55 protein-coding genes and 1 pseudogene (2 of these 56 cut by a window edge) are annotated in these 57,079 nt (G+C 64.0%); 39 read left to right on the forward strand and 17 right to left on the reverse strand.

Annotated features, from left to right (window positions below):
- The 6 genes from O7A05_RS09410 to O7A05_RS09435 all read left to right on the forward strand — a co-directional run.
- On the forward strand, positions 1-1,026 hold the 3' portion of the coding sequence (locus O7A05_RS09410; RefSeq protein ID WP_415926982.1) for an ABC transporter substrate-binding protein. Its footprint begins 612 nt before the window's first position; the window shows 1,026 of its 1,638 coding nt (coding positions 613-1,638); the start codon falls outside the window, past its left edge; the stop codon is at positions 1,024-1,026.
- Between the two features lie 15 nt (positions 1,027-1,041).
- A complete protein-coding gene (locus tag O7A05_RS09415; protein WP_337092724.1) occupies positions 1,042-2,109 on the forward strand; it encodes an ABC transporter permease in 1,068 nt (355 codons plus the stop codon).
- Positions 2,110-2,305: 196 nt separating this feature from the next.
- Positions 2,306-3,226: a nickel transporter permease gene (gene nikC, locus O7A05_RS09420; RefSeq protein WP_337092725.1), complete on the forward strand. Its 921-nt coding sequence runs from the start codon at positions 2,306-2,308 to the stop codon at positions 3,224-3,226.
- Complete coding sequence (locus O7A05_RS09425; protein ID WP_337092726.1) at positions 3,223-4,083, forward strand: ABC transporter ATP-binding protein; 861 nt, start codon at positions 3,223-3,225, stop codon at positions 4,081-4,083. Before nikC ends, O7A05_RS09425 begins: the two co-directional genes overlap by 4 nt.
- On the forward strand, positions 4,080-4,826 hold the full coding sequence (locus O7A05_RS09430) for an ABC transporter ATP-binding protein (protein WP_337092727.1): 747 nt from the start codon (positions 4,080-4,082) through the stop codon (positions 4,824-4,826). The genes O7A05_RS09425 and O7A05_RS09430 overlap by 4 nt, the downstream gene beginning before the upstream one ends.
- A gap of 166 nt (positions 4,827-4,992) precedes the next feature.
- Positions 4,993-6,270 carry a 4-aminobutyrate--2-oxoglutarate transaminase gene (locus O7A05_RS09435; RefSeq protein WP_337092728.1) on the forward strand — a complete coding sequence of 426 codons (1,278 nt, stop codon included), beginning with the start codon at positions 4,993-4,995 and terminating at the stop codon, positions 6,268-6,270.
- Positions 6,271-6,280: 10 nt separating this feature from the next.
- On the opposite strand, the gene O7A05_RS09440 is transcribed toward O7A05_RS09435, so the two are convergent.
- Positions 6,281-7,534 (reverse strand): NAD(P)/FAD-dependent oxidoreductase, encoded by a 1,254-nt coding sequence (locus O7A05_RS09440; RefSeq protein ID WP_337092729.1) that lies wholly within the window; start codon positions 7,532-7,534, stop codon positions 6,281-6,283.
- A 414-nt stretch (positions 7,535-7,948) separates the two neighbouring features.
- Here O7A05_RS09440 and O7A05_RS09445 point away from each other — a divergent pair, with 414 nt between their 5' ends.
- The 30 genes from O7A05_RS09445 (at position 7,949) to O7A05_RS09590 (ending at position 38,584) form a co-directional block, all read left to right on the forward strand.
- Entirely contained in the window at positions 7,949-9,238 is a 1,290-nt protein-coding gene (locus tag O7A05_RS09445; RefSeq protein ID WP_337092730.1) for an imelysin family protein, read from the forward strand.
- A 100-nt stretch (positions 9,239-9,338) separates the two neighbouring features.
- Positions 9,339-9,650, forward strand: coding sequence for a (2Fe-2S)-binding protein (locus tag O7A05_RS09450; protein WP_337092731.1), 312 nt, complete (start codon positions 9,339-9,341; stop codon positions 9,648-9,650).
- A complete protein-coding gene (gene bfr / locus O7A05_RS09455) occupies positions 9,616-10,101 on the forward strand; it encodes a bacterioferritin (protein ID WP_224581843.1) in 486 nt (161 codons plus the stop codon). Before O7A05_RS09450 ends, bfr begins: the two co-directional genes overlap by 35 nt.
- 12 nt (positions 10,102-10,113) lie before the next feature.
- The gene (locus O7A05_RS09460; RefSeq protein WP_337092733.1) at positions 10,114-11,715 is read left to right on the forward strand and encodes a di-heme oxidoreductase family protein; all 1,602 of its coding nucleotides are present in this window, start codon (positions 10,114-10,116) and stop codon (positions 11,713-11,715) included.
- Positions 11,715-12,809: an imelysin family protein gene (locus O7A05_RS09465; RefSeq protein ID WP_415926983.1), complete on the forward strand. Its 1,095-nt coding sequence runs from the start codon at positions 11,715-11,717 to the stop codon at positions 12,807-12,809. The genes O7A05_RS09460 and O7A05_RS09465 overlap by 1 nt, the downstream gene beginning before the upstream one ends.
- 4 nt (positions 12,810-12,813) lie before the next feature.
- Complete coding sequence (locus O7A05_RS09470; protein ID WP_337092734.1) at positions 12,814-13,920, forward strand: DUF1513 domain-containing protein; 1,107 nt, start codon at positions 12,814-12,816, stop codon at positions 13,918-13,920.
- Positions 13,921-14,046: 126 nt separating this feature from the next.
- The gene (tsaB, locus tag O7A05_RS09475; protein WP_337092735.1) at positions 14,047-14,805 is read left to right on the forward strand and encodes a tRNA (adenosine(37)-N6)-threonylcarbamoyltransferase complex dimerization subunit type 1 TsaB; all 759 of its coding nucleotides are present in this window, start codon (positions 14,047-14,049) and stop codon (positions 14,803-14,805) included.
- Positions 14,805-15,299 carry an N-acetyltransferase gene (locus O7A05_RS09480; protein WP_337092736.1) on the forward strand — a complete coding sequence of 165 codons (495 nt, stop codon included), beginning with the start codon at positions 14,805-14,807 and terminating at the stop codon, positions 15,297-15,299. Before tsaB ends, O7A05_RS09480 begins: the two co-directional genes overlap by 1 nt.
- Positions 15,300-15,325: 26 nt before the next feature.
- The gene (gene olsA / locus O7A05_RS09485; protein WP_337092737.1) at positions 15,326-16,126 is read left to right on the forward strand and encodes a lyso-ornithine lipid O-acyltransferase; all 801 of its coding nucleotides are present in this window, start codon (positions 15,326-15,328) and stop codon (positions 16,124-16,126) included.
- Between the two features lie 73 nt (positions 16,127-16,199).
- On the forward strand, positions 16,200-17,609 hold the full coding sequence (miaB, locus tag O7A05_RS09490; RefSeq protein ID WP_337092738.1) for a tRNA (N6-isopentenyl adenosine(37)-C2)-methylthiotransferase MiaB: 1,410 nt from the start codon (positions 16,200-16,202) through the stop codon (positions 17,607-17,609).
- Positions 17,610-17,693: 84 nt separating this feature from the next.
- Positions 17,694-18,686 (forward strand): PhoH family protein, encoded by a 993-nt coding sequence (locus tag O7A05_RS09495; protein ID WP_224514303.1) that lies wholly within the window; start codon positions 17,694-17,696, stop codon positions 18,684-18,686.
- Positions 18,687-18,696: 10 nt separating this feature from the next.
- Positions 18,697-19,194 (forward strand): rRNA maturation RNase YbeY, encoded by a 498-nt coding sequence (gene ybeY, locus O7A05_RS09500; protein ID WP_337092740.1) that lies wholly within the window; start codon positions 18,697-18,699, stop codon positions 19,192-19,194.
- A gap of 27 nt (positions 19,195-19,221) precedes the next feature.
- Entirely contained in the window at positions 19,222-20,298 is a 1,077-nt protein-coding gene (locus tag O7A05_RS09505) for a hemolysin family protein (RefSeq protein ID WP_224514100.1), read from the forward strand.
- Positions 20,299-20,373: 75 nt separating this feature from the next.
- Positions 20,374-20,844 carry a VOC family protein gene (locus O7A05_RS09510; RefSeq protein WP_337092742.1) on the forward strand — a complete coding sequence of 157 codons (471 nt, stop codon included), beginning with the start codon at positions 20,374-20,376 and terminating at the stop codon, positions 20,842-20,844.
- Between the two features lie 99 nt (positions 20,845-20,943).
- Complete coding sequence (gene lnt / locus O7A05_RS09515) at positions 20,944-22,530, forward strand: apolipoprotein N-acyltransferase (protein ID WP_337092743.1); 1,587 nt, start codon at positions 20,944-20,946, stop codon at positions 22,528-22,530.
- Between the two features lie 140 nt (positions 22,531-22,670).
- Positions 22,671-23,093 (forward strand): helix-turn-helix domain-containing protein, encoded by a 423-nt coding sequence (locus tag O7A05_RS09520; RefSeq protein ID WP_337092745.1) that lies wholly within the window; start codon positions 22,671-22,673, stop codon positions 23,091-23,093.
- A gap of 166 nt (positions 23,094-23,259) precedes the next feature.
- On the forward strand, positions 23,260-24,525 hold the full coding sequence (gene metK / locus O7A05_RS09525) for a methionine adenosyltransferase (protein ID WP_337092746.1): 1,266 nt from the start codon (positions 23,260-23,262) through the stop codon (positions 24,523-24,525).
- Positions 24,526-24,557: 32 nt separating this feature from the next.
- Positions 24,558-25,232: a tRNA (guanine(46)-N(7))-methyltransferase TrmB gene (gene trmB, locus O7A05_RS09530; protein ID WP_415926984.1), complete on the forward strand. Its 675-nt coding sequence runs from the start codon at positions 24,558-24,560 to the stop codon at positions 25,230-25,232.
- Between the two features lie 310 nt (positions 25,233-25,542).
- Entirely contained in the window at positions 25,543-25,791 is a 249-nt protein-coding gene (locus O7A05_RS09535) for a CopG family ribbon-helix-helix protein (protein WP_337092748.1), read from the forward strand.
- Complete coding sequence (locus O7A05_RS09540) at positions 25,788-26,075, forward strand: type II toxin-antitoxin system RelE/ParE family toxin (protein ID WP_337092749.1); 288 nt, start codon at positions 25,788-25,790, stop codon at positions 26,073-26,075. Before O7A05_RS09535 ends, O7A05_RS09540 begins: the two co-directional genes overlap by 4 nt.
- A 156-nt stretch (positions 26,076-26,231) precedes the next feature.
- The gene (rimP, locus tag O7A05_RS09545) at positions 26,232-26,864 is read left to right on the forward strand and encodes a ribosome maturation factor RimP (protein WP_337092750.1); all 633 of its coding nucleotides are present in this window, start codon (positions 26,232-26,234) and stop codon (positions 26,862-26,864) included.
- A gap of 46 nt (positions 26,865-26,910) precedes the next feature.
- A complete protein-coding gene (nusA, locus tag O7A05_RS09550; RefSeq protein ID WP_337092751.1) occupies positions 26,911-28,506 on the forward strand; it encodes a transcription termination factor NusA in 1,596 nt (531 codons plus the stop codon).
- 32 nt (positions 28,507-28,538) lie between these two features.
- Positions 28,539-29,189, forward strand: a complete 651-nt coding sequence (locus O7A05_RS09555) for an RNA-binding protein (protein WP_224514300.1) — start codon at positions 28,539-28,541, stop codon at positions 29,187-29,189.
- A complete protein-coding gene (gene infB, locus O7A05_RS09560) occupies positions 29,186-31,765 on the forward strand; it encodes a translation initiation factor IF-2 (RefSeq protein ID WP_337092752.1) in 2,580 nt (859 codons plus the stop codon). The genes O7A05_RS09555 and infB overlap by 4 nt, the downstream gene beginning before the upstream one ends.
- 124 nt (positions 31,766-31,889) lie before the next feature.
- On the forward strand, positions 31,890-32,306 hold the full coding sequence (rbfA, locus tag O7A05_RS09565; RefSeq protein ID WP_337092753.1) for a 30S ribosome-binding factor RbfA: 417 nt from the start codon (positions 31,890-31,892) through the stop codon (positions 32,304-32,306).
- A complete protein-coding gene (truB, locus tag O7A05_RS09570) occupies positions 32,306-33,265 on the forward strand; it encodes a tRNA pseudouridine(55) synthase TruB (RefSeq protein WP_337092754.1) in 960 nt (319 codons plus the stop codon). Before rbfA ends, truB begins: the two co-directional genes overlap by 1 nt.
- 46 nt (positions 33,266-33,311) lie before the next feature.
- Complete coding sequence (gene corA / locus O7A05_RS09575) at positions 33,312-34,406, forward strand: magnesium/cobalt transporter CorA (protein WP_337092755.1); 1,095 nt, start codon at positions 33,312-33,314, stop codon at positions 34,404-34,406.
- A gap of 295 nt (positions 34,407-34,701) precedes the next feature.
- Positions 34,702-34,971, forward strand: coding sequence for a 30S ribosomal protein S15 (gene rpsO / locus O7A05_RS09580; protein WP_027165894.1), 270 nt, complete (start codon positions 34,702-34,704; stop codon positions 34,969-34,971).
- Positions 34,972-35,334: 363 nt separating this feature from the next.
- The gene (gene pnp / locus O7A05_RS09585; RefSeq protein ID WP_224581824.1) at positions 35,335-37,485 is read left to right on the forward strand and encodes a polyribonucleotide nucleotidyltransferase; all 2,151 of its coding nucleotides are present in this window, start codon (positions 35,335-35,337) and stop codon (positions 37,483-37,485) included.
- 91 nt (positions 37,486-37,576) lie between these two features.
- Complete coding sequence (locus O7A05_RS09590; protein WP_337092757.1) at positions 37,577-38,584, forward strand: class I SAM-dependent methyltransferase; 1,008 nt, start codon at positions 37,577-37,579, stop codon at positions 38,582-38,584.
- Between the two features lie 55 nt (positions 38,585-38,639).
- On the opposite strand, the gene O7A05_RS09595 is transcribed toward O7A05_RS09590, so the two are convergent.
- The 4 genes from O7A05_RS09595 to fabA form a co-directional block, all read right to left on the reverse strand.
- Positions 38,640-40,193, reverse strand: coding sequence for a putative bifunctional diguanylate cyclase/phosphodiesterase (locus tag O7A05_RS09595; RefSeq protein WP_337092758.1), 1,554 nt, complete (start codon positions 40,191-40,193; stop codon positions 38,640-38,642).
- A gap of 102 nt (positions 40,194-40,295) precedes the next feature.
- Positions 40,296-41,108, reverse strand: a complete 813-nt coding sequence (fabI, locus tag O7A05_RS09600) for an enoyl-ACP reductase FabI (RefSeq protein WP_337092760.1) — start codon at positions 41,106-41,108, stop codon at positions 40,296-40,298.
- Between the two features lie 29 nt (positions 41,109-41,137).
- Positions 41,138-42,358, reverse strand: coding sequence for a beta-ketoacyl-ACP synthase I (gene fabB / locus O7A05_RS09605; protein ID WP_337092761.1), 1,221 nt, complete (start codon positions 42,356-42,358; stop codon positions 41,138-41,140).
- Positions 42,359-42,473: 115 nt separating this feature from the next.
- The gene (fabA, locus tag O7A05_RS09610; protein ID WP_224514067.1) at positions 42,474-42,989 is read right to left on the reverse strand and encodes a 3-hydroxyacyl-[acyl-carrier-protein] dehydratase FabA; all 516 of its coding nucleotides are present in this window, start codon (positions 42,987-42,989) and stop codon (positions 42,474-42,476) included.
- 247 nt (positions 42,990-43,236) lie between these two features.
- On the opposite strand from fabA, the gene irrA reads away from it, so the two are divergent.
- Positions 43,237-43,668 (forward strand): iron response transcriptional regulator IrrA, encoded by a 432-nt coding sequence (gene irrA / locus O7A05_RS09615; protein WP_337092762.1) that lies wholly within the window; start codon positions 43,237-43,239, stop codon positions 43,666-43,668.
- 10 nt (positions 43,669-43,678) lie between these two features.
- On the forward strand, positions 43,679-44,065 hold the full coding sequence (locus tag O7A05_RS09620) for a DUF4260 domain-containing protein (RefSeq protein ID WP_337092807.1): 387 nt from the start codon (positions 43,679-43,681) through the stop codon (positions 44,063-44,065).
- On the opposite strand, the gene O7A05_RS09625 is transcribed toward O7A05_RS09620, so the two are convergent.
- The gene (locus O7A05_RS09625; protein ID WP_337092763.1) at positions 44,055-44,612 is read right to left on the reverse strand and encodes an SH3 domain-containing protein; all 558 of its coding nucleotides are present in this window, start codon (positions 44,610-44,612) and stop codon (positions 44,055-44,057) included. The two genes, O7A05_RS09620 and O7A05_RS09625, sit on opposite strands and share 11 nt — an antisense overlap.
- A gap of 169 nt (positions 44,613-44,781) precedes the next feature.
- On the opposite strand from O7A05_RS09625, the gene O7A05_RS09630 reads away from it, so the two are divergent.
- Entirely contained in the window at positions 44,782-45,783 is a 1,002-nt protein-coding gene (locus tag O7A05_RS09630; RefSeq protein ID WP_224514062.1) for a 2-hydroxyacid dehydrogenase, read from the forward strand.
- Positions 45,784-45,786: 3 nt separating this feature from the next.
- Here the strand turns inward: O7A05_RS09630 and O7A05_RS09635 are convergent, their stop codons facing one another.
- The 11 genes and pseudogenes from O7A05_RS09635 to O7A05_RS09685 all read right to left on the reverse strand — a co-directional run.
- Positions 45,787-46,200 (reverse strand): aconitase X swivel domain-containing protein, encoded by a 414-nt coding sequence (locus O7A05_RS09635; protein ID WP_337092764.1) that lies wholly within the window; start codon positions 46,198-46,200, stop codon positions 45,787-45,789.
- Entirely contained in the window at positions 46,197-47,450 is a 1,254-nt protein-coding gene (locus O7A05_RS09640) for an aconitase X catalytic domain-containing protein (RefSeq protein ID WP_337092766.1), read from the reverse strand. Before O7A05_RS09640 ends, O7A05_RS09635 begins: the two co-directional genes overlap by 4 nt.
- Entirely contained in the window at positions 47,447-47,935 is a 489-nt protein-coding gene (locus tag O7A05_RS09645; RefSeq protein ID WP_337092767.1) for a GNAT family N-acetyltransferase, read from the reverse strand. The genes O7A05_RS09640 and O7A05_RS09645 overlap by 4 nt, the downstream gene beginning before the upstream one ends.
- 4 nt (positions 47,936-47,939) lie before the next feature.
- On the reverse strand, positions 47,940-48,695 hold the full coding sequence (locus tag O7A05_RS09650) for a molybdopterin-synthase adenylyltransferase MoeB (RefSeq protein WP_337092768.1): 756 nt from the start codon (positions 48,693-48,695) through the stop codon (positions 47,940-47,942).
- Positions 48,696-48,756: 61 nt separating this feature from the next.
- Positions 48,757-49,923: a DNA replication/repair protein RecF gene (recF, locus tag O7A05_RS09655; RefSeq protein WP_337092769.1), complete on the reverse strand. Its 1,167-nt coding sequence runs from the start codon at positions 49,921-49,923 to the stop codon at positions 48,757-48,759.
- Positions 49,924-50,004: 81 nt separating this feature from the next.
- Entirely contained in the window at positions 50,005-51,123 is a 1,119-nt protein-coding gene (dnaN, locus tag O7A05_RS09660; RefSeq protein WP_337092808.1) for a DNA polymerase III subunit beta, read from the reverse strand.
- 200 nt (positions 51,124-51,323) lie between these two features.
- A pseudogene (gene dnaA, locus O7A05_RS09665) lies at positions 51,324-52,772 on the reverse strand (chromosomal replication initiator protein DnaA); the annotation flags it as partial.
- A gap of 926 nt (positions 52,773-53,698) precedes the next feature.
- Positions 53,699-53,965, reverse strand: a complete 267-nt coding sequence (rpsT, locus tag O7A05_RS09670) for a 30S ribosomal protein S20 (protein WP_095819340.1) — start codon at positions 53,963-53,965, stop codon at positions 53,699-53,701.
- A gap of 195 nt (positions 53,966-54,160) precedes the next feature.
- On the reverse strand, positions 54,161-54,934 hold the full coding sequence (locus tag O7A05_RS09675) for an enoyl-CoA hydratase (RefSeq protein WP_337092772.1): 774 nt from the start codon (positions 54,932-54,934) through the stop codon (positions 54,161-54,163).
- A 47-nt stretch (positions 54,935-54,981) separates the two neighbouring features.
- Positions 54,982-55,872 (reverse strand): bifunctional DNA-formamidopyrimidine glycosylase/DNA-(apurinic or apyrimidinic site) lyase, encoded by an 891-nt coding sequence (mutM, locus tag O7A05_RS09680; protein ID WP_337092773.1) that lies wholly within the window; start codon positions 55,870-55,872, stop codon positions 54,982-54,984.
- Positions 55,865-57,079, reverse strand: the 3' portion of a protein-coding gene (locus O7A05_RS09685; protein ID WP_337092774.1) for a phosphopentomutase. It continues 24 nt past the right edge of the window; 1,215 of the gene's 1,239 nt are visible here — the last part of the coding sequence; its start codon lies beyond the right edge, outside the window — the gene reads right to left on this strand; it ends in the stop codon at positions 55,865-55,867. The genes mutM and O7A05_RS09685 overlap by 8 nt, the downstream gene beginning before the upstream one ends.

The following is a 57,079-nucleotide window of genomic DNA, read 5'->3' on the forward strand; positions in this document are numbered from 1 at the left end:
AACGACTTCGGCAATGCCTGGCTGAAGACCAGCTATGCCGGTTCGGGCCCATACAAGCTGCGCGAATGGCGCGCCAACGAGGCCGTCGTCCTGGAGCGCAACGACAATTACAATGGCGAGAAGGCCAAGCTCGCCCGCGTCATCTACCGCAACATGAAGGAAAGCTCGGCGCAGCGCCTGGCGCTTGAAGCCGGCGATATCGACGTTGCCCGCAATCTCGAGCCGAACGATCTCGACGCCATTGCCAAGAACGCCGACCTCACCACCACCAGCGCGCCGAAGGGCACGGTCTACTACATCAGCCTCAATCAGAAGAACCCGACGCTCGCCAAGCCCGAGGTTCGGCAGGCGTTCAAATATCTGGTCGATTACGACGCGTTGAGCACCACCATCCTCAAGGGCATCGGCGAAATCCATCAGTCCTTCCTGCCCAAGGGCGACCTCGGTGCCATCGATGACAATCCCTTCAAGCTCGACGTCGCCAAGGCCAAGGAGCTTCTGGCCAAGGCCGGGGTACCTGATGGCTTCACGGTGACCATGGACGTGCGCACCGGTCAGCCGACCACCGGCATGGCGGAATCGATCCAGCAGACGCTCGGCCAGGCCGGCATCAAGCTGGAGATCATTCCGGGCGATGGTAAGCAGACACTGACCAAATACCGCGCCCGCAACCACGACATCTATATCGGCAACTGGGGCCAGGACTATTTTGATCCGAACTCCAACGCCCAGACCTTCGCCTCGAACCCGGACAATTCCGACAACGCCAAGATCAAGACGCTGGCTTGGCGCAATGCCTGGGACATTCCGGACCTGACCAAGGTAACCGAGGCGGCATTGCTGGAGAAGGATTCGGCCAAGCGTGCCGACATGTACAAGGACCTGCAGCACAAGATCCTGGACACCAGCCCCTTCGTCATCATCCACCAGCAGCTGGAAGTGGCGGGGCTGCGCAAGAACCTTCAGGGTTTCAAGCTCGGCCCGAGCTTCGATACCAACTTCGTCTGGCCGGTCTCGAAGCAGTAACCCTGGGCGCAACGCGTGAGCGTAGCTGAAAACCAGGCGGCGGCCGGGCGCGGCAGCGCTCGCGCCGTCGCCATCCTATCGTCGCTCGGCCGCTTTCTGGTCATTGCGGTCACGACCTATCTCGGTCTGCTCGCGGTGACCTTCTTCATCGGCCGCGTCATCCCGATCGATCCGGTGCTGGCCGTTCTCGGCGATCGCGCGCCCACCGCCGTCGTCGAGCGCACCCGCCGGGAGATGGGCCTCGATCTGCCCTGGATCGAGCAGTTCTACCTCTATGTCAAAGCAGCGCTGAGGGGCGACTTCGGGACGTCGGTGCTGACCACAAACCCCGTGATGTCTGATATCCGCCGCGTTTTCCCGGCGACCATCGAACTGGCGACGCTGGGCACGATCATCGGCGCAGTCATCGGCGTGCCGCTCGGCGTGTTGGCCGCCGTCAAGCGCGGCAGCCTGATCGATCAGGTCGCCCGCATCGTCGGCCTCATCGGCTATTCCGTGCCGATCTTCTGGCTGGGGCTACTCGGACTGGTGCTGTTCTACGCCAAGCTGCAGTGGATCGCCTTTCCGGCGCGGCTCGATGTCGTCTACGAATACACCTTCACGCCGATCACCGGCTTCTATCTGCTCGACGCCGCGATCCAGGGGCAGTGGGACGTTTTCTACGACGCCTGGCGCCACATCGTCCTGCCGGCTTCGCTGCTCGGCTATTTCGCGCTTGCCTATATCAGCCGCATGACGCGTTCCTTCATGCTGAACGAGCTGGCGCAGGAGTATATCGTCGCGGCGCGTGCGAAAGGCCTGTCGGAGACGCGCATCATCTGGGGCCACGCGCTGCGCAACGCCGCCGTGCCGATGGTGACTGTGATCGCGCTTTCCTACGCCAACCTGCTCGAAGGCTCGGTGCTGACCGAGACCGTCTTCTCCTGGCCCGGCATCGGCCTCTACATCACCAACTCGCTGCAGAACGCCGACATGAACGCCGTGCTCGGCGGCACCATTGCCATCGGCTCGGTCTTCATCGCCATCAATCTTTTCTCCGATCTGCTCTACCGGCTGCTCGATCCAAGGACGAAGACCGGATGATCGGAGCTATTGCCGTTTTGGGCTTGGCCGCGGCCAACCACCCCCGCTCCGGCCCTTCGGGCCACCTCTCCTCGTGCCTGGGGGAGAGGGCAAGCCGGTCGCACGCCTGGCGCCTTTCCTCACGCCCGTCGAACGGGGGAGAGGCGGTCTGCGAAGCAGACCGGAGTGGGGGTCGACAGCTTCACGAGTCACCCTCATGACCGTCTCCGTTCCCCTCTCGCGCCGCGAATGGCTGCTCAGCGATCGGCCGGCCTCGCGCCTGCAGGCAAGGCTCGGCCGCTCCTATGTCGCCTGGCGGCGCTTCTCCGCCAATCGCTTGGCGCTGGTCGGCATGCTGATCATCATCGCGCTGCTGGTGGTCGCTGCCTTTGCTGATGTGCTCGCACCTTATTCGCCGACCGTTGGTGATCTCAAGAACGCCCGACTGCTGGCGCCCAGCTCCGCGCACTGGTTCGGCACCGACGATCTCGGCCGCGACATCTATTCACGCATCGTCTATGGCTCGCGCTGGACGCTTTATGTGGTGATCCTCGTCGCCATCATCGCCGCGCCCATCGGCCTGCTGGTCGGCACGATCGCCGGTTATGCCGGCGGCTGGACCGACACGATCCTGATGCGCATCACCGATATCTTCCTCGCCTTTCCGAAGCTGGTGCTGGCGCTGGCTTTCGTCGCGGCGCTCGGACCCGGCATCGAGAACGCCGTGCTGGCGATCGCCATCACCTCCTGGCCACCTTACGCGCGCATCGCCCGCGCCGAAACGCTGACGGTGCGCAATTCCGACTACATCAAGGCGGTGCAACTGATGGGCGCCTCGCCCTTCCGCATCGTGCTGCGCCACATCATGCCGCTATGCATCTCATCGCTGATCATCCGCGTCACGCTCGACATGGCCGGCATCATCCTGACCGCCGCCGGCCTTGGCTTCCTCGGTCTCGGCGCGCAGCCGCCGCTGCCCGAATGGGGCGCGATGATCGCGTCCGGCCGCCGCTTCATCCTCGATCAATGGTGGGTGGCCGCAGCCCCAGGTGCCGCCATCCTCATCGTCAGCCTCGGCTTCAACCTGCTCGGCGACGGCCTGCGCGACGCGCTCGATCCCCGGAGCGGCGACCAATGACCAGCAAAACGAGGACCCAACCAACAGACACCCTCCTCGAAGTCGACGATCTGCGCGTCACCTTTCCGACCCGCACCGGCCTCGTTCAGGCCGTGCGCGGCGTCTCCTTCTCGCTCGGACGCGAGCGTCTCGGCATTGTCGGCGAGAGCGGCTCCGGCAAATCGCAGACTGGCCGCGCCATCATGGGCGTCACCCCGCCGCAGGCCGAGGTGTCGGCGAAGAAGCTCGCCTTCGACGGCATGGACTTGCTTTCCATGTCGCCGCGTGAACGCCGGGCGCTGCGGGGAAGCCGCATCGCCATGATCCTGCAGGATCCGAAATATTCGCTCGATCCGGTGATGACCATCGGCCGCCAGATCGTTGAGACGCTGCGCACGCACGAAAAGGTCTCCAAGGCCGAGGCGCGCGAGCGCGCTTTAGCCATGCTGGAGGCGGTGCAGATCCGCGACCCGGCCCGCGTCTTCGACCTTTACCCGCACGAAGTGTCGGGCGGCATGGGCCAGCGCGCTATGATCGCCATGATGCTGGTCACCGGACCGGAGCTGATGATCGCCGACGAACCGACCTCGGCGCTCGACGTCACCGTGCAGCTCGACGTGCTCAAGATCCTCGACAAGCTCGTCGCCGAGCGCGGCATGGGGCTGATCTTCATCTCGCACGATCTGCGCCTGGTTTCGTCCTTCTGCGACCGCGTCGTCGTCATGTATGCCGGCAAGGTCGTCGAGCAGATCAAGGCTTCGGAGCTGCGCGACGCGCAGCACCCTTACACGCGCGGCCTGCTCAACTGCATGCCGAGGATCGGCTTCGAGCGCCATCCGCTGCCGGTTCTCGACCGCAAGCCGGAGTGGGCGGCATGACGGCTTCTATCACCGTCGAAGGGCTGGAGGTGGTCTTCGACCGTTTTCGCGCGCTGAAGGGCGTCAGTCTCGAAGTCAGGGAAGGCGAATCCTACGGCCTCGTCGGCGAAAGCGGTTCGGGCAAGTCGACGCTGCTGAGAGCCATCACCGGCCTCGCGCCGGTTTCCTCGGGCACCATTGCCGTCAACGGCAAGACGCTCGGCAAAACCCGCGACAAGGCGTTCTATCGCGAGGTGCAGATGGTCTTTCAGGATCCCTACGGCTCGCTGCATCCGCGCCAGACGGTCGACCGCCTGCTGCAGGAGCCCCTCGCGATCCACGGCATTGCCGACGGCGAGAAGCGCATCGAGCGCGCGCTGGACGAGGTAGGGTTAGGCAAGGGCTTCCGATTCCGCTATGCGCACCAACTCTCCGGCGGCCAGCGCCAGCGCGTGGCGATCGCCCGTGCGCTGATCCTGGAACCTTCGATCCTGTTGCTCGACGAGCCGACCTCGGCGCTCGACGCCTCGGTGCAGGCGGAAGTGCTGAACCTGCTGGAAGAGGTGCGGCGCCGCCGCAAGCTCACCTTCCTGATGGTCAGCCACGACCTCGCCATCATCACCCATATGTGCGAGCGGCTGATGGTGATGCAGAACGGCGAGGCGGTGGAGACGCTGACCGCAAGCCAGCTGATCGGGCATCGGGTGAGCGAGGATTACACGCGCAACCTGCTGAGGGCGAGCGAGGGATTTGTGAGGGCGTAATATTCGCCCGAACGGTGCTCACCGACTGCGGAGGACTTTACCCACCGCCAGGCCCAATCGACTGGGCCAACGTGCCGACTTGAGGAAAACATGAAATAAGGTCAGAAGGGTTTCGATCAACGGAACGGGCGCGATCCCAAACAGGGATGGCTCGATGAGGAACGATATGAAGAATTCAGCCATTTCCGAACGCAAGAACCAGTCGATCTCGCGCGGCGTCGGCATGACGACGCAGATCTACGCCGATCGCGCCGAGAATTCGGAAATCTGGGATGTCGAAGGCCGCCGTTATATCGACTTCTCGTCCGGCATCGCCGTGGTCAACACCGGCCACCGCCATCCGAAGGTGATCGAGGCGGTCAAGCAGCAGCTCGACCGCTTCACCCACACCTGCCACCAGGTCGTGCCCTATGAAAGCTACGTGCATCTCGCCGAGCGCCTGAACGGCATGCTGCCCGGCAAGTTCGACAAGAAGACCGTGTTCGTCACCACCGGCGCCGAGGCGGTCGAGAACGCCATCAAGATTGCCCGCAACGCCACCGGCCGCCAGGCGGTCATCGCCTTTTCCGGCGGCTTCCACGGCCGCACCTTCATGGGCATGGCGCTGACCGGCAAGGTCGTGCCCTATAAGGTCGGCTTCGGCGCCATGCCTGCCGATGTCTTCCACGCCCCGTTCCCGGTGGCGCTGCACGGTGTCTCGGTCGCCGATTCTCTGGCCGCGCTCGACAAGCTGTTCAAGGCCGACGTCGATCCGGGCCGCGTTGCCGCCATCATCGTCGAGCCAGTTCAGGGCGAGGGCGGCTTCTATGAGGCGCCACGCGATTTCATGGCAGCACTGCGCAACATCTGCGACCAGCATGGCATCCTGCTCGTCGCCGACGAGGTGCAGACCGGCTTTGCCCGTACCGGCAAGATGTTCGCCATGGACCATCATGACGTGGCGCCCGATCTCACCACCATGGCCAAGAGCCTCGCCGGCGGCTTCCCGCTGTCGGCCGTCACCGGCCGCGCCGAGATCATGGACGCGCCTGGCCCCGGCGGGCTCGGCGGCACCTATGGCGGCAGCCCGATCGGAGTCGCCGCCGCACACGCCGTGCTCGACGTCATCGAGGAAGAAAAGCTCTGCGACCGCGCCAATGCGCTGGGCGCGCGGCTGAAGCAGCGGCTGGTTTCGATCCGCGAGGACGTGCCGGAGATCGTCGACATCCGCGGCCCGGGCTTCATGAACGCCGTCGAGTTCAACGACGTGAAGAAGGGGCTGCCGTCGGCGGAGTTCGCCAACGCGGTCAGGCTGAAGGCGCTGGACAAGGGCCTCATCCTGCTCACCTGCGGCGTCTACGGCAACGTCATCCGCTTCCTGTCGCCGATCACCATCCAGGACGGCGTCATGACGGAGGCGCTGGATATCGTGGAGACCTCGATCCGCGAGGCGCGGGCGGCCTGAAGGGCGCGTCCTAGCCCGTCGCCCTCGCCGGTTCGTCCTGACTGAAGGCCGCAAGCGCCGCCTTCAGCGCATCCGGCCCGCCTGCCACCGTTTGCGGCGTCGGCGAGAAGCCGGCGCCGAGCATCTTGCGGCCAAGCATGTGGTCGGCCGGGCGGTTGACGGATTCGATGCCAAGCAGCCGGTTGCCCGCATAGTGGTAGATCGAGAACTTGTTCTCGGTGAGATCGCCCAGCACGACATGGTGATCGCCGCCTTGGGTCAGGCCCACCATCTGCAGCTTCATGTCGCCGATATCCGACCAGAACCACGGCACGGCCGAGAAGGGCTCGGCATGGCCGAGGACGGTGCGTGCGGCAAGCCTGGCCTGGTCGGTGGCGTTCTGCACCGATTCCAGCCGCACGTCGCCACCGGTGAACCAATGCCGGTAGGAGGCCGCGTCGCCGATGGCGAGGATTTCGGGAATAGAGCTCTGCATATGCTGGTTGACGCGGATGCCGTTGCCGGTAGCCAGGCCGGCGGCTTCCGCCAGTTCGACATTGGGCACCACGCCGATGCCGATGATCACCATCTGCGCCGGCAGGCGCTCGCCGCCTGACGTGATCGCGGCCGAGACGCGGCCGCGTTCGCCCTCCAGGCGGGCAATGGTGGTGCCGGTCAGGATGCGCACACCGATGGCTTCCAGGCGCTGGCGCACATGCGCGGCTATGATCGGCGCCACGGCGCGGCCGAGCAGCCGGTCGACCGCCTCGACGACGGTGACGTTGCGGCCGGCGGCCCTTAGCGTCGCCGCGATCTCCAGTCCGATGAAGCCGCCGCCGAGAATGACCACATCCTCGCTTTGCGCGCTGAGCTCGCGGATCAGGCGCGCATCGGCCAGCGAGCGCAGCGAGACCACGCCGGCAAGGCCGGCGCCGTCGAGCTTGAGCAGGCGCGGCCGCGAGCCGGTCGCCAGGATCACCCGGTCGAAGGCGAGCGTTCCACCGCCTGCGACATTCAACCGGCTCGCGCGGGCATCGATGCTGTCGATGCGCACGCCCGGCCGGTAGTCGATGTTGATGCCAGTGTAGAAGGCTTCGCCGCGCAAGGGTTGCGGCTTGGCCTCGGCGTCCTTGATGAAGGTCTTGGAGAGCGGCGGCTTGTGATAGGGCAGTTCCTTCTCGTCGCCGATCAGGACGACCGGCCCTTCATAGCCCTCTTCGCGCAGGCTGGCGGCGGCCTGCACGCCGGCATGGCCCGCACCGACAATCACAACCCCGTTCGTCATCGCAATCCTTTTGGTCAGCAAATCTAGGCTCTTGCGCCAGGTGGCGATTGTCTGCCGCCGCCGCAAGAGCCGCGGATCGGGTCGCACCCAGAATGGCTGTCTGTCAACCGGGCCAGCGAAGCAGCCCTGGGCTTAAAAGTTGATATTTGTAGTTTAGAATAATTCTAAACTGTTGTTTCAATTGATTTTTTCTGTCTCGCTAGTTGACTCCCGGCCTCTCCATCGCTTTATGGAGAGCTGCGCGCAAAGCGCATTCCTTTGATGTCTGGGCCTTGAACCCTTTCGATTCGAGGCAAGTGGGTGTCTTTTTATCGCGAACCGCGCATCGACGCGGCCACCATTTTTCCCGGCATGCTCATGCCACGGCGGGGGTGGACGCCTTTTATTGAATTTCCAAAGAACTGGAGAAGGATGATGACGGCACGTAATGGCGGCAGGCTGGCTGCGATCTGCGCCACGGCTGCACTGACGGCGGCGGTGTTCGTGTTGCCGGCGAAAGCCGAAACGGACGCCAAGTCGGTGATCAAGACCTATGCCGACATCGCTTTGGCCAAATACGAGGATTCGCTGACCACTGCGCAGGCGCTGGACAAGGCGGTGGATGCGCTCGTCGCCAGTCCCTCGGCCGACACGTTGAACGCCGCGCGCGAGGCCTGGAAGGCGGCGCGCATTCCTTACCAACAGACCGAAGTCTACCGCTTCGGCAACAAGATCGTCGACGACTGGGAAGGCAAGGTGAATTCCTGGCCGCTGGATGAGGGCCTGATCGACTATGTCGCCAAGAGCTATGGCACGGAGTCGGACGAAAACGCGCTCTATACGGCCAACGTCATCGCCAACAAGGAAATCGAGATTAACGGCAAGAAGGTCGATGCCTCGAAGCTGACGCCCGAGTTCCTGTCCGGCACGCTGCAGGAGGCCGGCGGCGTCGAAGCCAATGTCGCGACCGGCTATCATGCCATCGAATTCCTGCTCTGGGGCCAGGACCTGCACGGCACCGGACCGGGCGCCGGCGAGCGACCCTATACGGATTACGACCTTAAGAACTGCACGGGCGGCAATTGCGACCGCCGCGCCGAATATCTGAAGTCGGCAAGCGACCTTCTGGTGTCAGACCTGCAGGAAATGGTCGACAACTGGAAGGAAGACGGCGCCGCGCGCAAGAACCTCACCGACGGCGATGCGAATGCCGCCATCTCCACCATCTTCACCGGCATGGGCTCGCTCTCCTATGGGGAACTGGCCGGCGAGCGCATGAAGCTCGGCCTATTGCTGCACGATCCGGAAGAGGAGCACGACTGTTTCTCCGACAACACCTACATCTCGCATCTTTATGACGCGGTCGGCATCCGTGACGCCTACCATGCCAGCTACAAGCGGCTCGACGGCTCCGTGGTTTCGGGCCCGTCGGTGTCCGACATGGTGAAGGCCGCCGATCCGGCGATCGACAAGGAGCTGTCGGGCAAGCTCGACACCACCGTCGCCAAGATGGAGGCCATCCAGGCGCGTGCTCTTGCCGGCGAGGCCTATGACCAGCAGATCGCCGAGGGCAACACGGAAGGCAACGCCACCGTGCAGGCGGCGATCGACGCCCTCATCGACCAGACCAAGTCGATCGAGCGCGCCGTCGGCTCGCTCAAGCTGAACCAGATCGCTTTCGAGGGTTCCGACAGCCTCGATGCGCCCGACAAGGTGTTCAAGTAAGATCGGGCATGATCCCAAAACCGGTTTTTGGACAAGATCATGCTCGATTGAGAAACCAGCCAAGCGGCGCCGGAACGGCGCCGTCAGCCAGAGCAAGTAGATGCTGATCTGCCATTGCAACATCATCACCGAAAAGGAGATCGAGCAGACGATCGTCGGCCTGCTGGACGAGGATCCCTGGCAGCTGATCGTGCCCGCGAAGGTCTACCACGCGATGGCCAAGCGCGGTCGCTGTTGCGGCTGTTTCCCAAATGTGGTGGAAACGATCATTCGGGTCACCGAGAATTACCACGCCCGCTCAGAGGTGGGGGGCCTGGACATCGTTTCACACCTGGATCGCGTGCGAGGCTTGCGCGGCCAATACGGGAGCAGAACCCATGAAAGGCGAACCGCAGGTCATCGAGCGGCTTAATGAAGCTCTGTTTCTCGAGCTTGGAGCCGTCAACCAGTACTGGGTGCATTATCGTCTGCTCGAGGATTGGGGCTACACCAAGCTGGCAAAGAAGGAGCGGGCGGAATCGATCGAGGAAATGCATCACGCCGACCGGCTGATCGCGCGCATCATCTTCCTCGAAGGCCACCCGAACCTGCAGTCCGTCGCGCCGTTGCGCATCGGCCAGAACGTCAAGGAAGTGCTCGAATCCGATCTCGCCGGCGAGTATGACGCGCGCACCGCCTACAAGCGCTCGCGCGAGATCTGCCAGGACGAAGGCGATTTCGTTTCGATGAAGCTGTTCGAGGATCTTTTGACCGACGAGGAAGGACATATCGACTTCCTGGAAACGCAGCTCGATCTGCTTGCCTCGATCGGCGAGGAAAAATACGGCCAGCTCAACGCCGACTCGGCCAACGAGGCGGAGTAAGGACATGCGGGAATGCGGCGCTCCGTAGATTTTTCGCGCCGCGCGCGGCGGGCCGCAGTCGACGCCCTGCCGCTTCGGAAGACCCCGCGATACCGGATCGGTCGCGAGGCATCGCTTTTGCTGGCGATCATGCTTTCCGCATCCGCCTTAGCCGGTGAGCCCGCCGCCTTGCCGACAAGCCGCACCGATCTGACGCCGAAGGATCAGGCGCGGGTGCTGGCCGTCACCAGGCCAACGACCGATTTCACCAGGCCCGAGCCGTTCGAGCTGATGCAGGGTGGCGCCGGCACGTCGCGCAAGGACGCCAGCCGCGATGCCTTCTCGCAATCCTCCGCCAATATCACCTTCGAGGAAGAAGGAACCTTCAAGCTCGGCAACGCGCTGTTCCGCAAGAACTGGGTGTCGTCGCCGTCTTCTACCCAGGCTTCGGATGGGCTCGGCCCGCTCTTCAACGAACGCGCCTGCCAGAACTGCCATCTGAAGGATGGCCGCGGGCGTCCGCCGGAGGGCGATGTCAGATCGACGTCGATGTTCCTGAGGCTGGCGCGCGATGCCGGCAGCGCCGAGGAGAGGGCCGCGCTCGCCGACCATAAGCTGCTGAACTTTCCGGACCCGATCTATGGCGCGCAATTGCAGGATCTGGCAGTTCCCGGGCTCAAGGGCGAAGGCCGGATGCGCGTCGATTACCAGGAGCAAAAGGTCACGCTCGGCGACGGCGCCGTCGTTTCACTGCGCAAGCCGAGCTATACGATCGAAAATCTCGGCTACGGTCCGCTCGATCCGCGCACCACGCTGTCGCCGCGCCTGACGCCGCCGATGATCGGGCTGGGCCTGATCGAACAGATCGCGCCGGCCGATATCCTCTCGCATGCCGATCCGGACGATCGCAACAGTGACGGCATTTCGGGCCGGCCGAACATCGTGCGCGACGAGCTGAGCGCCGCGGTGACCTTGGGCCGCTTCGGCTGGAAGGCGCAGACCGCCTTGATCCGCCAGCAAACGGCAGATGCCTTTGCCGGCGATATCGGCATCTCGACGCCGGAAATGCCCAAGCATTGGGGCGATTGCACCGAGGCGCAGAAGGATTGCCTGGTCATGCCGGACGGGGTGCAGCAACGCCTCGGCACGGCCGAGGCGCCGCCGCCAGTGATGGACCTCGTCACCTTCTATTCGCAGAATCTGGCCGTGCCGGCGCGGCGCAATCTCGACGAGCCGGTCGTGCTTGCTGGCAAAAAACAGTTCTCCGAGATGGGTTGCATTGCCTGCCACACGCCGAAATTCGTCACCATGCGAGGCACGCCCTACAAGGCGCAGGCCTTTCAGCTGATCTGGCCCTATTCCGACTTCCTGCTGCACGACATGGGCGAAGGCCTTGCCGACGGGCAACGGGTTGGTGAAGCGAGCGGCAGCGAGTGGCGCACCCCGCCGCTCTGGGGCATCGGGCTCACCGCGACAGTCAACGGCAATGCTTTCTATCTGCATGACGGTCGCGCTCGCACGCTTGCCGAGGCGATCCTGTGGCACGGCGGCGAGGGCCGGAAGGCGCGCGACCGTTTCGCCGGCGCAGCCGCGGCTGATCGTGAGGCGCTGATCAAATTCCTGGAGTCCTTATGATGCCGAAACGCGTCGCTCTGATGTCGAAACACTTGGCCCTTGCTCTTCCGTTCCTTCTGGCTGCTGTGATGCCGGCATCGGCCGCGATCAAGGCTTCCGATGTCATCGGCCGCGCCATCGACGGTTTCATCCGCCCCGCCTATGCCAGCCTCGACGAGCATGCGGCGGGCCTGACCAAGGCGATGCACCGGCTTTGCGAAGCGCCGTCCGGGCAAAATCTCGAAGCAGCGCGCGTGGCGTTTTCCGGCACGGTCGAGGCCTGGTCGGTGGCCGAGATCATCGCCTTCGGACCGATCAAGGAGAACAACCGGCTGGAGCGCATGCTCCATTGGCCGGACCGCAAGAGCATCGGCCTGAGGCAAGTGCAGGCCACGCTCGCATCGAAGGATGCTTCCGCCACCGATCCGGCGCAACTGGCGCAAAAGAGCGTCGCCATGCAGGGCCTCGGCGCGCTCGAATATGTGCTTTACGGCGACGGCGCCGAAACGCTTGCCGCGAAAGACGATTCCTACCGCTGCGCCTACGGCGCGGCTGTCGCCGGCAACATTGAAACGATGGCGGGCGAGGTGCGCGAAGCATGGCAAAAGCCCGACGGCTTCGCGTCGCTCTGGGCCACTCCGGGGCCGAAGAACCCGCTCTACCGCGACGGCAACGAAGCGGTGACGGAACTGGTCGGCGTCTTCATCAACGACCTGGAAATGATCCGCGACGTGCGGCTCAAGGGCTTTCTCGGCGCGAAGCCCGAGGCCGACAAGCCGAAGCAGGCGATCTACTGGCGCTCGCAGAACACGACGGCTTCGCTTGCCGGAAATCTCTCCGGCATCGATCAGCTGTTCCAGGCCTCCAAGCTCGGTGATGCGCTGCCCGCCGTTGCGCAATGGATGGCCGAGTCCATCCACATCCAGCTCGCCAACGGCGTGACAACCGCGAAATCCGTTGCCGGCCCGATCGACAAGGCGCTCGCCGACCCCGCGCTGCGCGGCAAGCTCGAGCATTTCGCGCTGATCACTTCCAGCCTGTCGACCTCGATCGGCACCAGGATGACCGCGGAGTTCGGCCTGACCGCGGGCTTTTCGTCGCTGGATGGAGATTGATACATTGAGAACCGCCCTCATAGACCGCCGCGATTTCCTGCGAGCCGCGGGCGTGAGCTTCGCAGCCGCGATGGCGCCGCGCGCCTGGGCCGACACGCTTGCCGCGGATGCGGTGTTTGCCACGGCGTTCGTCAAGCGCGACGGCAGCTTCGGCGCCGCCGTGCTCTCCGAGGCGGGAAAAATCCTGCATACGGTCGATCTGCCCGACCGTGGCCACGACGTCACTTTCGATCCGGCGTCGAAGCGCTCGGTCGTCTTTGCCCGCCAGCCCGGCACCTTTGCCGTGGTCTTCGACCATGCCGGCCGCGACAAGCCGCTGACCATCGCCAGCATCGCCGGCCGGCATTTCTTCGGCCATGGCGTGTTCTCGCCCGACGGCGCCTTGCTCTATGCGACGGAGAACGATTTCGACAACGCGGCAGGTGTCGTGGGTGTCTATGACGCGCGGAAGAAATTCAATCGCGTTGGCGAGTTCCCGACCTACGGCATGGGCCCGCATGAGCTGCTCCCGCTCGGCGACGGCCGCACTTTAGCCATCGCCAACGGCGGGATCGAGACCCATCCCGATTTCGGCCGCGCCGAACTCAACATCGCGACGATGAAGCCGTCCTACACGCTGGTCGACCGCATCACCGGCGACCTGATCGAAAAGCACGAATTGCCGCCGGCGCTGCATCAGCTGTCGATCCGCCACATGGATCGCGACCAGGCGGGCACCATCTGGTTCGGCTGCCAATATCGCGGGCCGGCCACCGACCGGCCGGCGCTGGTCGGCCGTGCCGCGCGCGGCAAGGAGCTCGAGCTCCTGGAGATGCCGCAGGACGTGCTCTCCGGCTTCCGCAATTACATCGGTTCGGTCGCCGCCAACGCCACCACCGGCACCGTCGCCGTCACCTCGCCGGAGGGCAATTCGCTGGCTGTCCTCGACGCCGCCAGCGGACGCGTGGTCGCGACCAAATCGCTGGTCGAGGTCTGCGGCCTCGCGCCCGACGGCGCCGGCTTCATGGCGACGACCGGCGCCGGCGAGATCGTCGGTGGCGCCGGCGCCACCCGTTCCGAACCGGACTATGTCTGGGACAACCACATGCTGCGCATTGTCGCGACGGCGTGATCGCCGCGCGTAGAAGCAAAGCCGCATAATATTTCTCAACCCTGGCCCTTGCGGCGGCCGCCTATGCCGGGCAGAGGGAATTGTGTTTCGATCCAGTTCTTTGACCGGCCGTATGAAGCTGCCTAAATGAAACTGCTCGCCATCGATTGCGCTGCCAATCTCTGCGCCGCTTGCGTCTATGACGCAGGCGCGGGGAAGGAGCTTGGCCGCGAGGTGCGCAATCTCGGCAAAGGCCATGCCGAGCATCTGATGGCCGTCATCGAGATAGCCCTGAAAGCCGGCGGGATCGGCTATCCTGACCTTGACGCCATTACCGTCTCGGTCGGACCCGGTTCCTTCACCGGCCTGCGTGTCGGCGTCTCCACCGCGCGCGGCCTGGCGCTGGCGCTGAAAATCCCGGCGATCGGCGTGACGACGCTGGAATCCCTGGCGGCGGAGGCGGCAAGCGCCTTTCCCGGGCGCGCGGTGCTTGCTGCGCTCGACGCCGGCCGCGAGGAAATCCATGCCGCGCTCTACGATGAAGCGTTAGCGGAAACTTACGGACCTTTCGTAGTCACGCTTTCCGAGGCGACGACCATGGCAATCAACGCCGAAGCGGTCCTGGTCGGCACAGCCGCGCCGCAGATTGCCCAGGCGGCGGGCCGTGCCTTCGACACCGGTCCGGTCGCCGCCACTGCCGATATCGCGACCTATGCCAGGCTGGCCTCGATCAGGGAGCCGGGCGAAAAGCCCAAGCCGCTCTATCTGCGCGGCGCCGACGCCAAGCCGCAGGCGGGCTTCATCCTTCCAAGGCAGGTCCCCAAAGGTCCGAAGGCAGACCATGATCCCAAAAAGTGGGACCCGGTTTTTGGAAAAGATCATGGTCGAAAGGGAAAAGGCTCCTGATGCGCATACCGTTCTTTCAGCCGCGCCGCAGGGATTATGCCTTGGAACCCCTGACGGTTGCCGACAGCGCCGCCATCTCGGAGCTGCATCGCGAGGATTTCGTGCGGCCCTGGACCGATGGCGAGTTCGCAGCGCTGCTCGAACAGGACACCGTGTTCGGCTATGCGGCGCGCGAAACCGGCCAAGGCGCCAAGCCGCCGGTCGGCTTCGTGCTGGCGCGGCTCGCGGCCGGCGAGGGTGAGATCCTGACCGTGGCCGTTGCCCGAAGCCATCGCCGCCAGGGTCTTGGCTGGCAATTGATGGATGCGGTGCTGCGCGAATTGCATGCACAACGTGCCGAAGCGCTCTTCCTCGAGGTCGACGAGACCAATGCGCCGGCGATCGGGCTCTACCGCAGGCTTGGCTTCGTCCAGGTTGGCCATCGCCCGAACTATTACCGTTCGACCGAGCACGGCCCTACCGGCGCGCTTGTCATGCGCCGCGATCTTCGCTAGCCACAGTCCGGTTGGGGCCGGAGCGAATGATCAAGAAATTACGGATTTTCCTGGCGCTCGGCTATGTCGTCGTCTGTTCACTGGTGCTGGTGCCGCTGCAGATCCTGTCGATGAAGACGGGGCTCTGGCCCGATACCTTCATCCTGAAAATCTGGCATCGCATGATCCTGAGGGCGCTCGGCATGCGGGTGCATGTGAAAGGTGCGCTTGCCAGGGAACGTCCTGTGCTGGTGGCGGCCAACCACATTTCCTGGACCGACATCATGGTGCTCGGCTCCTTTGTCGACGTGAAGTTCATCGCCAGGGCCGACATGGAAGGCTGGCCGCTGATCGGCATGCTATCCAAGCTGCAGCGCACCGTCTACATCGAGCGCGAGCGCAAGCGCACCTCCGGCGACCAGGCAAGCGAGATCGCCAAAAGGATGGCAAAAGGCGACGCCATGGTGCTGTTCGCCGAAGGCTCGACCGGGGACGGCAACCTCGTGCTGCCCTTCAAGAGCACGCTCTTCGGCGCTGCCTCGATGGCGATTTCGGAAGGTGCGGCGGACCAGGTCTTCATCCAGCCCGTGGCGATCGCCTATACGCGCCTGCACGGCATGCCGATGGGCCGCCGTCATCGGCCGATCACCGCCTGGATCGGCGACCAGGATCTGATGCCGCACCTGAAGACCCTGCTCGCCGAAGGCGCGCTCGACGCCGAGGTGCATTTCGGCGAGCCGGTGCCGTTCTCCAAGGGCTCGAACCGCAAGGAAACCGCAAGGCTGATGGAAGCCAGGGTGCGCGATATGATGCAGGCCATCCTCGCCGAGCCGGCCAAGAGCCGGTGAGTCCGGGCCGCACGACGCGTCACAAGGCAGAATCGTCTGTTTTTTGTCACGGAAAGACGCTAGAAGCCGGCCGATGGAATTGAACACGATTGAAAGCCACGGCATCGGCGCTGCCGCCGAGCACTCGGCCGGCAGCGACCGGACGGCGAAAAAGGTCTTCGTCAAGACCTATGGCTGCCAGATGAACGTCTACGATTCCCAGCGCATGACGGATGCGCTGGCTGCCGATGGCTATGTCGCCACCAATGCTGTCGAAGACGCCGATCTGGTGCTGCTCAACACCTGTCATATCCGCGAAAAGGCGGCGGAAAAGGTCTATTCCGAGCTTGGCCGTATCCGTGACATGAAAGCCGAGCGCGCCGAGGCGGGCCGCGAGCTCCTGATCGGTGTCGCCGGCTGCGTGGCGCAGGCCGAAGGCGCCGAAATCATCCGCCGCGCCCCTGCGGTCGATCTGGTCATCGGCCCGCAGACCTATCACCGGCTGCCCGACGTGCTGGCAAGGGTCCGTGGCGGCGAGAAGATCGTCGAGACCGAATACGCCATCGAGGACAAGTTCGAGCATCTGCCGCAGCCGAAGCGCGCCGAACTTGCCAGGCGCGGCGTCACCGCCTTCCTCACGGTGCAGGAAGGTTGCGACAAGTTCTGCACCTTCTGCGTGGTGCCTTACACCCGCGGCTCCGAGATTTCACGCCCGGTGGCGCAGATCGTCGCCGAGGCCGAGCGCCTAGCCGAGGCCGGCGTGCGCGAGGTGACCCTGCTCGGCCAGAACGTCAACGCCTGGCACGGCGTCGGCGAAAACGGCGAGGAATGGGGTCTTGGCCGCCTGCTGTTCCGTCTGGCGGAAATCCCCGGCCTGGCGCGGCTGCGCTATACCACCAGCCATCCGCGCGACATGGACGACGAATTGATCGCCGCGCATCGTGACCTGCCCGCCTTGATGCCCTATCTGCATTTGCCGGTGCAGTCGGGATCCGACCGGATTTTGAAGGCAATGAACCGCAGGCACACGGCACGTGACTACCTGGCGCTCATCGAGCGCATCCGCGCTGCGCGCCCCGACGTCGCCATGTCCGGCGACTTCATCGTCGGCTTCCCCGGCGAGACGGACGAGGATTTCGAGGCGACGCTGAAGCTGGTGCGCGAGGTGAACTACGCCTCGGCTTTCTCGTTCAAATATTCGCCTCGCCCCGGCACACCGGGCGCCGAAATGGACGGCCATGTCTCGGAAGCGGTGAAGGACGAGCGTCTGCAGCGTCTGCAGGCGCTGATCAACGAGCAGCAGCGGAATTTCATCGCCGGCCTGGTCGGCCGCACCGTCAGCACGCTGATCGAGAAGCCTGGCCGCCGTGCCGGCCAGATCGTCGGCCGCTCGCCATGGCTGAACCCGGTTATTGTTGACGACAACGCCGGTGGAATCGGTGACATTATTGACGTACGAATCACGAAGACAGGCCCCAACAGCCTGTTCGCCGAACTGGCCTGACGGGCCTCGGCAGATGAGGAGAGACGGTTGAGCGCTGCTGAACTGAAGAATCCGCCCCAGAACCAGGCGTCCGGGGCTTCCGACATGGCGCACATCGTACTGACCTTCGACAACAACAAGCTTGCCAGCGCCCTTTACGGTCAGTTCGACGAGAATCTGGCCCGGCTCGAGCAGAAGCTCGGCGTGGACATCCGCTCGCGCGGCAACCAGCTTGCGATCAAAGGCTCGGCTTCGGCCGCCGAACAGGCGCGCCGCGCGCTGGATACGCTCTACGGCATCCTGCAGAAGGGCGTCGACATCGGCCAATCGGATGTCGACGGCGCCGTGCGCATGGCGATTGCCGCCGACGACCAGCTGACGCTGCCAACCCTGGAGCGCAAGGGCAAGGTTTCGGCCGCGCAGATATCGACGCGTAAGAAGACGATCTACGCCCGTTCGCTCACCCAGGACGCCTATATGCGGGCGCTGGAGCGCTCGGAAATGGTCTTCGGCATCGGCCCCGCCGGCACCGGCAAGACCTATCTGGCGGTGGCGCATGCGGCCATGCTGCTCGAACGCGGCATGGTCGAGCGCATCGTGCTGTCGCGCCCGGCCGTCGAGGCAGGCGAGCGGCTGGGCTTCCTGCCCGGCGACATGAAGGAGAAGGTCGATCCCTATCTGCGGCCCCTCTACGACGCGCTCTACGACATGATGCCGGCCGACAAGGTCGAGCGGGCGATCGCCGCCGAGGTCATCGAGATCGCGCCGCTGGCCTTCATGCGTGGCCGCACGCTGGCGCATGCGGCGGTGATCCTCGACGAGGCGCAGAACACCACGCCGATGCAGATGAAGATGTTTCTGACCCGCCTCGGCGAGAACTCGCGCATGATCGTCACCGGCGATCCGACCCAGATCGACCTGCCGCCCAACACCAAATCGGGCCTGGTCGAGGCGCTGCGCATCCTCGACGGCGTGCCTGGCATCGTCACCGTCCGCTTCAACGAGGGCGACGTGGTGCGCCATCCGCTGGTCGCCGAAATCGTCAAGGCCTATGACCGCGACGGCAAGCTGGCGCGAGGCTTGGGCGCCGAAAGCTGATCAAGGCTCCATGGCTGACGATCCGGAATTTGGCGGCGAGACGCCGTTCGATATCGATATTTTCGTCGAGGCCGGCGGCTGGCCTGCCGAAGCCGAGCTGACGCGTCTCGTCGATCGCGCCGTTGCGGCCGCCTTTGCCGAGACAGGCGCCGGCGGGGCGTCCGAACTCAGCATCGTTTTTTCCGACGATGCCCATATCCAGACGCTCAATGCTGAGTGGCGCGGCAAGGATAAGCCCACCAACGTCTTGTCTTTCCCGGCTTTTTCCTTCCCGAAAGGCGGCCGGCTACCGCCGATGCTGGGCGATATCGTGCTCGCCTTCGAGACGGTGGCGCGCGAGGCCGCCCTGGAAGACAAGCCGATTGCGAACCATATCAGCCATCTCGTCATTCATGGCCTGCTGCATCTTTTGGGCCATGATCACGAGACCGACGCCGAGGCGGAGGAGATGGAAGCGATCGAGCGCGCCGCGCTCGCGAGGCTTGCCATTCCCGATCCCTACGCGTAACAAAAAAGCTCAATTGACCCGATGGCGATGAACGACACCCCAGAAACTGCCGCCCGTCCGGACGCCGGCAGTGCTGCCAAGCCTTCCGAAAAGACGGAAGAGGGCTCCAGTCCGAGTATTCCCACCGGCAGCGCGGCCGCCGAGCCGACGCATGCCGGTCCTTCCCTCTTCGATCGCGTGCTTGGCCTGTTCCGGCACCGCAACGGCACCAGCCTGCGCGAGGAGATCGCCGGCGCGCTTGCCGAAACGGCGACCGATGCCGAATCCTTCTCGCCTGGCGAACGCGCCATGCTCAACAACATCCTGCGCCTGCGCGAGGTGCGGGTCGAGGATGTCATGGTGCCGCGCGCCGATATCGAGGCGGTCGAGATCAACACGACGCTTGGCGACCTGCTCGGCCTTTTCGAGCAATCCGGCCATTCGCGCATGCCGGTCTATTCCGAGACATTGGACGATCCGCGCGGCATGGTCCACATCCGCGACGTACTCGCCCACATCACCAAGGTCGCCCGCGTCAAGAAGGGCCGCACCAGAGCGAAGGCACCGGTGACGACGGCGCTCGACCTCGCGCAGGTCGATCTCGCGCGCACCATCGGCGATCTCAATCTGATCCGCCAGGTGCTGTTCGTGCCGCCCTCGATGTTGGCCTCAGACCTGATGGGCCGCATGCAGACGACGCGCACGCAGATGGCGCTGGTCATCGACGAATATGGCGGCACCGACGGCCTCGCCTCGCTGGAAGACATCGTCGAGATGGTGGTCGGCGACATCGAGGACGAGCATGACGACGACGAGCCGATGATCACGCAGACCGGCGACGGCGTCTTCGTCGTCGACGGTAAGGCCGAGATCGACGAGGTCGCCAAGATGATCGGCGAGGATTTCGCCGCCGGCGAGCACGGCGAATATGTCGACACCATCGGCGGCATGATCTTCAACACGCTGGGACGTGTCCCGGCCAGGGGCGAAGTCGTGCAGGCCATTCCCGGCTTCGAGTTCCATGTGCTCGACGCCGACCCGCGCCGCGTCAAGCGCGTACGCATCGTGCAGAGCCAGAAGGGCGAGCGGCAGCGCCGCCGCGCGGCTCGCACGGAGCAGGCCTGATGTCCAGAGCAATTCCAGGAAAAGTGCGTAGCATTTTCCCGTCCGGAATTGCCTGAAGACAAAACTTGGAGCGGCATGACGATCGACGATCCGTTCAGGCACGCCACCGTTGGGTCAGGCGTCTTCTACCGTGATCCGCGCGCCGCATTGACCTGGCTGCAGGCGGCCTTCGGCTTCGAGCCGAGCATGCTGGTGAGCGACGCCGAGGGCCGGCTTGTCCATGCCGAAATGCGTTTCGGCGACGGCTACATCATCGTCGATTCCGAATGGGCCGGGCATATCGCCAGCCCGGCCTCGGTCAGCGGCAAGAACACCCAAGCCGTCTACGTCCGTCTGCAGCAAGATGTCGACGCTCATCGCGAAAAGGCACGTGCGGCCGGCGCGGAAATTCTTGAAGAACCGACGGATCATTTCTACGGCGAGCGCCAATACCGCGCCCGCGATCCCGAGGGCCATGTCTGGACGTTCAGCCAGACCGTGCGCGTTGTCCCGAAGGACGAGGCCGAGCGGCTGACTGGCTTGCGGATCGAGGGCTGGCACCGATAGCGCGACCGTGTATCAGGCGACGCTTATCCGGGTTTGGATCGGGCGGCGCAGCCTGTTAAACCTCTAGTTCCCTGATTCTCGCGCGACTTGGGAAACTTGATGCAGCGCTTTGCCGGCCGGATAATTCTGCTGTGGGGGTGGCGGCGGGCGCTGGTGGCCTTTGCCGCCGGGGCGCTGGCGGTGCTTGCCCAGGCGCCTTACGATTTCTTCGCCGTCTGTTTCGTCTCGTTCCCGGTCCTGGTCTGGCTGCTCGACGGCGCCACGGGTGAGGCATCCGATGGCTGGCTCAAGCGCCTGAGGCCGGCTTTCGCCACCGGCTGGTGGTTCGGCTTCGGTTATTTCCTCGCCGGCCTGTGGTGGATCGGCCAGGCATTGCTGGTCGAGGCCGACAGCTTCGCTTGGGCCTTGCCATTCGCCGTTGTCGGCATCCCCTTCGCGCTGGCCTTCTTCTATGGCTTTGCCACCGTGGTGGCGCGGCTGTTCTGGAGCAGCGATATCGGCCGCATCGCGGCCCTTGCCTTCGGCTTCGGCCTCGCCGAATGGCTGCGCGACTTCCTCTTCACCGGCTTTCCCTGGAACGCCATCGGCTACGCGGCGATGCCGGTGCCGCTCCTGATGCAGAGCGTCTCGGTGACCGGGATGATCGGTATGAATGCGCTCGCCGTCTTCCTGTTTTCGCTTCCCGCGCTGGTCGCGGCGCGCCGGCATCTGAGACTGGGTATCGCCCTCTTCGTCATCCTCGTTGCCGCCCATGTCGGCTTCGGCTATTTCAGGCTCGTCACCCCGGTTGAACCGACACGCTCGATCGATGTCCGCATCGTCCAGCCCGCGGTCGATCTCAGCGAGAAGTGGGACGCTTCGGTGCGCGATCGCATCTTCGCTACTTTGCTGGGGATATCGGGGAAAGCGCCGGAAGAGGGGCATGCTAAGCCGCAGCTCATCCTGTGGCCGGAAACGTCGGTGCCGTTCCTCTTCACCGAACGTCCGGACGCGCTGACGGCGCTGGGCGACATGCTGGCCGACGGTCAGATGCTGATTGCCGGTGTCGTGCGCGAGGAGGGCGGATCGGCGAGCGCCGGCAGCCGCTATTACAATTCCGTGGCGGCGATCAACGATAAGGGCGAGATCGTCGATGCCGTCGACAAGGTGCATCTGGTGCCCTTCGGCGAGTATCTGCCCTTCGCCGACCTTTTCGAGCGCTTCGGTATCGGTCGGCTCGTTGCCGGACCGATGAATTTCGCCGCCGGCAACGAGCGGCATCCGATCGGTCTGCCGGACGGCCTGCGCGCTGCTCCGTTCATCTGCTACGAGGTGATCTTTCCCGATCTCGTCGGCGTCGACTCCGCGTCGTCTGACGTAATTGTGAACGTCACCAACGACGCCTGGTTTGGCGACACGCCGGGCCCGTATCAGCACTTCAGGCAGGCTCAGATTCGGGCGGTGGAGAATGGATTGCCTCTGCTGCGCGCGGCCAACAACGGCATCTCCGCAGTCGTCGATTCGCGCGGCCGCATCGTCGATGCGCTTGCCGTCGATGCGCGCGGCGCCATTGACGCGCATGTGCCGGTTTCTGGGCGCACCTTTCTGTCTCCCGACCAGCGGAGCATTAACGGATTACTGATCATGTTGGTGTTTGCGCTGACGGCCTTCACATGGAATGTAAGGCAGCGGCTACGGGTGAATTGACAGTCGGCACATTAGAAACTCATACTGTAACGCCTAAAATTTTCTCGAAGTCGGTTGGAGGGTTCTGTTGGGGCAGGTGGCTCCGGCTTCATATGGGCGGAACATAATAGAAGAAGCCGGAAAAATTCGGCGAGGAAAAAATGACAGAAGAGAACAAGAAGAAGCCGAATCCGATCGACATCCATGTCGGGAGTCGCATCCGGCTGCGTCGCAATATGCTTGGAATGAGCCAGGAAAAGCTGGGTGAAAATCTCGGCATCACCTTTCAGCAGATCCAGAAATACGAAAAGGGCACGAACAGGGTTGGCGCAAGTCGTCTGCAGGCGATCGCCTCCATCCTGAGCGTTCCCGTCGCCTTCTTTTTCGAGGATGCCCCGGGCGAGGAGCCCGCCGGCGGCACCAGGGGATTTGCCGAAGACTCCTCGATGGCCTTCGCCATCGAATTCTGCGGCAGTCCCGAAGGGCTTCAGCTCAACCGGGCTTTCGTCAAGATCGGCGACGTCAAGGTGCGCCGCCGCATCATCGATCTGGTGAAGGCGCTCTCCGCCGAAGAGGCCGATTGATTTTTACCTGTGCCGCCGGCCGGCGCCCTGCCGCCGGTGGCATAGCTGGACTTGCCTACACTCATGCCAGAACCGTCGCGCCGCTTGACGAGCGGCGCCCGGCACCGCTAACACGTGGCGCGCCAAAATCGGCAGCCCTGCCGATCTTTTTCAAGAGGGGACACCCGTGACGCGGCAGAATTATCTCTTTACCTCGGAATCCGTCTCCGAGGGTCATCCCGACAAAGTCTGTGACCGTATCTCCGACGAGATCGTGGATCTGGTCTATCGCGAAGCCAAGAAGACGGGCATGGATCCGTGGAAGGTCCGCGTCGCCTGCGAGACGCTGGCCACCACCAACCGCGTCGTCATCGCCGGCGAGGTCCGCGTTCCCGACACGCTTTTGAAGAAGGACAAGGCGGGCAACGTCCTCAAGGATGCGTCCGGCCACCCCGTGGTCAACCCGACCAAGTTCAAGTCTGTTGCCCGCAAGGCGATCCGCGAGATCGGCTACGAGCAGTCCGGCTTCCACTGGAGGACCGCAAAGATCGACGTGCTGCTGCATGGCCAGTCACCCGACATCGGCCAGGGCGTCGACAACGCCGCCGACCGCCAGGGCGAGGAAGGTGCCGGCGACCAGGGCATCATGTTCGGCTACGCCTGCCGCGAGACACCCGACCTGATGCCGGCGCCGATCTATTACAGCCACAAGATTCTCGAATTGCTGGCCGCGGCGCGTCATGAAGGCAACGGCGATGCCGGCCAGCTCGGCCCGGACGCCAAGAGCCAGGTCACCGTGCGCTATGCCGACGGCAAGGCGGCGGAAGTCACGCAGATCGTGCTCTCCACCCAGCATCTCGATGCGAGTTGGGATTCCAAGAAGGTCCGCAAGGTGGTCGAGCCTTATATCCGCGAGGCGCTTGGCGACTTGAAGATCGCCGAGGACTGCAACTGGTATATCAACCCGACCGGTAAGTTCGTCATCGGCGGGCCTGACGGCGATGCCGGCCTCACCGGCCGCAAGATCATAGTTGATACCTATGGTGGCGCGGCACCGCATGGCGGCGGCGCCTTCTCGGGCAAGGACACCACCAAGGTCGACCGTTCGGCGGCCTATGCGGCCCGCTATCTCGCCAAGAACGTGGTGGCGGCCAAGCTTGCCGACCGCTGCACCATCCAGCTCTCCTACGCTATCGGCGTCGCCCAGCCCCTGTCGGTCTATGTCGACCTGCACGGCACCGGCAAGGTCGAGGAATCGAAGCTCGAAGAGGCGTTGCGCAAGGTGATGGATCTATCGCCGTCGGGCATCCGCCGTCATCTCGATTTGAACAAGCCGATTTACGCGAAAACCTCGTCTTACGGCCATTTCGGCCGCAAGGCCGGCCGCGACGGCTCCTTCTCCTGGGAGAAGACCGATCTCGCCAAGGCGCTCAAGGACGCCGTCGCCGCCTGACGCCAGTGCACGCAAAGGACAGGCTGAGCCGGGTGACCGAAGGATTCTTCGGTCGCCGGCACGGTAAAACTATACGCCCGCAGCAAGCGATTGCCCTCGAATGCGGCTTGCGCGAATACCGGATCGACCTGACTGCGGAAGCCCCGGCTGACCTCAAGACCTTGTTCAAGGCAGAGGTTTCGGCACTCCAGCTGGAAATCGGCTTCGGCGGCGGCGAGCATCTTCTGCATCGCGCCACGGAAGCGCCGCAGACCGGGTTCATCGGCGTCGAGCCCTTCGTCAACGGCATGGCCAAGATGATGACGGCGCTCGGCAAGTCGCCGCTTGCCAATCTCAGGGTCTATGACGACGATGCCACGCGCCTGCTCGACTGGCTGCCGTCAGGCTCGCTCGACGGCATCGACCTGCTCTATCCCGATCCGTGGCCGAAGAAGAAGCACTGGAAGCGGCGCTTCGTCAGCGCCGCCAACCTCGGCCGATTTGCCCGGGTGCTGAAAGCCGGCGGCAGGTTCCGCTTCGCCTCCGACATTGACAGCTACGTCAACTGGACGCTGCTTGCCTGCCGGGATCATGGCGCCTTCGCATGGCAGGCCGAAGACGCTGCCGACTGGCACCGGCCCTATGCGGGCTGGCCTGGCACACGCTATGAGGCCAAGGCCATCCGCGAGGGTCGACGGCCTGCTTACCTGACCTTCATCCGGAAATAGGCCGGCAGTTCTCAACTTCATCCGCTTTAGAAGCGGCCGATCCGATCGAAAGCCGCCGGGTCGATGCCGAGCTTTCACGTCGTTACGGCGCGGCTTGCGGGCCCCTCTTAGCGGTCCCCAGCCGCGGCTGCCGCGCACCGAGGACGAAAGCTATCCACGGCTCAGATAGCGACGACACATCCCCTCACAAAGAACTGCATGGCAATGCGCGGCGCGCAACGCAGCTCAAGCGCGTTCTGCCCCGCGATGCGCGGATTTGACGAATCATTCTGGTTCCATCACATTCATAGTGAACCAGAATGGAGACAGGATGATGAGTGCCTTCACCGTACGGCTTCCTGATGAGACTGTGGCTAAGCTCGACCAATTGGCCGAAAAGGTGGATCGCTCCCGTTCCTACGTCGCGGCTCAAGCGATCGAAGACTATGTCGCCAGGGAAGAATGGCAGCTTGCCGAGATCGAGGCCGGCCTTGACGAAGCCTATCGAGGAGAATTCGCAAGCGAGAAGGACTTGGCCGGCGTCATAGCGAAATACGTCAAGCCGGCCTCCGAACGATGAAGCGGATCCGCTGGACCCAGCGCGCCATGCGCCGTCTCGACCAGATTGGCGCTTTCATCGAAAAGGACAATTCAATGGCCGCGGCACGGGTGGTTGCCCGTATCGTTTCCTCCGCGGACAATCTCGCCGAGCAACCCGCCATGGGGCGGGTCGGGCGGGTGAAAGGGACGCGAGAACTGGTCCTTTCTGATATCCCGTACATAATTCCCTACCGCGTTGTCGGCGGCGAGATCGAGATACTCACCGTGATGCATGCGGCCCAGCGATGGCCGCGCCAGTTGTAGACGCAACCGCTAGCCTGTGCCTGAAGGCTTGAAACGCCGGCGGCAATCGTCTATATCAGCCTCAAATTCTTGGTCGGTATGACGAAGAGTGGGTCCACCCGGTCCCGCTCTTTTTTATTACCCGCCGGCCGGAAGCCAAAAAACGACAGGGATCTGATGACTGCAGCGGCAAGCGAGGCCGACGACCGTATCATCCGCGAAAGCGGCATCGATGCGCGCATTGCGCTGATCGTGCAGCCGGTGCTCAAGGCCATCGGCTTCCGTCTCGTGCGGGTGCAGTTGACCGGCCAGAACGGGCTGACGCTGCAGATCATGGCCGAACGCGAAGACGGCACCATGACCGTCGAGGATTGCGAAGAGGTCAGCCGCGCCGTGTCGCCGGCGCTCGATGTCGATGATCCGATCGAAAAGGCATACCATCTCGAAGTGTCCTCGCCCGGTATCGACCGGCCGCTGGTGCGCAAATCGGATTTCACCGCCTGGACCGGCCATCTGGTCAAGTTGGAAACATCGATTCTCATCGGCGACCGCAAGCGTTTCAAGGGCAAGATCGCCGAGGCTGACGCCGACGGCATCCTGGTCGAGCGCGACAAGGCGGCCTATGGCGAGGAGCCGACGGTGCGCGTGCCCTATGACGCGCTCGCCGAGGCTCGGCTCGTGCTGACCGACGATCTCATCCGCGATGCCCTGTCGAAGGACAACCGGGCGCGCAAGGAAGCCAGGAAACGCCGCGGCGAAGCGCAAGACGCCGGCGCGGACGAAGAAAACGAAACCGAACAGGAAAATTGATTGAGTAGCCGGGCCGCGTGCCCGGCGCGAAATCGGGAGAAAGACAATGGTTGTAAGCGCCAACAGGCTTGAACTGCTGCAGATCGCCGACGCGGTCGCGCGTGAAAAGTCGATCGACAAGCAGATCGTCATCGCCGCCATGGCCGACGCGATCCAGAAGGCGGCGCGCTCCCGCTATGGCCAGGAGACCAACATCCGCGCCGACATCAACCCGAACACCGGCGAGATGAAGCTGCAGCGGCTGATGGAAGTGGTCGAGAAGGTCGAGGACTACGCGACGCAGATCGCGCTTTCCACGGCCCGCGAGCGCAATCCCGACGCCCAGCTCGGCGACTTCATCGCCGAGCAGCTGCCGCCCATGGATTTCGGCCGCATCGCCGCCCAGTCGGCCAAGCAGGTCATCGTGCAGAAGGTGCGCGAGGCCGAGCGCGACCGCCAATATGACGAATACAAGGATCGCATCGGCGAGATCGTCAACGGCACCGTCAAGCGCGTCGAATACGGCAACGTCATCGTCGATCTCGGCCGTGGCGAGGCGATCATCCGCCGCGACGAGCTGATCCCGCGCGAGAACTACAAATATGGCGACCGCGTGCGGGCCTATGTCTATGACGTGCGCCGCGAGCAGCGCGGCCCGCAGATCTTTCTGTCGCGCACCCATCCGCAGTTCATGGCCAAGCTCTTCACCATGGAAGTGCCGGAAATCTACGACGGCATCATCGAGATCAAGTCGGTCGCCCGCGATCCGGGCTCGCGCGCCAAGATCGCGGTCATCTCGCGCGATTCCTCGATCGATCCGGTCGGCGCCTGCGTCGGCATGCGGGGCAGCCGCGTCCAGGCGGTGGTCGGCGAGTTGCAGGGCGAGAAGATCGACATCATTCCGTGGTCGCCTTCGGCCGCTTCCTTCATCGTCAACGCGCTGCAGCCGGCCGAAGTCGCCAAGGTGGTGCTCGACGAGGATGCCGAGCGCATCGAAGTGGTTGTGCCGGACGACCAGCTGTCGCTGGCCATCGGCCGCCGCGGCCAGAACGTGCGCTTGGCCTCGCAGCTCACCGGCTGGGACATCGACATCCTGACCGAGCAGGAGGAGAGCGAGCGCCGCCAGAAGGAATTCGTCGAGCGTTCGGCGCTCTTCATGGAAGCTCTCGACGTCGACGAGATGGTCGGCCAGGTGCTCGCCTCCGAAGGCTTCACCAGCGTCGAGGAAGTCGCCTATGTCGATCCGGGCGAAATCTCCTCGATCGACGGCTTCGACGAGGACACCGCTTCGGAAATTCAGACCCGCGCCCGCGAATATCTGGAAAAGATCGAGGCCGAGCATGACGAAAAGCGCAAGGCGCTGGGCGTCAAGGACGAGCTGCGCAAGATCCCCGGCGTCACCACCGCCATGATGGTCACGCTCGGCGAGGACGGCGTGAAGACCATCGAGGACTTCGCCGGCTATGCCGCCGACGACCTGATCGGCTGGAAAGAGCGCAAGGACGGCGAGACCAAGGTCTATCCGGGCGTGCTCGCCAGCCACGGCGTCTCGCGCGCCGAGGCCGAGCAGATGGTTCTTGCGGCCCGCAAGCAGGCCGGCTGGATCACCGAGGAAGAGCTCGCCGCCGAAGAGACAGCGGCCGACGAAACCGTCGGTGCGTGAGGTGACCACCAATCGCAAAGCCCGTGGACGAGATGAACGATCGCACTTGCATCGTTACGCGCAGGCAGGCCGAAGCGGATGAACTGATCCGCTTCGTCGTCGGCCCGGATTCGGCCGTTGTTCCGGACATCAAGAGAAATCTGCCCGGCCGCGGTTGCTGGGTCACCGCCGATCGCCTACATATCGAGAAGGCAGCGGCGAAGAACCTGTTTGCCCGTGCTTTCAAGGCACAGGTGACCGTTCCGGCCGACATCGGCGCCATGGTTGACGGGCTGCTCTCCAGATCCGCTCTGGGCATGCTCGGCCTTGCTCGCAAGGCGGGCGCCGTCGTTCTTGGCGCCGCCAAGGTCGAGGGCGCGGTGCGCGACGGCCAGGCGCTGCTTGTGCTGCATGCGACCGAGGCTTCGGACGATGGCGTCCGCAAGATCAGTCAGGCGCGGCGGGCAACCGTCCATCTCGGCGGCCCCGCCATCCTTGCCTACAAACTTTTCCCCGAGGCCGAGTTGAGCTTGGCATTGGGGGGTACAAATGTGATACATGCTGCCGTCCTCGCGCAAGACGCAGGACTGGCGGTTGAGAAGCGCGTTGTTGCGCTCGACCGATATCGGGGCGGTACCCCGAACGATCTGGCAATGCTTGCGGCCGTTGCTGACGAAGATGATGCCGCAGAGGATATGGAATGAGCGATACGAAATCGGGCGACGACAAGACGTTGAGCGTTACGCCGAAGAAGACCTTGACGCTGAAGCGCCCCGGCCTCGAGCAGGGCACCGTGCGCCAGAATTTCTCGCATGGCCGCACCAAGTCGGTCGTCGTGGAGACCAAGAAGCGCAAGTTCTCGCTGCCCGGCGACAAGCCGGAGCCGGTGGCGCCGTCCGTCTTCACGTCCAAGCCTGCCGCTGCTCCTGTGGCAGCAGCGCCTGCCGTGCAGGAAGCGCCCAAGGCGCCGACGCCGCCGCCGGAGCGTTCCGGCATGGTTCTGAACGAACTCTCGCGCGGCGAGATGGAAGCGCGCCGCAGGGCGCTGGAAGGTTCCAAGGCCCGCGAGGCCGAGGATCGCCAGCGCGCTCTGGACGATGCCAAGCGTCGCGCCGAGGAAGAGGAACGCCGCAAGCGTGAACGCGAGGAATCCGCGCGCCGTCAGGCCGAGGAGGAAGCGCGCCTGCAGGCCGAGGCGGAATCCCGTCGCCGTGCCGAGGAGGAGGCTCGCCGTCGCGCGCCGCAGGCCGCCGACATCGCCACGGCCGATGACGAGGAAGAGGCTAAGCCCAGACGCACAGGCACCGGTGGCGCAGCCAGCACACCGCCGCGCCGTCTTGCGACGCCGGAAGTGGCTCGCCCGGCCAAGCCGACCAAGGGCGAGGAAGATCGCCGCCGCGGCAAGCTGACGCTGAACTCGGCGCTGTCGGATGACGACGCGCGCGCCCGTTCGCTGTCGTCGATGCGTCGCCGCCAGGAAAAATTCAAACGCGCGCTTCATAATGAGCCGCGCGAGAAAGTCATGCGCGAAGTGATCCTGCCCGAAACCATCACCATCCAGGAACTGGCGCAGCGCATGTCCGAGCGCGCCGTGGACGTGGTCAAGTACTTCATGAAGCAGGGCCAGATTCTGAAGCCGGGCGATGTCATCGACGCCGACACGGCCGAGCTGGTGGCTTCCGAATTCGGCCACACCGTCCGCCGCGTCGCCGAGTCCGACATCGAGGAAGGCCTGTTCAACATCGCCGACCGCCCGGAGGACCTTGTGTCGCGTCCGCCGGTCGTGACCATCATGGGCCATGTCGACCACGGCAAGACCTCGCTGCTCGACGCCATCCGCAACGCCAATGTCGTCTCCGGCGAGGCCGGCGGCATCACCCAGCACATCGGTGCCTACCAGATCGAGAAGAACGGTCAGAAGATCACCTTCATCGACACGCCCGGCCACGCCGCTTTCACGGCCATGCGCGCCCGCGGCGCCCAGGTCACCGACATCGCGGTGCTGGTGGTGGCGGCCGACGATAGCGTGATGCCGCAGACGATCGAATCGATCAACCATGCCAAGGCGGCCGGCGTGCCGATCATCGTGGCGATCAACAAGATCGACAAGCGCGACGCCGACCCGCAGAAGGTGCGGACCGAGCTGCTGCGCCACGAAGTCTTCGTGGAATCGATGGGCGGCGAGGTGCTGGACGTCGAGGTTTCGGCGACCAAGGGCACCAATCTCGACAGGCTCTTGGAAGCTATCCTGCTGCAGGCCGAAGTCCTCGACCTCAAGGCCAACCCCGACCGCACCGCCGAAGGCGCGGTCATCGAGGCGCAGTTGGACAAGGGCCGTGGTCCGGTCGCCACCGTGCTGGTGCAGACCGGCACTCTGATGCCTGGCGACATCATCGTCGCAGGCAATGAGTGGGGCCGTGTGCGTGCGCTCGTCAACGATCGCGGCGAGCATGTGCCGGAAGCGCCGCCGGCAATGCCGGTCGAGGTGCTCGGCCTCCAGGGCACGCCCCAGGCAGGCGACCGCTTCGCCGTCGTCAACAACGAGGCGCGCGCCCGTGAGATCACCGAGTACCGTCAGCGCCTGGCGCGCGACAAGGCGGTGGCCAGGCATGCCGGCCAGCGCGGCTCGCTGGAGCAGATGATGTCGCAGTTGCAGACGAGCGGGCTGAAGGAATTCCCGCTGGTCATCAAGGGCGACGTGCAGGGCTCCATCGAGGCGATCAATGCCGCTCTCGAAAAGCTCGGCAACGACGAGGTCAGAGTGCGGATCGTCCATTCGGGCGCCGGCGGCATCACCGAAAGCGACGTCTCGCTGGCCGAGACGTCCGGTGCCGCGATCATCGGCTTCAACGTTCGCGCCAATGCGCAGGCGCGCACCGCGGCGGCTGCCGCGGGCATCGAGATCCGTTACTACTCGATTATCTACAACCTCGTCGACGACGTGAAGGCGGCCCTTTCCGGCATGCTTTCGCCGGAGCGGCGCGAGACCTTCATCGGCAATGCCGAGATTCTCGAGATATTCGACATCTCGAAGATCGGCAAGATCGCTGGCTGCCGCGTCACCGAAGGCAAGGTCGAGCGTGGCGCGGGCGTGCGCCTGATCCGCGACAACGTTGTCGTCCACGAAGGCACGCTGAAGACGCTCAAGCGCTTCAAGGACGAGGTTTCGGAAGTGCCGGGCGGCCAGGAATGCGGCATGGCCTTCCAGAACTACGAGGACATGCGCGTCGGTGACATCATCGAGTGCTTCCGCGTCGAGATGGTGAGCAGGACGCTCTAAATTCGGGTATACTTGCCGAAATGAAACGGGCGGCGGCCGCAAGGCTGCCGCCCCGGCCGCTCATGCATTTGAGACATGCGGCGTGGTCCCATCCCGCGCTCCACGATTTCAGGACCCAGGAAAAATGCCCCGTTCGACAACATCAGGCCCTTCCCAGCGCATGCTGCGCGTCGGCGAGCAGGTGCGCCATGCCCTTTCCGAGACCTTGCAGCGCGGCGAGATCATCGATCCGGTGATCGAGAACAGCGTCGTCTCGGTCTCCGAGGTGCGCATGTCGCCCGATCTCAAGATCGCCACCGCCTTCGTCTCGCCGCTTGGCGCGGCCGATACGGGCGCCGTGGTCGAGGCGCTCAACAAGCACGCGAAATTCATCCGCGGCCGCGTCTCCGGCGCGCTAAGGCAGATGAAGTACATGCCGGAGTTCCGCTTCCGGCTCGACACGTCCTTCGACAATTTCGCGAAGATCAACGAACTGCTGAAATCGCCCGAAGTCGCGCGCGATCTCGACGATGGCAAGAACAACGACAAGGACGAGGAATAGTGGCGCGTCGCGGCAAGAAGAAGGGGCGGCCGGTCTCCGGCTGGGTGGTGTTGGACAAGCCGGTCGGCATGGGCTCAACCGAGGCCGTGTCCAAGATCAAATGGCTGTTCCAGGCCGAGAAGGCCGGCCATGCCGGCACGCTCGATCCGCTCGCCTCCGGCATGCTGCCGATCGCGCTCGGCGAGGCGACCAAGACCGTTCCCTATGTGCAGGACGGCGCCAAGGTCTACCGCTTCACCGTTGCCTGGGGCGAGGAACGCTCGACCGACGACCTCGAAGGCCCGGTGACCAAAAGCTCCGATCGTCGCCCGTCCGAGGCTGAAGTGCGGGCGCTGCTGCCGAACTACACCGGCGTCTTCATGCAGACGCCGCCACAATTCTCGGCCATCAAGATTGCCGGCGAGCGGGCCTACGATCTTGCCCGCGACGGCGAGACGGTCGAGATCCCGGCGCGCGAGATCGAGATCGGCCGCCTCGACATCGTCGAGCATGGTGCCGACAAAACCGTCTTCGAGGTCGAATGCGGCAAAGGCACCTATGTGCGCTCGCTGGCCCGCGACATGGGTCGCGATCTCGGCTGCTTCGGCCACATCTCCGAACTGCGCCGCATCGAGGTCGAGCCGTTCACGCCGGAGGATTTCGTCACGGTTGCCGAGCTGGAATCAGCCCGCTTTGGCGACAAGACAGAAGCGGCCTCGGACGAAGCCGAGGCGCCGCTCGATTTCAGCGCCATTGACGCCTTGCTGGTCGAAACGGCGGTGGCGCTCGACTGCCTGCCGCAGGTCGCCGTCAGCGACGACGCGGCGACGAAGATCCGCCTCGGCAATCCCGTCATCATTCGCGGCCGCGATGCGCCGGTCGAGGCCGAGGAGGCTTGCGCCACCGCGCGCGGCAAGCTCGTCGCCATCGGCGCCATCGAGCAGGGTATGTTCAAGCCCAAGCGGGTCTTTGCCGGGTGAATCCGGTCGTCTAAGCTCCGCTGAGTGCCGATACTTCAGGGATCTCATGGCCAAGGCTGACACTGGCAAGAAGCGGGCGCCGCTGAAAACCCGTCGACCACCGGTCGGCGCGTCGCCCGGCACGCTTATCGCCGATCCGGCTGCACGGCGAAGCGAGCTTCGGCTGACGCTGATCTCGCCCCAGAAATACGAAACCATCGACAATGCCTCGATCGACGATCTCAACACCCATTGCCAGAAATGGCCTGTCGTCTGGCTTGACTGCACGGGGCTTGCCAACATCCCGCTGATCGAGGAGATCGGCCGCATCTTCAACCTGCACCCGCTGGCGCTGGAGGATGTCGTCAACACCGGACAGCGACCCAAGGTGGATTTCTACGAGAATCATGCCTTCGTCGTCATGCGCATGATCGACGACGTCACCTCGCACCGCTACGAGCAGATCGCGCTGTTCTTCGGCGGCAATTTCGTCGTCACCTTCCAGGAACGCGAGGGCGATCCGTTCGATCCCGTACGCAAGCGCATTGCCGGCGCGATGCCCAACCGGCTGCGTTCGCGCGGCGCCGATTATCTCGCCTATGCGCTGATCGATGCCATCGTCGACAGCTATTTCCCGCCCATCGAGGCGGCGAGCGAAACGGTCGACGGCATCGAGGATGAGATGCTGAACAAGCCGCACAAGCATCAGATGCGGCAGCTGCATGAACTCAGGCGCGACGCCAACGTGCTGAAAGGCGTTCTGTGGCCGATGCGCGACGCGCTGGCGACGCTGATCCGCAACGACGTGCCCTTCGTGAAGGCCGAGACCAAGATATTCTTCAACGACACGCTCGATCATTCGCTGCGCCTGATCGAGCTGGTCGAGAACCAGCGCGACATGCTCACCGGCCTGATCGAGATGCATGTCTCGCTGACCCAGGCCAGCACCAACGACGTCATTTCCTATCTGACCATCGTCTCAGTGATCTTCATGCCGCTCACCTTCCTGGTCGGCGTCTGGGGCATGAATTTCGATCCGCAAAGCTCGCCCTGGAACATGCCCGAGCTGAAAGCCTATTACGGCTATCCCGCCTCGCTCATGTTCATGGCGATCGTTGCGGTCGGTCTGATTGCGTTCTTCAAATGGAAGAAGTGGCTCTAAAGCGCGTCGCGATGAAACGGATTCAGGCGACGCGCTTTAGGTCTTTGTTTTGATGCATGTCGTTTCCCAGAACCGCTGCACACTTCTGGGCGACATGCATTAGCCTTTGAATTCGCCTGTTTTCGCAACCGGAACCTGCGACAAGCCGGCTTGACAATTGGGCTGGTGTTTTTTCCGGAATTGCACTATATGCGCCGCAGCTTCGCGCCCCTGACGCGTCGCTTGCACTGGCCTCTGCTGGACGACATCCCGGCTGTGGGCGTCCCGTTTCCTCCAACAGATAAGGAAAAACACGATGTCGATCACTGCCGATCGCAAGAAGGAATTGATGACCGAATTCGCGACCGCCAAGGGCGACACCGGATCTCCGGAAGTCCAGGTTGCCATCCTTTCCGAGCGTATCAAGAACCTGACCGAGCACTTCAAGGATCACAAGAAGGATAACCATTCCCGCCGTGGTCTGCTTGCTCTGGTCTCCCAGCGCCGCAGCCTGCTTGACTACCTCAAGCGCAAGGATGACGCGCGCTATCAGACGCTGATCGACAAGCTCGGTCTGCGTCGCTGACGAATTGACCGGCGGGCTTTCCTCGGAGGGCCCGCCGGTCGCGCATTGGCGCATCGGATGGTCGGTGCGATAATGCCTGAGCGCGATGCGCTCTCGAAATCTGCATTCGCGCAGGGCGCGTTCCGGAAACAGCGGTTTCCGGCGTCATGCGCAAAGCCGGCCGATCAATCGGCCAAACCCGGTTCCGGACGTGCAGAGGGCTATTCGGAACCGCCCATGGACGGTCATGGGGCAGGATTGCAGGATGCTCGCTATTTGATCGAGCACCCCGTTGTCTTGCCCGTGGCTGCCCGAAGGAAGCCAGGAAAGGAGAACCCGTAGCCGTTAGGACGGCGCGGCCCTTCCGCATATGAAGGACAAGACATGTTCAATCAACACAAAGTGGAAATCGAATGGGGCGGCCGTCCGCTCATCCTCGAGACGGGCAAGATCGCGCGTCAGGCTGACGGCGCGGTGCTCGCCACCTATGGCGAGACCGTCGTTCTGGCCACCGTCGTTTCGATGAAGGAGCCGAAGCCCGGCCTCGATTTCTTCCCGCTTACCGTCAACTATCAGGAAAAGACCTATGCCGCCGGCAAGATCCCGGGCGGCTACTTCAAGCGCGAGGGCCGTCCGAGCGAGAAGGAAACGCTGGTTTCCCGCCTGATCGATCGTCCGATCCGCCCGCTTTTCGCCGACGGCTACAAGAACGACACCCAGATTGTCGTCACCGTCGTCCAGCATGATCTCGAGAACGATCCCGACATCCTGTCGATCGTCGCCACTTCCGCCGCGCTCACGCTTTCGGGCGTGCCCTTCATGGGCCCGATCGGCGGCGCCCGCGTCGGCTACATCAACGGCGAATATGTGCTCAACCCGCACATCGACGAGATGCAGGAATCCAAGCTCGACCTCGTCGTCGCCGGCACCGGCGACGCCGTGCTGATGGTCGAATCCGAGGCCAAGGAACTCTCCGAGGATCTGATGCTCGGCGCCGTCATGTTCGGCCACAAGAGCTTCCAGCCGGTGATCGAGGCGATCATCAAGCTGGCAGAGGTCGCCGCCAAGGAGCCGCGCGACTTCACCGCGCCGGATTATTCCGCGCTCGAAGCCGAGATGCTGAAGGTCGTCGGCGACGAGCTTCGCGAGGCCTACAAGATCACCGACAAGCAGTCGCGCTATGCCGCGGTCGACGCCGTCAAGGCGAAGGTCAAGGCCGCGTTCGCTCCGGCCGAGGGCGAGGAAGCCAAGTACACTTCCGAGCAGATCGGCAGCGTCTTCAAGGAGCTCCAGGCCAAAGTCGTGCGCTGGAACATCCTCGACACCGGCTCGCGCATCGACGGCCGCGATCTCAAGACCGTGCGCAAGATCGTCTCCGAAGTCGGCGTTCTGCCGCGCACCCATGGTTCGGCGCTGTTCACCCGCGGCGAGACTCAGGCGCTGGTCGTCGCCACGCTGGGCACCGGCGAGGACGAGCAGTATGTCGATTCGCTGACCGGCATGTACAAGGAGAAATTCCTTCTCCACTACAACTTCCCGCCCTACTCGGTCGGCGAAACCGGCCGCATGGGTTCGCCGGGCCGTCGCGAGATCGGCCATGGCAAGCTCGCCTGGCGCGCCATCCGCCCGATGCTGCCCAGCGCCGACCAGTTCCCCTACACGCTGCGTGTCGTCTCCGAGATCACCGAGTCCAACGGTTCGTCGTCAATGGCGACCGTCTGCGGCACCTCGCTGGCTCTGATGGATGCCGGCGTGCCGCTGGCCAAGCCGGTTGCCGGCATCGCCATGGGCTTGATCAAGGAAGGCGAGCGTTTCGCGGTGCTCTCCGACATCCTGGGCGATGAGGACCATCTCGGCGATATGGACTTCAAGGTCGCCGGGACCGCCAACGGTGTCACCTCGCTGCAGATGGACATCAAGATCGAGGGCATCACCCAGGAAATCATGGGCATCGCGCTTGCCCAGGCCAAGGACGGCCGCTTGCATATCCTGGGCGAGATGGCGCATGCGATCTCCGGCGCCCGCGCCGAGCTCGGCGAATTCGCGCCGCGCATCGAGGTCATGCATATCCCGACCGACAAGATCCGTGACGTCATCGGCTCCGGCGGCAAGGTGATCCGCGAGATCGTCGAGAAGACCGGCGCCAAGATCAACATCGAGGACGACGGCACGGTCAAGATCGCTTCGGCGAATGCCAAGGAGATCGAGGCGGCGAAGAAGTGGATCCACACCATCGTCGCCGAGCCGGAAGTCGGCGAGATCTATGAAGGCACCGTTGTCAAGACGGCCGACTTCGGCGCGTTCGTCAACTTCTTCGGCCCGCGCGACGGCCTCGTCCACATCTCGCAGCTCGCCAATGAGCGGGTCGCCAAGACCTCCGACGTCGTCAAGGAAGGCGACAAGGTTTGGGTCAAGCTGATGGGCTTCGACGAGCGCGGCAAGGTGCGCCTGTCGATGAAGGTCGTCGACCAGGCGACCGGCAAGGAAATCGTCCAGGACAAGAAGAAGTCGGACGGCGAGGAAGACGCCGCCTGATCGGTTTGACCGGATAATTCAAGACGGGCGCGCCGCGAGGTCGCGCCCGTTTTGTTTCAGGGAACTGCAAGAGTTCTACGGAGCAAGGTGAATGGCCGCGGAGCCGCTGAAGACGCTGTTCTACCCGTTCGAGGCCGAGGCGCTGCCTCTGCCGGGAAAGGATGCCCGCGTCCTGTTTCTCGGGGCCGAGCCCGGGTTCCGCCTGCCCGCCGGCTTCGAAGCGGCGCTGCATCTCGTGCAAGGCTTCCGGCCGCATTTTCGCGCCTTGCAGGCGTCCGGCTACATTGTCACGCCGCGCGTGGAAGGTTCCGGCTTCGACATGGCGCTGGTCCTTGCGGGCCGCCATCGCGGCCAGAATGAGCGGCGCATCGCCGATGCCATCGAGCGCGTCCTGCCGGGTGGATTGGTCATCATCGCCGGTGGCAAGGACGACGGCGTCGACAGCTTGCGCAAGCGGATCGACGCGCTGGCGCCGCTCGACGGTCATCTTCCCAAGCATCACGGCGTTGCTTTCTGGTTGCGGCGGACCGGCACAGAGGCGGCCGCGACACTGCGCGCCGGCAATCCCGATCTTGTCGTCGAAGGCGGCTTCAAGACCCAGCCCGGCATGTTTTCCTTCGATCGGGTCGATGCCGGTTCGAAACTGCTGGCCGCGAACTTGCCTCACGATCTCAAGGGCAATGTCGCTGATTTCTGCGCCGGCTGGGGTTACCTGGCGGCCGAAGTCCTGCAGCGTTCGCATGGCCTCACCGCGCTCGATCTCTATGAAGCGGATTTCGAGGCCCTGGAAGCAGCCAGGCTGAACGTCCATGGTGTCATCGAGCCGCGCTTCTTCTGGATAGATCTGCTCATAGAGGCGGTCGAACGGCGCTACGATGCAATCGTCATGAACCCGCCTTACCACAGCGGCCGCGCCGCCGAGCCGGGCATCGGCGCCGGCATGATCCGCGCCGCGTCCAAGGCGCTGAAACCGGGCGGCCGCCTGTTCATGGTCGCCAACCGCCAGCTTCCTTACGAACAGGTGCTCTCCGCTGCCTTCGCCAGCCATGCCGAGATTGCCCGCGACGGCATGTTCAAGGTGTTTTCGGCGCGCCGCTGAAGCAATTCCAGTGAAGCGGTTTCCTGCTGGAATTGCGCCAGGAAAGCGAGGCGCTTTACTGCACGCTGACGATGCGGGCCGGCTCATGCGTGTCGAAGGCGGGACGCGCTTCGCCGAGCTCGACCTTGAGCGGCGCCGGCCGGCCGAACAGATAGCCCTGCACCACCTCGCAGCCGGCGGCCTGAAGCAGCGTGGCCTGGTTCTCGGTCTCCACGCCCTCGGCGATGATGCCGACGCCCAGCGCCCGCGACAGGCCGACAATGGTCGAAACGATCGCGCCGGAGCTGGAGTCGGTGTCGATGCGGCTGACGAAGGAACGGTCGATCTTCAGCTTGCCGAAGGAGAAGTCGATCAGGTAGCTCAAATTGGAATAGCCCGTGCCGAAATCGTCGACGGCCACGGAGATACCCATCTCGGCAAGCTGCTCCAGGATCGCCGCGGCGCGGTCGCGATCCTGCATCATCGCCGTCTCGGTGACCTCGAGCTCCAGCCGCGACGGCTTGACGCCGGTCGATTCCATCACGTCCCGCACGATGCCGATGAAATCCCTGGTCATGAACTGGACCGGCGAGATATTGACGGCGACGAAGCAATCCTGCGGCAGGAACCGGGCGTCGCTGCAGGCTTTGCGCAGCACCCATTCGCCGATCGGATTGATCATGCCGGTCTCTTCGGCGATCGGAATGAATTCCATTGGCGGGATCATGCCGCGCTCTGGATGCTTCCAGCGGATCAGCGCCTCATAGCCGACGACGCGGCCGCTCGGCAGGTTGAGCTGCGGCTGGTAGTGCAGGCTGAAGTCGCCGCGGTCGAAGGCGGTCTTCAGCTCCGATTCGATCCACTGCCGGTAATCCGCCACGCGGCCCATGTCGGCGTGGAAGACGGACCAGTTGCCGATGCCGCTGGCACGCGCGTTCTGCAGCGCAAGGTTCGACCGGCGCAGGACCAGGACCGGGTCGACGCCGTCTTTCGGCATCGCCGCGATGCCGACCGACAGGCTGACCGACTGCAGGTGGCTCCGCAGCTGGTAGGGCTCCATCATCTCGTTGATGAGCTTCTCGATGAGCCGCTCGATCGAACCCCTGATGTCACCGTCAGGCAGCAGCACGCCGAATTCGCCGGCGCCGATACGCCCGATCACCGCGTTCTTCGGCATGTTCTCCTTCAGCCTGTCGGTGACGGCGCGGATCAGTTCGTCGCCCTGGCTGTAGCCGATGGCGTCGTTGATCTGCTTGAAGCGGTCGATGTCGATGTCGACCAAGAACACCGGCTCGCCGGTTCGAATGGTCGCGGAGGCAGCTTCGGCTATCTTGCCGACCATGGCCTGGCGCGACAAAAGGCCGGTCAGCTTGTCGAAATGGGTTTCTTTGAAGACATAGGCCACCGACTCATCGACGCCCGCGAAGAACGACAGCGCGGCACCGCCGGCGGCTAAAGCGCAGAGCGCTGCGATGATGCCGGCCATCGTTTCTGCCGGCATGCCGGCCATGCCGTCGCCGAAGCCGAACCGCAGCCCCCATAGTCCAAGGATGAAACTGCCCATGCCCGAGCTGGCGATGGTTATCAGCCGGAACAGCGGAGTCCGTTTGGGATTGCTGACTGCAGGCATGCATGGTCCCTGGATTACGGGGCCGTATAGCGGACATCTCCTTAAAATGAGTTTCCCCCGATGCATGCAATTTTACTGGAACGCTACTATCGCAGCCGCAAACTATTCGCGCATGCCGTCGTTCTGCTTCAATTCCTCCAGTGCCGGCATCGAAACGATGTGATAGCCGGAATCCACATAGTGGATCTCACCGGTGACGCCCGACGACAGATCGGAGAGCAGATAGAGCGCCGAGCCGCCGACTTCGTCGATGGTCACGGTGCGCCGCAAAGGCGAATTGCGCTGCTGGTAGGAGAACATGTGGCGGGCGTCGGACACGCCGGAGCCGGCCAGCGTCCGCACCGGCCCGGCCGAGATGCCGTTCACCCTGATGCCGCGCGGGCCGTAGTCGTTGGCGAGATAGCGCACGCTGGCCTCCAGCCCGGCCTTGGCGACGCCCATGACGTTATAGTTCGGCATCACCCTGACGGAGCCGGCATAGGTGAGCGTGATCATCGAGCCGCCATTGCCCATCAGCGCAGCGGCGTTGCGGGCGATCTCGGTGAAGGAATAGCAGGAGATCACCATGGTGCGCACGAAATTGTCGCGGCTGGTGTCGGCGTAGAGGCCCTTCAGCTCGTTCTTGTCGGAAAAGCCGATGGCGTGCACCAAGAAGTCCAGCCCGCCCCAGGTTTTACGGAGGGTCTCGAAAGTCGCGGTGACCGAGGCGCTGTCTTCGACATCACAGGGCACGATCAGCGAGGCGCCCACCTTCTCGGCCAGCGGCTTGACCCTGCGCCCGAAGGCGTCGCCCTGGTAGGTGAAGGCGAGCTCCGCCCCATGTTCCGACAGCTTCTTGGCGATGCCCCAGGCAATCGAATGGTCGTTGGCGACACCCATGACAAGCCCGCGCTTGCCCTTCATCAACCCGTCCATAAAAGGCAATCCTTATAAAAACGCCGGCTCTATGCGGAATAGCGCTGGAAAATCAACGTCGCGTTGGTGCCACCGAAACCAAAGGAGTTGGACAGCACGGTGTCGATCTTGGCGTTGTCGATACGCTTGCGCACGATCGGCATGCCCTCGAATTCCGGATCGAGCTCTTCGATATGGGCGCTCTCGCCGATGAAGCCGCCCTGCATCATCAGGATCGAATAGATCGATTCCTGCACGCCGGCCGCTCCCAGCGAATGGCCGGTGAGCGACTTGGTCGAGGTGATGTAAGGCATCTTGTCGCCGAACACCTCGCGAATGGCGCCCATTTCCTTGGAATCGCCGACCGGCGTCGAGGTGCCGTGGGTGTTGATATAGTCGACCGGCGATGGCACCGTGGCAAGCGCCTGCCGCATGCAGCGGATAGCGCCTTCGCCCGAAGGAGCGACCATGTCGTAGCCGTCGGATGTCGCGCCATAACCGACGATCTCGGCATAGATCTTTGCGCCACGCGCCTTGGCGTGTTCCAATTCCTCCAGCACCAGCACGCCGGCGCCTCCGGCGATGACGAAGCCGTCGCGGTTGACGTCATAGGCGCGCGAAGCGGCCGATGCATTGTCGTTGAACTTCGACGACATGGCGCCCATGGCGTCGAACAGGTCCGACATGGTCCAGTCGAGGTCCTCGTGGCCGCCGGCAAACATCACATCCTGCTTGCCCCATTGGATCAGCTCATAGGCATTGCCTATGCAATGCGCGGAGGTCGAGCAGGCCGACGAGATCGAGTAGTTGACGCCGTGGATCTTGAACCAGGTCGCCAGGGTGGCAGACGCCGTCGACGACATGGCCTTCGGCACGGCGAACGGGCCGATGCGCTTGGGGCTGTTGTTCTTGACCGTGGTCTCGGCCGCTTCGACGATGGTTCGGGTCGACGGCCCGCCGGAACCCATTACGATGCCGGTCCGCTCATTGGTGATGTCGCCTTCGCTTAAGCCGGCATCGGCGATCGCCTGGTCCATGGCGACATGGTTCCAGGCCGCGCCCTGGCTCAGGAAACGCATGGCACGACGATCGATCATCGGGGTGGGATCGAGCGTCGGCGCGCCCCAGACCTGGCAGCGGAAGCCGTGTTCGGCGAAGGAATTGGAAAAGCTGATGCCGGATTTGGCATCGTAAAGCGAGCTCTGCACCTCGTTGGCATTGTTGCCGATCGACGACACAATGCCGAGCCCTGTCACTACGACCCGTCTCATTCGCAACTCCTTCCGGCGTATTTGGGCGAAAAACCTAGCCGGTTTTCGCTTTTGATCATACGCAAATAAACTGGCGCGGCGTGCATTGGCTGCGCGACGCCGTGGCGAAAAACGGTCAGGCGGCCGGCTGCTTGGACAGACCGACTTTCAGATCCGTAGCCGCGTATATGGGTTCGCCATCCGCCTTGAGCCAGCCGTCGGCTATGCCGAGCACCAGCCGGCCCCGCATCACGCGCTTGAAGTCGACGCCATATTCGACCTTCTTCACTGACGGCGTCACCATGCCCTTGAACTTCACCTCGCCGGTCGAAAGCGCCATGCCCTTGCCGGGTTCGCCCAGCCAGCCGAGATAGAAACCGGTCAACTGCCACATGGCGTCGAGGCCGAGACAGCCCGGCATGATCGGATTGCCGATGAAGTGGCAGGCGAAGAACCAAAGATCCGGCTTGATGTCGAATTCGGCGCGGATGAAGCCCTTGTCGAAAGCGCCGCCGGTCTCGCTGATCTCGGTGATGCGGTCGAACATCAGCATCGGTGGGTAGGGCAGCTGGGCATTGCCCGGGCCGAACAGCTCGCCGCGGGCGCAAGCAAGCAGTTCCTCGTAATCGTAGCTGGACTTTTGATCCGCCATCAAATTTCTGTCCCCGTGTTCTTTAGCGGGCGGCAGGGCGCCCTTCTCGTTGGTTTCCTAACACACTCTGTTTGCGGCCGGAAACCGGCGTTTGCGCTTAACCCGTGCGCCTGCCCGGGTCAATGCGCGCTATTGATCGCATTCGGACTACAGAATATATGTCGGCTGATGTCCGGTTTTGGCTTTTGACGTCTTTTGCCATTCTGGACCTGTTGATGGGCTGGGCAGCAAGCTTCGACGCGAAGAGATGGATTCGGGCTACCGGAAGGAAAATGTCGCTGTGGACAAGCGGGTTCGCGAAGCCGGCCTGAGGCCGACGCGTCAGCGCATTGCGCTGGCCGATCTGCTTTTCGCCAAGGGCGACCGCCACCTTGCGGCCGAGGAACTGCACGAAGAGGCGATCGCCGCCGGGGTGCCGGTCTCGCTGGCGACGGTCTACAACGCGCTCCACCAGTTCACGCAGGCCGGCCTGCTGCGCATCCTCGCGGTCGAAGGGTCGAAAACCTATTTCGACACCAACACGTCCGATCACCACCACTTCTACATCGAAGGCGAGAATCGCATTTTCGATATTGAAAGCGGACCGGTGACCGTCTCCAACCTGCCGGCTCCTCCGGAAGGCATGGAGATCGCCAACGTCGACATCGTCGTGAGGCTTCGCCCGAAACGCGGCGACTGATCCCGTGGCGATGCGGCCCGTCGATTTGATTGTCCGGTTTGAATGGGCCACCGTCGCTGCATTGGTCATTGTTTGCTATGCAATCTCCGGCTTTTCCTGGTGGCTGTTTGCGCTGCTCATCCTTGCGCCGGACCTGTCGATGCTGGGCTATCTCGCCGGGCCAAGCGTCGGCGCCGTCACCTACAACGCCTTGCATATCCTGATTGCCCCGCTCGTGCTTCTGCTTGCGGGCGCGTTGCTCGCCGGCCCGATTACGACCGCCGTCGCGCTCATCTGGATCGCGCACATCGCCATCGACCGTGCCCTCGGCTACGGCCTCAAGCTGCCCACTGGTTTTCAGGATACGCATCTCGGCCGCATCGGCCGCGACCGCAAGGCCAGCGAACTCAGTTCTTGACCTTCTCGCCGGGATAGGCGCCCCACACCTGCGACTGCGCCATCCAGCCGGTGTGCCCGTCGAAGGTCATCTCGCACCATTGGCCGTCGCATTTCTTGATCGAGCCGATCACGCCCGGCTCGACGATGGCGACGACACCGGCATCCTTGTCGGGCTCGTCGAGCAGGTTGATTCGCCCGCCCTTGCCGCGCTGCCAGGGCGCGACGATCGCGGTGCGGCGGCCGGAGAGCAGCGACTGGTTGATCCAGCCTTCCGAGCCGTCGGCATCGCGCACGCGGCGCCAGGTGTCGAATTCCTGGATGACCTCCATCGGCAGACCGGCCTTCAGATACATCCAGTTGACGGAATAATTGGCGCCCGGGCCGACGCGCGAATTAACACGGGCCGGCTTCAGGCTGACGAAGCGCGGCAGCGGCAGGCCGCTCGGCCCAAGCGTTATGGTTTGGGTCGGCGCGGCCGCGCCTTGCGCCAAAGCCTGCGGCGCGCAAAACAGGGCGCCGAGAATAGCTGCGCTGAAGGCCAGGCGAAGTGACGCGAAACCAGACACTTTCGTTCCTTTCGGCGCCGGTCCGTCGGGATGAGCGCCCCTTTTTCTTTGTCTTCGGCGGCACCGCTTGTTACAGGAGTGGGCTGATGCCGCGACTGGCTACAAGTTTCGCCGGTCTTGGTTAAAGAGGTCTCAACGAGATCGGTTTCGAGGAAGCTTCGGGGATAAAATGGCAGGCAAAAAACGGCCCCTCGTCGTCATCACGCGCAAGCTGCCCGATCCAGTCGAAACGCGCATGCGCGAGCTGTTCGACGCAAGGCTGAATGTCGAGGACCGGCCGATGACGCAGCCGGAGCTGGTCGCCGCGGTCAAGGAAGCCGACGTGCTGGTTCCCACCATCACGGACCATATCGACGCCGCGCTGATCGCCCAGGCCGGCGAAAACCTCAAGCTGATCGCGAATTTCGGCAACGGCGTCGACAAGATCGACGTCGCGGCCGCCGCCAAGAAAGGCATCACTGTCACCAACACGCCCAATGTGCTCACCGAAGACACTGCCGACATGACCATGGCGCTGATGCTCGCCGTGCCGCGCAGGCTCGCCGAAGGCGCCAATGTGTTGACGGGTGAGAAGAAATGGGCCGGCTGGTCGCCGACCTGGATGCTCGGCCGGCGCATCTGGGGCAAACGTCTCGGCATCGTCGGCATGGGCCGCATCGGCACGGCGGTTGCCAGGCGGGCCAAGGCCTTCGGCCTGTCGATCCACTACCACAACCGGCACCGCGTGCTGCCCGCCGTTGAGGAGGAGCTGGAGGCGACCTATTGGGAAAGCCTCGACCAGATGCTGGCCCGCATGGACATCATCTCGGTCAACTGCCCGTCGACGCCGGCGACGTTCCACCTTTTGTCCGGCCGTCGCCTCGCGCTGATGCAGCCTTCGGCCTATATCGTCAACACCGCGCGCGGCGACATCATCGACGAGGAATCGCTGATCAAGCTCATCCATGACGGCAAGATCGCCGGAGCCGGCCTCGACGTCTACGAGCATGAGCCGGCGCTGAACAGCAAGCTCTTGAAGCTTGCCGCCAAGGGTAAGGTGGTGCTTTTGCCGCATATGGGCTCGGCCACGCTCGAGGGCCGCATCGACATGGGCGAGAAGGTAATCATCAACATCCGCGCCTTCTTCGACGGCCACCGCCCGCCGGACCGCGTGCTGCCGCTCAGGACCTGAGGCTTATTCGCCAAAGACGGCGAGAGCGCCGTCCTCGGTTATTCTCACCCTGCCGCCATAGGTTTCGAACGCGTCTCGGCCAAGCCGCACCGCCATCGGCGTTTCCCAGCCCATCTCACGGGCAACGATCAGGCCAAGCAGCAGGATGGCGTCCGGCTCGTGCAGCACCAGGCCGGCCGGCGCGCGGCCATTATGGACCAGTTCCATCAGCACCGCCGAAGCGGATGACGAGCCGATCGTGCCCGGCAGGAACAGCACCCGGCCGGCGATGATTTCCCCATGCTGCGGATGGCGGACATCGGCGATGCGGCCTGTTTTCGGGTCGACGCCGCCCCAGAAGCTGATCGGCGCCGTCAGCACCAGCGCTTCGCCTTCGCCCGCCTTGCCCGGCACCAGGATTTCGGCTGCTGTGCTCATGCGGCGATATCCGTGAAGACCGGCTTGCCGAGGACCGCGCTTTCGACGCAATCGGCGAGCGAGGCATAGAGCACCGCATAGCCGGTGTTGCCCGGCGCGTAATGCGCGAACTTGCCCGAATTGGTCATCAGCACGCCATTGCCGAGCTCCGGCATGATCGGCGTCACCACCACACATGTATCGGCGACGATGACGACCCCGCTCGCCTCGAGCCTTTTTCGCCGGCCGTCCCGCTCCAGCAGGGGAAGCGCGTGACGGCCGGTGCAGGCATAGATCGGGACAGTGAGGCGCCGCCCGGCGATCAGGCGTTCCAGGCTGTCGAACTCGGCGTTCGACAGATGTGGGCTGCCGATCGCCACCGCGTCAATGGTCTCGGTCGCTGCCGCGGTCGACAGGCCCGCGCGCGCCGTCGCCACCATGTCGTATGTCACGCGGATCACCGCTTCCGGCTCCGGCGAGGCCAGAATGGCTTCGACGTCGGGAGCCTCGGGCGTCACGCCGGCAATGTGGAACAGGCCGACCGCGCCGGACGATGCGGCCGCCGCGCCGAAGGCTTTCAGCGCGTCTTCGCCGGGATGACCCGTCACGCCGGTGAGGACACCGATCGCATTGCCTACCTCGCGGCCATAGAGGCTGCCCAGCACTGGCCAGGCGATCTCGGAGGCAAGGAAGGATGGCGAGAGGCCCGAGACGTCGAAAACGAGCCGGGCACGGCGATTGTCAGGCCGGTGCAGGCCGTAATCCGGCGCGCGGCCGGTGATGGCGCAGGCAATGTCCAGGAAATCGCCATAGCGGTTGGTCCGCGCGCCCAGCACCGAATTGCAGAAGACGACCGCGTTGGACTCGCCCCAGGCCACGTCGCTGCCGAGGGTGGGCCTGTGTCCGGCCTGGTAGGGGGCGCAGGTCCAGCTCTGCTCGCAGCCCAGCTTGCGATAAGCCTCCATCATCCGCCGCGCCATGCCGCGCTGTGGCTCTTTCAGGCGGATACGCGAACAACCCATCAGGTCGAGCGCCCCCACATTGAGTGTCGAGCGTACCGCGACCTTCGCGCCGCCTTCGACCAGTCTTTCGGCGAACAGCGTGCCGGAATCGCCGTGGTACAGCCCGCCGTCGATATGGGTGGAGGCGATCGGGATCAGCCGCGGCGCGCCGAGCAGGCGAGCGCTTTCGGCGACGATGCGCATCGCCATGCCCGCGCCGTCCTGCTTGGCGGCGATCGCCTGTTCTTTTGGGCTGAGCGAAAGGCTCAAGACAGCACCTTGCGCATGGTGATGGAGGTCGGCCTGTCATAGCCCTCATGCGCCGTGCGCGCGATCTCGCGAAAGCCGAGCCGGGCGAAGGCAGCATGGTTTGCCGTCAGTTCGATGCGGGTCTGCAGTTCGATCGCATTCTTGCCGCGTTCGCGGGCGAGATCCTCGACCGCCCGCATCAGCCGGGTTCCGATGCCTTGGCCCTGGAGCCGCGGCTCGACCGCGAGCTTGCCGACATAGAAATCCCGCGCCCGTTCCAGCGCGAAGACGCAGCCGACGATGCGGCCGTTTTCGAGGGCCAGAAACCCGGTTTCCCGTTTCGCCTTCGCGGCAAGCGCCTCGGCGGTCAAAAGATGCGCCGAGGAGAGCGGGTCGATGACGCCATCCATATAGGCAAAGGCGCGCCGGATCAGCGCGAGCAGGTCGTCCCACTGATCGAAATCCGCTGGAAGGCCGGTTATGGAGATGCCGACGCTCTGGTCCATGCCCTCAGACGGCCTTGTAGCGAATGGTATCGAAGCGGGCCGTGAGCCCGTCATAGAGCAGCAGCCGGCCGATCAGCGGCTCGCCTATGCCGGTGATAAGCTTGATCGCTTCCATCGCCTCCAGCGTGCCGATGACGCCCGTCAGCGCGCCGACGATACCGGCAACGGCGCAGGACGGCACCAGCCCTTCGGGCGGTGCTTCCGGGAATAGATCGCGATAGCTCGGATTGCGCTTGCCGTCGGTGCCCGTCTCGAACGGCTTCAGCACCGTCACCGAGCCGTCGAAGCGGCCGACGGCGGCCGTGACGAGGGGTTTCTTCTCACTGGCGCAGGCATCGGCGGCCGCGTAGCGCGTTTCGAAATTGTCGGAGCCGTCGACAACGACATCGTAGCGCGTGACGAGGGCAGGGGCGTTCTCTTCCGTCAGCCTCAGGCGATGCGATTCCACGGAGACGTTGGGGTTGACGCGCATGATCGCCGCGGCAGCGCTGTCGGTCTTGGCCATGCCGATCGTGTCGCTGCCATGGATGACCTGCCGCTGCAGGTTGGATAGCGAAACCGTGTCGTCATCGACAATGCCGAGCGTGCCGACGCCGGCAGCGGCAAGATATTCCAGCACCGGCGCGCCGAGCCCGCCGGCGCCGATCACCAGCACCCGCGCCCGTTTCAGCTTCTGCTGGCCCGGCCCGCCGATCTCCGGCAACACGATGTGGCGGGCATAGCGTTCGAGCTCTTCGTCGGTCAGGGCGGCGTCGGTCATGGCTGGACCTTATAGCGGCGAGAAAATCTTGTCATGCACATGCAAGGCAGAGACTTGGTCCTCAAAAACCAGTCGTCCGCTCGACGCTGCCGTGATCGACCGTCAGGAATTGCGCTCTGCCTGCAAGGCTCGAAAACAAGGCGGCATCCGTGCCGGTCATGAAGGCCTGGCAGTTCAGTTCTTCCAGGATCGAGAACAACGCCGCGCGCCGGCCCGCGTCGAGATGCGCGGCGATCTCGTCCAGGAGAAGGATCGGCGTCAGTCCCGACATCTCGCCGGTCAACCTGGCATGCGACAGCACGATGGCGACCAGCAGCGCCTTCTGCTCGCCGGTCGAGCACAGTTCGGCCGGCATCGACTTCGGCCGGTGCCGCACCACGAGGTCGGAACGGTGGGGACCGTCCAGCGTGCGGCCAGCGGCACGGTCGCGCTCGCGGCCGTTGGCAAGCGCGTGGCGGAAGCGCTCCTCCACATCGACGGCCGGCGCGACGGCGACCTCGCTCTCCAGGTCCCCCGAGAGACTGATGTCGGCCTGCGGAAACGGCCCGCTGCCGGGCAATCTGTCGATCATGGCGGCAAGCAGCCGCACCAGCTCGGCCCGCGCCGCCGCGATCGCCACCCCGGTCTCGGCCATCTGCATCTCGATCGCGTCGAACCAGGCGCCGTCGCGGGAACCTTCGGTAAGCAGGCGGTTACGGCCGCGCATGGCTTTCTCGTAGTCGAGCGCGCGCTGGCCATGGCCGGGGTCGATCGCCAGTACCAGCCGATCGAGGAAGCGGCGGCGGTCCGCCGCCGGCCCGGGAAACAGCCCGTCCATCGCCGGCGTCAGCCAGACGACCCGCAGCCATTCCAGCATATCCTCGGCCGATCGCGCCGGCGCGCCGTTGATCCGCACCTTCCTGCCGCCTTCGCCGGCGGCGTCGCCGCCGGACATGCCGGTGCCGATCTCGACCTCTCCTTCCGGTCCCTCGATGCGCGCATGCAAGGCGAAGCCGCCATCGCCGCCTTCGCGCGCGACATCCGCATAGGGCGCGCGGCGCAGGCCCCGGCCGGGTGTCAGGAACGAGATCGCTTCCAGGAGATTGGTCTTGCCCGCGCCATTGTCGCCCGACAACACCACCGCGCCAGGGGCAAGGTCGAGCGACAGCGCCGCGTAGTTGCGGAAATTCGTAAGTGTTAGCTTACTTAAATAGCTTTGCTGCCGAAGCTGTTTCGCATCCGCGGTCACGGCGACACATCGGGTCCGCTAGAGCAATTCCAGGAAAAGTGCACAGCGGTTTTCCGTCCGGAACTGCCCCGACAAAGCACCCTAGACCCGCATCGGCATCAGCACATAGAGCGCTGTTTCGTCGGCCATGTCATGGATCAGCGTCGGCGAACCGGCGTCGGCCAGCATGAACTTGGCCTCGGAACCGGTGAGCTGGGCCGCGACATCGAGCAGGTATTTGGCATTGAAGCCGATCTCGATCGGGTCCGACGAATAGTCGGCCGCCAGTTCCTCGGTGGCGCTGCCCGAATCCGGATTGTTGACCGCGAGCGTCACCTGGCCGTCATTGATCGACAGTTTCACCGCCCGGCCGCGCTCGGAGGAAATGGTCGAAACGCGGTCTACCGCTGCGGCGAAGCTCTGGCGATCGATGATCAGCTTCTTGTCGTTGCCGGTCGGGATGACACGCTGATAGTCGGGGAAAGTGCCGTCGATCAGCTTCGAGGTCAAAACCACACTGCCGATGGTGAAGCGGATCTTGGTGTCCGACAGCTCCGTGGTCACCGCCACATCGGGATCGTCGACCAGCTTCTGCAGCTCGCTCACCGTCTTGCGCGGAATGATGATGCCGGGCATGCCTTCGGAACCCGCCGGCGCGTCGATCTCGGCCCGCGCCAGGCGATGCCCATCGGTCGCCACCGAGCGCAGCTTCAATTTGCCGCCCACCTCATGCGTGTGCAGGAAGATGCCGTTGAGATAGTAGCGCGTCTCCTCGGTGGAGATGGCGAACTGTGTCTTGTCGATCAGCCCCTTGAGCGCCGCCGATTCCAGCCGGAAGATATGTGAGAACGAACCGGCCGAAAGCTCCGGGAAGTCGGATTGCGGCAGGCACTGCAGACGGAAGCTCGAACGGCCGGAGGTGACGGTCATCGCGTTGCCGTCCTCGTCCGTCTTCAGCATCACCTCGGCGCCGTCGGAAAGCTTGCGCACGATATCGTAGAGCAGATGCGCCGGCACCGTCGTCGCGCCGCCACGCTCGACCTTGGCGGGCGTCGCCTCCGTGACTTCGAGGTCGAGGTCGGTCGCCTTCATCTCAAGGCTGGCGCCCTCGGCGCTGAGCAGCACGTTGGACAGGATCGGAATGGTGTTGCGCCGCTCGACCACGCGGTGGACGTGGTTGAGGGACTTCAGGAGATTTGACCGTTCCAGGATAACACGCATGACGAACAGGCTCGCTTCAATGAATGAACGGGTCACCGGCAGGCGGTATCCCGCGAAAGCGCTGAAAGGCTTCCAGAATCTCCGTAAGCTGACAGTAAAAAGCCAGCAAAGGCAAGCCCGCGGCGCCGGTTTCGGCCGGCAGCGCGGGCCTTCTGGGGATAAAGCCGGCGAAGCGTGCCGCCGGCTGTTTGTGCGCCCCTTCAGGCCTGGTCGTTGATCAGCCTTCTGAGCAGTTCGAGTTCCTGTGCCAGCGTGTTGTCCCCGCCCGAAAGGTCCTCGATCTTGCGCACGGCATGCAGCACCGTCGTGTGATCGCGGCCGCCGAAGCGCCGCCCGATCTCCGGCAATGAGCGCGGCGTCATCACCTTCGACAGATACATCGCCACCTGCCGTGGCTTGACGATCGTGCGCGTGCGCCGGTTGGACAGAAGCTCCGTCTTCGACACGTTGTAGTGGCGCGCCACGATGCGCTGGATGTCCTCGATGCGCACCCGCTTCGGCTCGCCGGAGCGGTAGATGTGACCGAGGATCTCGTCGATGCGGTCGATGGTGATTTGCGGCTCGAAGGACTGGCGGAACAGAAGCTGGTTGAAGGCGCCTTCGAGCTCGCGTCCGCTGCCGGTCACCGTGCGCGCGACATGCTCCAGGATTTCGTCCGAGATATCGAGCGAGGTGTCATCGGTCTTGGCGGTGGCGCGGCGCAGCTTCAGCATGCCGAGCCGCATGGCGAAATCCGGCGTCGACATTTCCAGCGCCACGCCGCCATTCAGGCGCGAACGCACGCGCGGCTCCAGCGATTCCAGTTCCGACGGCGGCCGGTCGGCCGCGACCACGACCTGTTTGGCGCTGTCGAGCAGCATGTTGATGAGATGGCAGAATTCGTGCTGGATCGACTTGCCCTGCAGGAACTGCATATCGTCGATGATCAGGAGATCGATGTCGCGCAGTTGCTCTTTCAGCGTCAGCGCGTTGTTGTCGCGGATCGCGGTGGCGAAGCGCCACATGAAATATTCCGCGGTCAGGTAGACGACGCGCGACTTCGGGTTTTGCCGCAGCGATTCCGCCGCGATCGCTTGCAGCAGGTGCGTCTTGCCGAGTCCGACGGTCGCATGCAGGAAAAGCGGGTTGAAACGGACTGCGCTCGACTGCGATTCCGCCACCGCCTTGGCCGCCGCGAAGGCCACTCTGTTCGACGGCCCCTCGATGAAGGAGGCGAAGGTATAGCGGGGGTCGAGCGGCGACCCCAGCACATTGTGGCGGAACTCCGGTTCCGCGGACGCGCCCTGACGCGGCGCCGGCGCCCGTTGTTCCACGCGCCCGGTGGTCGCGGTGCCGTTGGCGAGCGCGGTGTGCGTGTGCTTTGTCATCTTGCGCGCCGGCGCCACTTCCGGCTCGACAGGGTTGCGCCCCTGGCGCGTCGCGGTGCGCACGACGATCTCGATCTTGAGGACGTCCGGATCCTCATGCCGCCACAGCTCCGCGATGAGCTCGAGATAATGGCCGTTGATCCAGGACCGCAGGAAGGCTGTAGGCACGGAGATGCGCACAACGCCGCGGGACGCCTCGGCGACCTTCATGCGACCGAACCAGCTCGAATAGACCTCGGCTCCAAGACGCGCCTTCAGCTGTGCCTTGACCCGTTCGAACTTCTGTTCCGCGTCGCTGGATACCGCCACGTCGCCCCCTCCGACAAAAGTTGCTGGAAATGGGAGCTCGCCCGCTATCTCCCTCTCGATGCCGCTTTGCATGATCCAAGTCCCTTGTTCTTCTCGTACCCTTTTCCACCGGGGATGCGCCTCCTGCATCCTTGGTCCGGCGACCCTCATTCAGCCACGATGCCATTGCCGCCGCGGCAATGTCGTCGCAACTCGCGCAAGGGACCAGCTACCGGCTCCGCACGCCGGCTTCCGACAGCAAGGCAATGCATCGCCCTCCGGCGGAAACGCCGGTGAGACATCGACTGCCATGTACAATTACGCCAGTCCCCTACCCGCACCGAAGAGACAAACCAAGCCAGACGCGGAATTGCTCCACGTCATGAATTCCGCCATTTTGTGCTGGCCGATTCAGGCTGGGTCAGGGGCTAGAGCCCGTCCCTTCGATGGATGGACATTACCGAAATCGCTGTGGATAGGGCAAGGCCACATCTAACGGTTTTTTAACGAATCTGGTTACCGGAAATCGGGTGCCGGCACGGTCCGTTTTGACAAAGCCATTGTGATTCAAACCCTTTTCCGGCGAATATGAAAAAGGCCGCCTGAAACGAAATATTCTGAAATAATTCTCTTGACAGCTACTTCTCCCCCGCCGCTCGGGCGCGCGTTGAACAAGCTGTGGATGACCCGTCGTAAGTCTCTGAAAAAGCTATCGATTTTTTGCCAGACAAATTTAGGCAGCTGCCGCAGGGAGGGCGTGCCGACATCAACGGCGCTGAATATGCCGGCAAAACATTACTGGCATTGGAATCGCGTCACAAGCGTTGCTCTGGCGCAATTTTTTTAAGTACTTGCCGGCAAACGAAAAAACCCGGCCTGCGCGGCCGGGTTCCACATCGACGTATCGAGGATTAGTTCGGTCAGGCCGACAGCGTCTTGACCCGCTGGGCCAGTCGCGAAACCTTGCGGGAAGCCGTGTTCTTGTGGACGACGCCCTTGGTGGCGGCGCGCATCAATTCCGGCTCCGCTGCCTTGAAGGCTTCCACCGCCGCGGCCTTGTCGCCGGCGGCCAGCGCTTCTTCGACCTTGCGGACATAGCTGCGGACGCGCGAGCGGCGGTTCTTGTTGACCGCCGCGCGGCGGGCGATCTTGCGCGTTGCCTTTTTGGCCGAAGATGTGTTGGCCATGATGCCTCTCTTCTGATCTGGTGGGCGCCAGCGGGATGCCGCAGGGCGCAAAAAACAAACGGGCAGCCACAGGCCGCCTCGGTTGGTGCGGCTTATAGTCCAGCTTTTCCGGCACGTCAACGCCACTTGGCGGTCTTTTTGGAGACGGAAAGCGCGTCGCGTCGTCACCCGCTTTCAGTCATCGGGCGGTCTGATCTAGCGGTTGGTGAAATTCGGCTTCCGCTTCTCGACAAACGCAGCCATGCCTTCCTTCTGATCGTCGAGCGCAAACAGCGAATGGAACAGGCGTCGCTCGAAGCGCAACCCTTCGGCGAGCGTCGTCTCGTAAGCGCGGTTGACGGCCTCCTTGGTCATCATCACCGATGGCAGCGAGAACTCGGCGATCTTCGCCGCCGCCTTCAGCGCTTCCTCGATGAGCTCGGCGACCGGCACCACCCGCGAGACCAGCCCGCTCCGCTCGGCTTCGGCCGCGTCCATCATCCGCCCAGTCAGGCACATGTCCATCGCCTTCGACTTGCCGACGAAGCGGGTCAGCCGCTGCGATCCGCCCATGCCCGGCATGACGCCGAGCGTGATTTCGGGCTGGCCGAATTTGGCATTGTCGCCGGCGATGATGAAGTCGCACATCATGGCAAGCTCGCAGCCGCCGCCGAGCGCATAGCCCGCGACCGCCGCAATGATGGGCTTGCGCGTGCGCGTGAATTCCTCCCAGCCGACGAAGAAGTCCTGGGTATAGGCGTCGGCGAAGGACATCGCCTGCATTTCCTTGATGTCGGCGCCGGCGGCAAACGCCTTTTCAGAGCCCGTAAGCACCATCGCGCCGATGCCGGGATCGGCATTGAACGCGCTCGCCGCCGCGACGACCTCCGCAAGGACTTGCGAGTTCAGCGCATTGAGCGCCTTGAGCCGGTTCAGCGTGATCAGCCCGACCTTGCCGCGTGTTTCCACGAGAATGGTTTCATAGGTCATGGTTCGCTTCCTTCCGCGGCAGTGGGACGATCGATATCGTTCCTAGCTTACCGCTGACAGGTCCGGCAATAAAAGGTCGAGCGGCCGCTTTGCACGATGCGCTCGACGTGGCCGCGGCAGCCCGGCTTCTGGCACGGCTCCCCCTCGCGGTCGTAGACCGCGAAGGAATGCTGGAAATAGCCGAGCGATCCGTCGGCCTGGACATAGTCGCGCAGGGAGGAGCCGCCGGCGGCGATCGCATCGGCGATGACAGCACGGATCGCTTCGGCGAGGCGCTCGCTTTGTTCTTTCGCCTTCTTGGCCGACCCGGCGATGGTGCCGGCTTCGCGCAGCGGCGAGAGCCCGGCGCGCCACAGTGCTTCCGAGACATATATATTGCCGAGCCCGGCGATCAGCCGCTGATCGAGCAGCGCCGCCTTGAGCGGCGATCTGCGATCCTTCAGTAGTGAGGCGAGCAGGGGGCCGTCTAGCGCGTTGCCGGTTGGCTCGATGCCGAGTCCCGCCAGCATCGGATGCGTGTCCGCCGCGCCTTCGGCAAACAGCATGAAGCCGAAGCGGCGCGGGTCGTTGAAGATGACGCGAGAGCGCTCGCCTTTTTCCGAGTCGACGTCGAACACGACATGGTCGTGCGCCGCGCTTTTCGAACGCTCGTGATGGAAGATGCCGGGGATGTCGCTGCTCTCGGCGGCCTCGACCCGGAACGATCCCGACATGCCGAGATGGCAGATCAGGACCAGACCGTCTTCCACATGCATCGTCAGATATTTGGCGCGGCGGCCAAGCGCCGCCACTGTCTTGCCGGTAAGTCGCTCCGAAAAGCGTTCGGGAAAAGGAAAGCGAAGGTCGGGCCTGCGTGCCTCGACCTTGATGAGCCGCGCCCCTTCCAGGACCGGCTGCAGTCCGCGCCGGACCGTCTCGACCTCAGGCAGTTCAGGCATGGCCGCTCATCGTTGCGAGGAAGGATGTCCCATGGCGACCGGTTGCCAGGCCGAGATGATCCGCGACGGTTTCGCCGATATCGGCGAAGGTCGGCCTCAGCCCGATATCGCCGCCCTTCAGCCCCGGCCCAATACCGATCACCGGAACGCGTTCGCGCGTATGGTCGGTGCCGCGCCAGGTCGGATCGTTGCCATGATCGGCGGTGAGGATGAGCAGGTCGCCAGGCCTGATGCGCGACAGCGCCTCCGGCAGCCGGCGGTCGAAGGCTTCGAGCGCCGCGGCATAGCCGGCGACATCGCGTCGGTGGCCGAATTCGGTATCGAAATCGACGAAATTGGCAAAGACCAGGTCGCCGTCGCCGGCGTCGTCCATGGCATCGAGCGCCTTGTCGAACATGGCCATGTTGCCGCCGGCCTTGCGCACTTCCGAAATGCCGCGATGAGCGAAGATGTCGCCGATCTTGCCGACGGCGATGACCTTGCTGCCGCGCTCCGTTAGCCGGTCGAGCAGGGTCGGCTCCGGCGGCGGCACTGCATAGTCGCGGCGATTGTGGGTGCGCTGGAATGTAGCGGGCGTCTCGCCCACGAATGGTCGCGCGATCACCCGCCCGATCTTGAGTGGATCGACCAGCCGGCGCACCGTGAGGCACAGCTCATAAAGCCGCTCCAGGCCGAAATGCGTTTCATGCGCGGCGATCTGCAGCACGGAATCGACCGACGTATAGCAGATCGGTCTGCCGGTGCGGATATGCTCTTCGCCGAGCCGCTCGATGATCTCGGTTCCGGGCGCATGGCAATTGCCGAGGATGCCAGGCAGCTTGCCCTCGCGGATGATCGCGTCGGTGAGCTCGGCCGGGAAGGTCGGCACCGTGTCGGGGAAATAGCCCCAGTTAAAACGCACCGGCAGGCCGGCGATCTCCCAGTGGCCGGAGGGCGTATCCTTGCCGCTCGACACTTCCTGGGCGGCGCCATGGAAGGCCGAGGCGATCGGCGGCGCGTCGATGCCGGCCCTCAATCCCGACGCGGTTTGCGCCGCCAGGCCAAGTCCGAGCGACATCATGTTGGGCACCGCGAGCGGCCCTTCGCGCAAACCTTGCCGATCGGCACGACCATCGGCGCAGGCCTGAAAAATATGTGCGAACGTGTCGGCGCCGGCATCGCCATAGCGTTCGGCGTCGGCCGCGCCGCCGATGCCGAAAGAATCGAG

It is taken from the genome of Mesorhizobium argentiipisi (SeqCode), from assembly GCF_037179585.1.
Taxonomy (GTDB): domain Bacteria; phylum Pseudomonadota; class Alphaproteobacteria; order Rhizobiales; family Rhizobiaceae; genus Mesorhizobium; species Mesorhizobium argentiipisi.

Bases quoted from the DNA above. Each gene is read 5' to 3' on its own strand.
- irrA (WP_337092762.1), top strand. From the start codon at position 43,237: ATGGATTCGGGCTACCGGAAGGAAAATGTCGCTGTGGACAAGCGGGTT.
- O7A05_RS09425 (WP_337092726.1), top strand. From the start codon at position 3,223: ATGACCAGCAAAACGAGGACCCAACCAACAGACACCCTCCTCGAAGTC.
- O7A05_RS09505 (WP_224514100.1), top strand. From the start codon at position 19,222: ATGAACGACACCCCAGAAACTGCCGCCCGTCCGGACGCCGGCAGTGCT.
- O7A05_RS09535 (WP_337092748.1), top strand. From the start codon at position 25,543: ATGATGAGTGCCTTCACCGTACGGCTTCCTGATGAGACTGTGGCTAAG.
- O7A05_RS09440 (WP_337092729.1), bottom strand. From the start codon at position 7,534: ATGACGAACGGGGTTGTGATTGTCGGTGCGGGCCATGCCGGCGTGCAG.
- lnt (WP_337092743.1), top strand. From the start codon at position 20,944: ATGCAGCGCTTTGCCGGCCGGATAATTCTGCTGTGGGGGTGGCGGCGG.
- O7A05_RS09675 (WP_337092772.1), bottom strand. From the start codon at position 54,934: ATGACCTATGAAACCATTCTCGTGGAAACACGCGGCAAGGTCGGGCTG.
- fabA (WP_224514067.1), bottom strand. From the start codon at position 42,989: ATGGCGGATCAAAAGTCCAGCTACGATTACGAGGAACTGCTTGCTTGC.
- nusA (WP_337092751.1), top strand. From the start codon at position 26,911: ATGGTTGTAAGCGCCAACAGGCTTGAACTGCTGCAGATCGCCGACGCG.
- O7A05_RS09595 (WP_337092758.1), bottom strand. From the start codon at position 40,193: ATGCCTGCAGTCAGCAATCCCAAACGGACTCCGCTGTTCCGGCTGATA.
- rbfA (WP_337092753.1), top strand. From the start codon at position 31,890: ATGCCCCGTTCGACAACATCAGGCCCTTCCCAGCGCATGCTGCGCGTC.
- O7A05_RS09435 (WP_337092728.1), top strand. From the start codon at position 4,993: ATGAAGAATTCAGCCATTTCCGAACGCAAGAACCAGTCGATCTCGCGC.
- O7A05_RS09445 (WP_337092730.1), top strand. From the start codon at position 7,949: ATGACGGCACGTAATGGCGGCAGGCTGGCTGCGATCTGCGCCACGGCT.
- O7A05_RS09590 (WP_337092757.1), top strand. From the start codon at position 37,577: ATGGCCGCGGAGCCGCTGAAGACGCTGTTCTACCCGTTCGAGGCCGAG.
- O7A05_RS09430 (WP_337092727.1), top strand. From the start codon at position 4,080: ATGACGGCTTCTATCACCGTCGAAGGGCTGGAGGTGGTCTTCGACCGT.
- miaB (WP_337092738.1), top strand. From the start codon at position 16,200: ATGGAATTGAACACGATTGAAAGCCACGGCATCGGCGCTGCCGCCGAG.
- O7A05_RS09450 (WP_337092731.1), top strand. From the start codon at position 9,339: ATGCTGATCTGCCATTGCAACATCATCACCGAAAAGGAGATCGAGCAG.
- O7A05_RS09555 (WP_224514300.1), top strand. From the start codon at position 28,539: ATGAACGATCGCACTTGCATCGTTACGCGCAGGCAGGCCGAAGCGGAT.
- O7A05_RS09635 (WP_337092764.1), bottom strand. From the start codon at position 46,200: ATGAGCACAGCAGCCGAAATCCTGGTGCCGGGCAAGGCGGGCGAAGGC.
- corA (WP_337092755.1), top strand. From the start codon at position 33,312: ATGGCCAAGGCTGACACTGGCAAGAAGCGGGCGCCGCTGAAAACCCGT.
- tsaB (WP_337092735.1), top strand. From the start codon at position 14,047: ATGAAACTGCTCGCCATCGATTGCGCTGCCAATCTCTGCGCCGCTTGC.
- O7A05_RS09540 (WP_337092749.1), top strand. From the start codon at position 25,788: ATGAAGCGGATCCGCTGGACCCAGCGCGCCATGCGCCGTCTCGACCAG.
- rpsT (WP_095819340.1), bottom strand. From the start codon at position 53,965: ATGGCCAACACATCTTCGGCCAAAAAGGCAACGCGCAAGATCGCCCGC.
- rpsO (WP_027165894.1), top strand. From the start codon at position 34,702: ATGTCGATCACTGCCGATCGCAAGAAGGAATTGATGACCGAATTCGCG.
- O7A05_RS09460 (WP_337092733.1), top strand. From the start codon at position 10,114: ATGCGGCGCTCCGTAGATTTTTCGCGCCGCGCGCGGCGGGCCGCAGTC.
- O7A05_RS09480 (WP_337092736.1), top strand. From the start codon at position 14,805: ATGCGCATACCGTTCTTTCAGCCGCGCCGCAGGGATTATGCCTTGGAA.
- O7A05_RS09510 (WP_337092742.1), top strand. From the start codon at position 20,374: ATGACGATCGACGATCCGTTCAGGCACGCCACCGTTGGGTCAGGCGTC.
- pnp (WP_224581824.1), top strand. From the start codon at position 35,335: ATGTTCAATCAACACAAAGTGGAAATCGAATGGGGCGGCCGTCCGCTC.
- ybeY (WP_337092740.1), top strand. From the start codon at position 18,697: ATGGCTGACGATCCGGAATTTGGCGGCGAGACGCCGTTCGATATCGAT.
- infB (WP_337092752.1), top strand. From the start codon at position 29,186: ATGAGCGATACGAAATCGGGCGACGACAAGACGTTGAGCGTTACGCCG.
- olsA (WP_337092737.1), top strand. From the start codon at position 15,326: ATGATCAAGAAATTACGGATTTTCCTGGCGCTCGGCTATGTCGTCGTC.
- O7A05_RS09630 (WP_224514062.1), top strand. From the start codon at position 44,782: ATGGCAGGCAAAAAACGGCCCCTCGTCGTCATCACGCGCAAGCTGCCC.
- O7A05_RS09465 (WP_415926983.1), top strand. From the start codon at position 11,715: ATGCCGAAACGCGTCGCTCTGATGTCGAAACACTTGGCCCTTGCTCTT.
- mutM (WP_337092773.1), bottom strand. From the start codon at position 55,872: ATGCCTGAACTGCCTGAGGTCGAGACGGTCCGGCGCGGACTGCAGCCG.
- O7A05_RS09650 (WP_337092768.1), bottom strand. From the start codon at position 48,695: ATGACCGACGCCGCCCTGACCGACGAAGAGCTCGAACGCTATGCCCGC.
- O7A05_RS09645 (WP_337092767.1), bottom strand. From the start codon at position 47,935: ATGGACCAGAGCGTCGGCATCTCCATAACCGGCCTTCCAGCGGATTTC.
- rimP (WP_337092750.1), top strand. From the start codon at position 26,232: ATGACTGCAGCGGCAAGCGAGGCCGACGACCGTATCATCCGCGAAAGC.
- O7A05_RS09495 (WP_224514303.1), top strand. From the start codon at position 17,694: ATGGCGCACATCGTACTGACCTTCGACAACAACAAGCTTGCCAGCGCC.
- fabB (WP_337092761.1), bottom strand. From the start codon at position 42,358: ATGAGACGGGTCGTAGTGACAGGGCTCGGCATTGTGTCGTCGATCGGC.
- fabI (WP_337092760.1), bottom strand. From the start codon at position 41,108: ATGGACGGGTTGATGAAGGGCAAGCGCGGGCTTGTCATGGGTGTCGCC.
- nikC (WP_337092725.1), top strand. From the start codon at position 2,306: ATGACCGTCTCCGTTCCCCTCTCGCGCCGCGAATGGCTGCTCAGCGAT.
- bfr (WP_224581843.1), top strand. From the start codon at position 9,616: ATGAAAGGCGAACCGCAGGTCATCGAGCGGCTTAATGAAGCTCTGTTT.
- O7A05_RS09520 (WP_337092745.1), top strand. From the start codon at position 22,671: ATGACAGAAGAGAACAAGAAGAAGCCGAATCCGATCGACATCCATGTC.
- O7A05_RS09620 (WP_337092807.1), top strand. From the start codon at position 43,679: ATGCGGCCCGTCGATTTGATTGTCCGGTTTGAATGGGCCACCGTCGCT.
- dnaN (WP_337092808.1), bottom strand. From the start codon at position 51,123: ATGCGTGTTATCCTGGAACGGTCAAATCTCCTGAAGTCCCTCAACCAC.